The sequence below is a fragment of the Streptomyces sp. NPDC098101 genome (genome assembly GCF_044760185.1).
Taxonomy (GTDB): Bacteria; Actinomycetota; Actinomycetes; order Streptomycetales; family Streptomycetaceae; genus Streptomyces.
Genome location: NZ_JBIWAS010000005.1, coordinates 337573 through 393085 on the forward strand (window position 1 = coordinate 337573; position 55513 = coordinate 393085).

Below are 55513 nucleotides of genomic sequence, written 5' to 3' on the forward strand. Positions count from 1 at the left end.
CGGGGCGGGGTGACGGTCGAGCCCCGGCCGGTTCCGGGGCTTTCGGTGGGAGTCGGGTCCTCGGCAGCCGTACCACCGGAAACCGCCTCCGCTTCGAGCAGGCGCGCCGCGTGCCGTCCGAGCCGGGCGAGGACGTCCGCCGGGAGCCAGGGGTCGGTGACCGGCAGGGCCTCGACGAGTTCGCCGGTCGAGGGGCGGGCCGCCGGGTCCTTGGCGAGGCAGGCCCGGATCAGGCCGGAGAGCGCGGGCGGCAGGTCCGTCAGGTCGGGCTCGTCGTGGGCGATGCGGAACATGGTGGCGTGGACGCCGCTGTCCGCCGAGCCGAACGGGGCGCGGCCGGTCGCCGCGTAGACGAGGACCGAGCCCAGGCAGAAGACGTCCGACGCGGGCGTCAGGCGCTCGCCGCGCACCTGCTCCGGCGACATGAAGCCGGGGGAGCCGACGACGGCCCCGGTGGTGGTGAGGTCGCCGCCCTCGGCGACCGTGTCGACGGCGCGGGCGATGCCGAAGTCGATGAGCTGCGGTCCGTCGACGGTCAGCAGGACGTTCGAGGGCTTGAGGTCCCGGTGGACGAGCCCGGCGGTGTGGATGTGGTCGAGGGCGCGGGCGAGCCCGGCCGCCAGGGTCCGTACGGTCTCGGTCGGCAGCGGCCCGTACTCGTCGCCCACCACCGTCCGCAGCGACGGGCCCGGCACGTACCCGATGGCGACCCAGGGCGCCTCGGCGTCGGTGTCCGAGCCGAGGACGGGCGCCGTGCCCGTGCCGCCGACCCGCTCCAGGGCGGCGACCTCGCGGGCGAACCGGCGCCGGAACTCGTCCCGGGCGGCCAGTTCCGCGTGCACCACCTTCACGGCGACCGTCCGGCCCCCGGCCGAGCGCGCCAGGAACACCCGGCCCATCCCCCCGACCCCGAGGCGGCCGATCAGTCGGAACGGGCCGATGCGCACCGGGTCTTCCGCGTTCAATGGCTCCACGTCGTCAGAGAATGCCAGACCCGTCCGTGCCCGGGGGGCCGGAGGTGTGACCATGGGGTGATGGCCCCTCCCGATCCTTCCGCCCCTCCCGATCCTTCCGAGCCGTTCGACGTCCTCTCCCTCCGCCTCGTCCCCGCGGAGCCGGGGTCGTGGCGGCCGTCGGCGCGGATCCGGGTGGCGGTCGACGGGGTGGACGTCGTGGAGGCGATCCATCCCGGCAGCGACGCGAGCCTCTTGCGGGAGATGCTGACCGGCCCGCCCGGGACGTGGCCGCTGAGGGCCGGCGCCGAACCGAGGCGGTTCGAGCTGTCGAACAACCACTGCGTGACCGACTGCTGCGGGGGCGTCTTCGTGACCGTCGAACGCTGCGGCGGCCTGGTGGTGTGGACGTGGGAGAACACGGACGACATCCGGGTGCGGCTGCCCCCGGACTCCCACTTCGACGCCGACCGGTACGACGCCGAGCTGGACCGCTTCGCCGCCGCCCACGGAGGGGGAGAGCCGCTCGAAGGTACTGGCACCGATCGGCCCGACGGGACCTAGAAGGCCTGCCCGTCCCCGCAGGCCCGCAGCCCCTTGGGGGTGGCGCAGGGCAGGTGGCCGTGGACGCGGACGAGGTCCTGGCCGCCGCCCCGGGTGAGGTAGGCGAGGAAGGCGGCCGTCAGGGAGCCGGTCGGGGGCTCGCCCCAGGTGTAGGCGTACTCGATCTCCCGGTACGGGTAGCCGGACGCGCCCGGCCCGTCGACGCCGGTACCGGCACCGGCGTCGGCGTCGGCTTCGCGGCCGTCGATCGCCACCCGGTGCAGGCCCTTCACGCTGCCGCTCGCGCGCAGTTCGCCGTAGCCGATGGCCCCGGGGAGCCGGGCGACGGTGTCCAGGACCTGTTCGGTGGAGTCGAGTTCGCAGCGGGTCACCCGCGCGCGGGGGTCGTCGCGGTGCTCGCAGTCGAGGGAGGAGTGGGCCGGTTCGTTCTCCCCGAGGACCCGGCGCTGGAAGACCTCCCGGGTGCCGGAGCCGGCGTTCCGGCTCACCAGCCGGATCGGCAGGTTCGGGCCGCCGAGCACGCTCCAGTTGGTGATGTCGCCCCGGTAGATGCCCCGGATCTGCTCCCGGCTCAGGTTGGCGACGGACGTCCCGTCGTGGACGACGAGGGCGAAGAGGGAGACGGCGACCGGGGTCTGCCGCAGCTCCGGATGGCCGTTCGGCCCGTGTCCGTCGGAGAGCGCGACGACGGCGGGCGGGCCCTTCTTCGCGGCGGCCGCCTTCTTCCCGGCGGCGTCGAGGGCCCGGACGCCGGTGGTCGAGCCGTGCGCGTCCACGGTCACCGTCGCGCCCGCGCAGTCCTTCTCGTACTGCTTCGCCACCTCCCTCGCGACGGGCGCGAAGGCCGTCGAGCCGGTGACCGTGAGGGTGCCCCGGGCGCAGCCGATCGGCGGCGGGGCCTCCTCCCGGACGATGATCGCGGCGAGGGCGACGACGCAGGCGGTGAGGCCGACCGTGACGGACAGCGCGGCCCGGCTGAAGACGGGCGGCTTGTCGTCGGGGGTGATGCTGCGGGTGGGGTGGACGCGGCCCTCGGCGATGTTCCCGTCGACCTTGACCTCGGCGCCGATCGGGCCGCCGCCGAGCAGGACGAGCAGCTTGTAGTACGCGCCCCGGTTGAGCGGGACCTTCGGCAGGGCGATGCTGCGGGCGCCCTCGGCGGGGCCCGTCCAGGTGTCGGGGAAGTGGCTGAGGAGCCGGGGGTGGTCGGGGGCGGTGACGACGACCGCCTTCACGTGCCGTTCTGTGAACTCCACCGTGAGCCCGTGGTCGTCCCCGTCCGTGTAGTGCTCGTGGGCGACGGTCAGGGCCCCGTCGTTCTCGATCCTGAGCAGGACGAGGGTGGCGTCCTCCAGGTCGGGGGTGGCGTTGAAGTAGCCGCGCCGCACGGCCGCGCCGGTGCCGGTGGCGGCCCCGGCGGCGCCGTTCGCCCCGGAGCCGATGGCCGTGTCCAGCTGGATGCGGTAGCCGATCCGCCGCTGGCGCAGCACCCACCACTGGTACCAGGCGACACCGATCGAGACGAGGACGCCGATGAGCGCGGTGACCACGGCGATGAGGTTCTCGGAGGTGAGCCAGTCCATGCGCGCGACGGTACGGACACGTGTGCGGTTCCGTGGCGGACGTCGTCACCCGTCACCTGGTGTTCTTCCTTCCGCAAGCCGGATTCCGGCCGCGTTCCCGGCGGCCCGCCCGGCCGCCCGCCCGGCCGCCTTCCCGGAGCGTCGCGCGGGCGGGCCATCAGCGGTTGCCGGGGGTGGGGAGCCTCTGTGTAATGGCCACGAGGGGGCATCCGTACGAGGAGTACACGAGCAGTACACGAAGCGGTACACGAGCAGTGCAGGAGTGCCCCATGCGCGTCGTCGAAGTGATCTCCTACGGCGGACCCGAGGTCCTCAGGATCGCCAACCGTCCCGAGCCGGAGGCCGGTGACGTCCCGGGCCGGGTGCGCGTACGGCTCAAGGCCGCCGCCGTGCACCAGGCGGACCTGAGGATCCGCTCCGGGCAGTGGGCCGCCTTCCTGGGCGAGCTGGCCCCGCCCTTCGTCCTCGGCTTCGACTTCGCGGGCGTGCTCCTGGACGCCGCGCCGGGCCTCCCCGAGGGCACCCGGGTGGCCGGTTTCATCCCCTGGGTGACGGAGGGCACGGGGGAGGGCTCGTACGCGGAGGTGATCCGCGCCGACCCCGAGTGGCTGGCGCCGATCCCCGAGGACATGGAGTTCACCACGGCCGCCTCCGTGCCGCTCTCCGCCCTCGCGGCCTACCAGGCCGTCGACGAGCTGGACCTCCCCGAGGGCTCCCCGGTCCTGGTCAGCGGGGCCGGCGGGGTGGTGGGCCGCTTCGCCGTCCAGCACGCCACCGCCGCGGGGTACCGGGTGATCGCCCTCGCCGAGGAGGACGACCGGCACGAGCTGCTCCGGCTCGGGGCCGAGGAGCTGATCCCGCGCGGCGACCCGGCGGACGTCGTCGCCAAGGTGCGCGCCCACGTCCCCGAGGGGGTCGCGGCCGTCCTGGACGCCGCGCTCATCGGCGCCCCGCTGCTGCCCGCCCTGCGGGACGGCGGGACCTTCGTCTCGGCCTCCGGGGAGCGGCTGCCGGACCGGGTCCGGGACATCGACGTCACCGCGATCCGCCCCCGCCCGGACGCCGCCCGCCTGAAGGCGATCCTGGACGGCGTCGCCGCCCGCGAGCTGACCACCCGCACGGCGGACATCGTCCCCCTGGCCTCGGCCGCCGAGGCCCACCGCCGCGCGGAGGCGGGGCACCGGCCGGGGCGGATCGTGCTGCTGATCTGAGGGCCCGGCCCGCGACGCTCATCGGTGGGCGCACGTGGTGCAAGTGACAGGGATCTCCTGTGCGTTCGGTGAAGCTCGTGTGAGAGGCTTCGGAGCACCGGCGGTTCGCACCACGCGCCGCCGATGAATGACGCAGGGGGGACATCTTTATGATCAAGAACCGACGTCGGCACGTGCTCCGGGGGGCGCTCGTGGCCACCGCCGTCACCGTCGCCGCGGCGACCGCCGCGGGCACGGCCTTCGCCGCCGGTGCTCCGGTCGGACCCGGCCAGGCCCGCGCCGAGGCCAAGGCTCAGTTCCTGGCCGAGCGCACCTCGCGGGTGGGCGCGTTCGACGCCCAGGACGAGCTGATCAAGGCGCCCATCTTCATCATGGACGGCATTCACAAGAAGAGCGGGGAGCACTACTTCTTCGTCCCCAACCTCAACGGCGGCTTCGCCCCCGCCGAGGGCGTCGGGCCCGCCGAGCCCGGTGTCGTCGACATCATCGGTCTGGACCTCGACCAGGACAACCTCGCCGACGGCGAATGGACCCTCTTCAAGAACGGTGACCTGCGGTTCAGCGGGATCGTCGGCGAGGATTACGTCGAGAAGAAGGTCGGCAACGGCTGGAACACCTACACCACGGTCTTCTCGCCGGGCAGCATCGGCGGCGCCAAGGAGTACGACCTCCTCGGCGTCGACAAGGCCGGTGTGCTGTGGAGCTACCTCTCCTACCCGGACGGCCGTCTCACCGCCCGTACCAGGGTCGGTGGCGGCTGGAACACGTACAGCCAGATCGCCGGTCTGGGCGACCTGACGGGTGACGGCAAGGCCGACATCGTGGCCAGGGACAAGACCGGTGTCCTGTGGCTGTACAAGGGCACGGGGAACTACAAGGCCCCCTTCGCCGCCCGTACGCAGATCGGTGGCGGCTGGAACACGTACGACCGTGTCCTGTCCGTGGGCGACCTCGACTTCGACGGCAAGACGGACCTGATCGCCCGCAAGGCGAACGGCGAGCTGTACCGCTACTCGGGTACGGGCAGCGCCGCGGCTCCGTTCGCGAAGCCGGTCAAGATCGGTCACGGCTTCCAGAGCTTCAACCTGCTGTAACCAGCGGGGCGTTGCCCTGAACAACGGGCCCGGAGCGGACGGTTTCGTCCGCCCCGGGCCCTTCGCGTGCCCGCCCCCTGTCACGAATTCTGGTCTAGACCTTGACAGGTCCAGACCAATCACGCTTCGCTGGCCCTTCCCGAACCCGGACCCCCCCACCCGGAAGGACGAGCGATGCTCCGCAAGCTGCTCACCCTGTTCGCCGCGCTCTGTACGGCCGTAGGCCTCGCCGTACTGCTCCCCGCGACCACCGCCGGTGCCGCCCCGGCCTGTGTGACCGCCTGGAACTCCTCCACCGTCTACACCGGCGGCAAGACCGCCTCGTACAACGGCCGCAACTGGTACGCGAAGTGGTGGACCCAGAACGAGCGCCCCGGCTCCTCGGACGTCTGGCGCGACGAGGGCGCCTGCGGCACCGGCGGCGGTGGCGGCGAGAACCCCAACTTCGTCGTCTCCGAAGCCCAGTTCAACCAGATGTTCCCGAACCGGAACCCGTTCTACACGTACGCCGGCCTGGTCAACGCCCTCAAGTCGTACCCCGGCTTCGCCAACACCGGCAGCGACACCGTGAAGAAGCAGGAGGCCGCGGCCTTCCTCGCCAACGTCTCCCACGAGACCGCCGGGCTCTACTACATCGTCGAGCAGAACACGGCCAACTACCCCCACTACTGCGACCGGAACCAGCCCTACGGCTGCCCCGCCGGCCAGGCCGCGTACTACGGCCGCGGCCCGATCCAGCTCTCCTGGAACTTCAACTACAAGGCCGCCGGTGACGCCCTCGGCATCGACCTCCTGGGCAACCCGTGGCGCGTCGAGCAGGACCCGGCCGTCGCCATGGCCACCGGCCTCTGGTACTGGAACACCCAGAACGGCCCCGGCACGATGACCGGCCACAACGCCATGGTCAACGGCGCGGGCTTCGGCGAGACGATCCGCTCGATCAACGGCACCCTGGAGTGCAACGGCGGCAACCCGGCCCAGGTCCAGAGCCGGGTCACCAAGTACCAGCAGTACACCCAGATCCTGGGCGTCCCCACCGGGGCGAACCTGTACTGCTGACGTCCGCACGGGTACGTCGGTGAGGGGCCGGTCCGCGCGCCAGCGGGACCGGCCCCTCTCGGCGTCACGGGAAGAGGGCGACGAGGACGCTTCCCGGCAGGAGCGCGCAGAGCGCGCAGAGCGCGCAGAGCGCGCAGAGCGCGAAGACCGCGACGAACTTGACGACCCCGCCCTCGGAGCGGTGCGTCGTCCCGACCGGCTCCGCCGGCTGGGTCGCGCAGAAGCGCCGGTCCTCGTCCGGGTCGGGCAGGCACACCCGGTAGTGCACCCGGGGCTTCCCCTCCATCCAGTCGTTGAGGACGGAGACCGCCTCGCCCCCTATGCCGTGGCGACGCAGCTTCCCAGCCTTGGATCAGGCGAGGAAGTTGCCGGTCGCCAGGACGGGGGCGAGCACGTACAGGAAGCCGCCCGCGCCGTCAGCTCTGCCAGGCGACGAACTCGCTCCACGCGGCGGGCTCCACGGCGAACGTGGGCCCGCCGTCCTGCTGCTTGGAGTCCCGCAGGTGCACGGCGTGCGTGCAGGTGGCGACCTCGACGCAGTTGCCGCCGCTGGCGTCGCTGTACGAGGACTTGCGCCACGCGAAGGCCACCTCGACGCAGTTGCCGCCGCCACTGTCGCTGTAGCTGGACTTGAACCACTGCAGGGTGTCGTTCATCTCCGTACTCCCGCCAACTCCTCGATGAAGCCCAGCGACCTGCGCGGATCCAGGGCCTGTGCTCGGATCTTCGCATACTGCTGCATGTGCCCACTCACCTTCGCCCGGTCGGTGATCAGCAGGCTCTCTCGCTGAACCTCCAGGTAGGTCACCCGGTCGTGGACCGAGGTCTCCACGATGTTCAGCTCGCCGTGTGCGCCTGCGTACTCTCCGCCCAGCGCCGCGTCCATGGGGAGCACCTGAAGGTTCACGTTCCTCCTCCGCGCGCACTCCGCCAAGTACTCCAGCTGCTCCCGCATGACCTCTTTGTTCCCGAACGGTCGCTTCAGCACCGACTCGTCGAGGATCAGCTCGATCTCGCACACCGGCTTCCGGTCGAACAGCACCTTCCGTGCCATCCGGCCCACCACCAGCTCCTCGGCCCGTTCCGGCGTCGGCTCCGGGTAGCCGCCCGCGATCAGCGCCCGCGCGTACGCCTCCGTCTGGAAGAGGCCGTGGACGACGTGGTTCGCGTACAGCCACAGCGCCACCGCCTTCTGTTCGATCGGCGCGTACCCCCGGAACTGTTCCGGCAGTTTCTCCAGCCGTACGAGTTCCCGCAGCTCCTCGAAGACTCCCGTTCCGCTGCTCAGTGCCTGTTCGAGCTGGACGAGCATTTCGTCGCTCACCGGCTGGATCATCCGCTCCATCGCGCTGATCGCCGCGCCGGTATAACCCATCACCGAGCCGAGCTGTTCCTGCGTCATTCCTTTCCTCGTGCGCATTCTCTTGGTCAGCGACGCCGCCATCCGGGCCGCCGGACCCACCGGTTCCTTGTTCTCCGCTCGCACCATCGCGCTCCCCATTCGAACTCAACCGGTCTCAACCGGTCTCAACTGCTCCCCGCCCAATTCGACTGCATTCAAGCTGCGTTGACGCAGGTCGACAGAGTGTCGACGCACCGTCAGCAGTCGTGGAAAACGCTAGCGTCGGCGCGGGAACATGTCCCCGTGATTGAAGAGAATCGGGAAGTAAACGTCGACTGGATTCCAGTTTCCGGATTCCAACTTCGTAAGGCCGGCGTACAATTCGACGCCGTTCGAGTGGACGGCGAGGACGGGCGTCGGCTGGCCGACTGGATGGAGGCGCTCACCGACGGCGACCCGGGGCCGGTCGTCATCGAGGCGAACGGGCGGCGCGGGGTCTACTTCCTGGTGCCGCCGGGGACGACGTCCCACAAGTCGTGGCCGCGCGGGGTGACCCGGTTCAGTGCCGGGCCCGCGCACGTGAGTTACGTACCCGTGCCCGCGCTGACCGGTCGGACCTGGCCGCTCGCGTGGCGGTGTCTGCCGACGGGGCCCGACCGGTTCGTGCATCCGCTGCTCCTGAGGAGCGCGGTCACGGAGCTGATGGAGCGGCGTCCGCTGCTTCCGGCTCAAACGCCTCCAGAGCCGTGAGGGCCCGGGAGAGCCGATCCAGGACCCGTACGGTCTCGTCGAAGGCCTCCTGGCCGCCCAGTTCGCGCCGGAGCAGCGCCGCGAGCTCCGCGTGGCCCGGGTCGACGCGGCGGACCGCCGCCCGGCCCGCGTCGGTGGGGGCGAGGAGCTTGGCGCGGCGGTGGGCCGGGTTCGGCTCGTAGGACGCCAGGCCCTCCCGTACGAGGAGGTCGGCCACCCGCTGGACGCTCTGGCGGGTGATGCCCATGACGCGGGCGATCCCGGCGACCGGCAGGGGTTCGGGGAGTACGGCTCCGAGGACCTGCCACCAGGCGGCGGTCAGGCCCGCCGGCTCGGCCAGCTTCTCCGAGACGGCGAGGAACTGGCCGTTCAGCCGGAAGACGCCCAGGGCCGTGCGGGAGAGGGCGTCCTGCTCCGCGCGGCTCATCCGTTCAGCTCGGCGAAGGCCGCCGGGTCCGAGTCGTGGAAGAGGCGGAACCAGGCGTCCCGCTTCCCCTCGTACGCCCCGAGGCGGGCGAAGATCTCGCGGGCGAAGGCGACCGGCTCGGTCGGGCCCGCCGTGATGAGGTCGCCGTCCCGGACCGCGTCCGCGTCGACGTAGTGCTCGGCGCCCTTGTAGCCGGTGGCGGCCAGGTAGAAGGAGACCGCGCTGGTGTGGCGGCGGTCGTCGAGCAGGCCCTCGCGGGCCAGGCCCGCCGTGGCGCCGCAGATCGCGGCGACCGGGACCCCGGCGTCGAGGAAGGCGCGGGCCTTGGCGGCGAAGGGGGCCAGCTCGTCGCCCTCGTCGTACTTCTCGGCCCCCGGCAGGATCAGCAGGGCGCTGTCCTCGGGGGCCAGGTCGGAGAGGGCCAGGTCGGGGACGATCCGGATCCCGGCGAGCGTGGTGACGGGCTCTCCGGCGACCGGGCCGACGGTCCTGATCGTGTGTCCCGCGCGGGCGAGCCAGGCCGTGGCGTGGCCGGTCTCCCAGTCCGCGAGGGTGTCGTAGACGGCGAGGTGGACGATGCGGGTGCCGCTCTCGTTTGTCATGACAGTAGACTGTCGTTTCGACAGCATCCTGTCAAGAGTGCGGGTCGGGAGAACAACGTGTCGCGTCCCTCCCGGTCTCGGTGGACAAGATGGCCATGGCCCTTCCCACCTGCGTTTCCTTACCCTCGGCCGCATGACCCCTCACGCCGCACCCGATCCGCGGGCCGGAGCCGCCGTCAAGGCCGCCGACCGCGCCCACGTGTTCCACTCCTGGTCCGCCCAGGGCCTGATCGACCCGCTCGCCGTCGCCGGCGCCGAGGGTTCGTACTTCTGGGACTACGACGGGAACCGCTACCTCGACTTCACCAGCGGCCTCGTCTACACCAACATCGGCTACCAGCACCCCCGGGTCGTCGCCGCGATCCAGGAGCAGGCCGGGAAGCTCGCCACCTTCGCGCCCGCCTTCGCCGTGGACGTCCGCTCCGAGGCCGCACGCCTCATCGCCGAGCGCACCCCGGGCGACCTGGACAAGATCTTCTTCACCAACGGCGGCGCCGAGGCCGTCGAGAACGCCGTCCGCATGGCCCGGCTGCACACCGGCCGCACCAAGGTGCTCTCCGCCTACCGCTCGTACCACGGCGCCACCTCCACCGCGATCAACCTGACCGGCGACCCGCGCCGCTGGGCCTCCGACACCGGCTCGGCGGGCGTCGTGCGCTTCTGGGCGCCCTTCCTCTACCGCTCGCCCTTCTACGCCACCACCGAGGCGGAGGAGTGCGCGCGGGCCCTCCAGCACCTGGAGGACACGATCGCCTTCGAGGGTCCGGCGACGATCGCCGCGATCATCCTGGAGACCGTCCCCGGCACCGCCGGGATCATGACCCCGCCGCCCGGCTACCTCGCCGGGGTCCGCGAGATCTGCGACCGGTACGGCATCGTCTTCGTCCTGGACGAGGTCATGGCCGGCTTCGGCCGCACCGGCAAGTGGTTCGCCGCCGACCACTTCGACATCGTGCCCGACCTGCTGACCTTCGCCAAGGGCGTGAACTCCGGTTACGTGCCGCTCGGCGGCGTCGCCATCAGCGCCGAGATCGCCGCCACCTTCGACAAGCGCCCGTACCCCGGCGGCCTGACCTACTCCGGCCACCCGCTGGCCTGCGCCGCCGCCGTCGCCACCCTTCGGGTCATGGAGGACGAGAAGGTCGTCGAGCACGCCGCGCACATCGGCGAGACCGTCCTCGGCCCCGGCCTGCGCGAGCTGGCCGAGCGCCACCCCTCGGTCGGCGAGGTCCGCGGCCTGGGCGTCTTCTGGGCGCTCGACCTGGTCAAGAACAAGGAGACGCGCGAGCCGCTCGTCCCGTACAACGCGTCCGGCGAGACCAACGCGCCCATGGCCGCCTTCGCCGCCGCCGCGAAGAAGCACGGCCTGTGGCCCTTCGTGAACATGAACCGCACCCACGCCGTCCCCGCCTGCAACGTCTCCGAGGCGGAGGCCAAGGAGGGGCTCGCGGCCCTGGACGCGGCCCTCTCGGTGGCCGACGAGCACACGGTCTAGACCACCGCCCGAACGCGTACCGGAGAGGTTCCCTCCGTCTGGACTAGGGTGTCCGCAGCCGGACGGAGGGGACCCACCACACATGCCCGAGAGCGGAGGCGTCACCCGCAACACCCTGCGACAACAGATCGCGGACGCGCTGCGTGACGAGGTGCTCGCGGGCCGTCTCAAGGCCGGGCGGGAGTTCACCGTCAAGCAGATCGCGGAGCAGTACGGCGTCTCGGCCACGCCCGTGCGGGAAGCCCTCGTGGACCTCTGCGCGCAGGGCCTCCTCGACTCCGACCAGCACCGCGGCTTCCGCGTCCACCAGTACTCCGTCGACGACTACCGGCGGATGGTGGAGGCCCGGATGCTCGTCGTCGAGGGCATCTTCCGCCGCCGCGCCGCCGCGACCCGGCCCCCGGCCCCCGAACTCGGCATCGGGGTCGCGCTCGTCTCCGTGCGCCGCCGGGGCGAGGCCGCCGCCCGCGCCGCCCGCGCCGGTGACCTGGACGTCCTCATCGGCTACGACATCCGCTACTGGCGCGAGCTGGGCCGCCTGATCGCCGCCAACGACCACCTCGCGGACTTCCTGCACCGGCTCCGCGTCCAGGCCTGGGCCTTCTCCGTGCCCCACCTGCGCTCCGAACGGAACCTCCTGGGGTGGCTGTGGAGCGGCCACGTGGACCTGGTCGACGCGGTCACCCGCGGCGACGCGACGGCGGCCGTGACGGTCGTACGGGAGTACAACGCGCACGCGCTGGAGTGGGCGGACCGGCTGGAGCTCCTGGAACGCCGGGGCGGGGCCTGAGCGGCGGGCGGTTCCCGGGCGGGGCCCGGCGGGTTGAGGGCCCGTCTCCGGGGGCAGGTCCTCAGCGGGTGGGCGTCGTCGGACGATCCGACTACCCTGGCCGTCCCTGCAACTGACGGAGAGCGAGCCTCCCTTGGCCTGTGACCTGTGGCTGGTCCCCCTCGTCGACGTGCTGTGCCACAGCCCCGACAACCCCTTCGCCCAAGAGATCGCCGCCTACGACGCCGTCCTCAGCGCCTCCGGCCTGCCGACCGTGCCCGTCTACGCGTACATGCCGGGGCTCTCCGGCGACGTCGCCCCGGTCGCCGGCTTCGACTACGAGGCCCTGCACTTCCTGCGCCGCGCCTACCTGCTCCAGGTGCACGGGCTCCCGGTCGAGCCGGTCGGCGAGCTGGGCGGGGACTACGAACAGCTCCTGGAGATGTTCGAGTCGACCGCGCAGCAGTCGCACCTGGTCTGGCACTACGACCACGCGGGCGCGTACGTGCCGGTCGACTTCCCGGCACCGCTCGCCAGCGACGAGCTCCTGGAGGGCGGCGGCCCGCTCGGCTCCTCGCACGGGCTGCTGCGGGAGCTGGAGTTCGTGGCGCCCTCGATCGGCATCGACCCGGCCAACCCGCCGGCCGCCCCGCTGCCGCCGGAGCGGCCGACCGCCCTGGAGGAGCCGGCCGTCGGCCCCTCCCCGTACGACCAGGGGCCCTTCGCCCGGGAGCGGCACGTGTGGCTGGGGCTGCACGCGGCGGCGACCCGGAGCCTGGCCCAGGGCTCGATGATCATCCTGAGCTGAGCCCGGACGCCGTGCCCCGCGCCCCCGGAGAGGCCTCAGCGGGTCTCCGGGGGCCGCTGGCGCGGCATGTTCGGCCGGGTCCCCGGCGGCAGCGGGAAGCGGCCGCCCGCCGGCGGGGCGCTCTCGGGCCGGGACGGCATCACGCCGACCGACTGGAGCGCCAGCGGCGCCGGGCCCGAGCGGAACTCGACCATCCAGTCGGCGGTCTCCGCCCGTACCAGCTCCGTCACGTCCTCCGAGAAGCGGCGCAGCACGCCCAGACAGCGCTCGGCCGCCTCGCTGGCGGTGCCCTCCGTGGGCCCCAGGACCTCCCGGACGCTCTCCGAGGCCCAGTCGAACTGGAGCGCCTGGAGGCGCCGCTGCACCGCCTGGGCCGTCGCCACGTCCCTTATCCAGCCCGACGTCACCCCGAAGTACCGGTCGCAGGCCAGGCAGGCGGCGCCGAGCAGCAGCGAGAGGTAGCCCCAGCCGGCCGTGCCCGCCGCGACCCCGGTCAGGTCGAGCAGCGGCAGCGCGGCGCCCGCGATCACCCCGACGGCGGTACCGATCCGCAGGAACCGGGCGGTGCGGCGCTTCCAGACCCGGTCGGCGAGGTACCACTCGGCGGTGCGCAGGGCGTTGCCCTCCACCCAGCGGTACAGCTCGTCGAGCCGTTCGGCCGGCTCGCCCCAGTCCCCCAGGGGGAAGGGCCTGCCGGTCAGGTCGCGGCCGCCCGGAACAGGGCCGGTCGGATCGGGGTGGACGTCTCCCCCGGGGTGCCCCGGCGGCTGCATCTCCGGCTGCTGGCTCACCGGGGGACTCCTCTGTTCAGCTCAGCGCCTCCGCTCGGTGCGGCGCTCGTGTCGCTCGTGTCCTTCTGTGGCGTGCGGTGCACGTGGTGCCTGCCCTTCCTACCGCCGAATGGAGGGCGGTGGGCCCGGAATCCCAGGATTTCCGCCCGCAAGTGGGGGTTGATCAGGTAGAGGAGCCTGCAGTTTCTCACCCGAAAGAGTGATGGAGGCAGGGTGGGCGGGGACCACGTAGGCTCGGCGTACCGAGCCGGACATATGGACCGGACGTACCGACCAGACGTACCAACCAGACGTACCGACCCTCAGGAGTGACCGTGATTCCCGGTGGTGGCCAGCCCAACATGCAGCAGCTTCTCCAGCAGGCCCAGAAGATGCAGCAGGACCTCGCCCGGGCGCAGGAGGAGCTCGCCGCGACCGAGGTCGACGGTCAGGCGGGCGGCGGCCTGGTCAGGGCGACCGTGACCGGCTCCGGCGAGCTGCGCGGCCTGGTGATCGCCCCCGAGGCGGTCGACCCGGAGGACACCGAGACGCTGGCCGACCTGATCGTCGCCGCCGTGCAGGCCGCCAACGACAACGCGCAGCAGCTCCAGCAGGCCAAGCTGGGCCCGCTGGCGCAGGGCATGGGCGGCCTGCCGGGCCTCGGTTTCTGAGACCCCCGCCCGGGGTCCGTCCACAGCACCGCCTCCGCCGGGGTTCTAAGGTCCGGCCCCAGCCACTACCGTAAGAATCAAGCACCCCCGAGAAGGGCGTTCCGTTGTACGAAGGCGTGGTTCAGGACCTCATCGACGAACTGGGCAGGCTGCCCGGCGTCGGTCCCAAGAGCGCGCAGCGGATCGCCTTCCACGTCCTCCAGGCGGAGCCGACGGACGTCCGGCGGCTCGCGCACGCGCTCCTGGAGGTCAAGGAGAAGGTCAGGTTCTGCGCGGTCTGCGGCAACGTGGCACAGCAGGAGCAGTGCAACATCTGCCGGGACCCGCGCCGGGACACGACCGTCATCTGCGTGGTCGAGGAGCCCAAGGACGTCGTGGCGATCGAGCGGACGCGGGAGTTCCGCGGCCGCTACCACGTTCTCGGCGGCGCGATCAGCCCCATCGAGGGCGTCGGCCCGGACGACCTGCGCATCCGCGAGCTGCTCGCGCGGCTCGCGGACGGCACGATCACCGAGCTGATCCTCGCGACCGATCCGAACCTGGAGGGCGAGGCCACCGCGACGTACCTGGCGCGGATGATCAAGCCCATGGGCCTGCGGGTCACCCGGCTCGCGAGCGGCCTCCCGGTCGGCGGCGACCTGGAGTACGCGGACGAGGTGACCCTGGGCCGCGCCTTCGAGGGCCGGAGGCTGCTGGATGTATGACGACCCAGCCCACGTGTGGGTGCTCCGAGGAAGGCAGTCCCATGTCTGACCCCACCTTGCACTCCGTCACGCAGGACCCCGACGACTTCGCGGTCCAGATCGCCGACTCCATCGAGAGCTTCATCGTCGCGACCACCGAGGTGGCCAAGGGCGACGAGCCGGACAGCACGGTGCCCTTCCTGCTCCTGGAGGTCTCCCAGCTGCTCCTGGCGGGCGGCCGGCTCGGCGCGCACGAGGACATCGTCCCGGACGAGCGCTACGAGACGGACACCGGTCCGGAGCCCGACGCGGACGACCTGCGCGAGCGGTTCGCCGCGCTCCTGGACCCGGTCGACGTCTTCTCCGAGGTCTTCGACCCGTACGAGCCGCGCAAGGCGCCGGTCCCGGCCCGGATCTCGGACAACCTGGCGGACATCGTCGCCGACCTGAGCCACGGCCTGGCCCACTACCGGGCGGGCCGGACCAGCGAGGCCCTGTGGTGGTGGCAGTTCTCGTACTTCTCCAACTGGGGCCCGACCGCCTCGGCCACCCTCCGCGCCCTCCAGTCCCTCGTCGCCCACGTCCGCCTCGACCAGCCGCTCGCGGCCCTGGACGGCCTGGACACGGACGAGGACCTGACCGAGGACGACCTCGCCGAGGAGGCGGGCCGGGTGATGATCCAGGAGATCGCGGGGCCGCTGGGGCTGCGCTCGCTGAAGCACTGAGCGCCGCGCCCGCCGGGGCCATCCGGGACATTTCGTCTTCGTGATCACGTGGTGAGCCGGTCGTCTCACCATGCGATACCTCGTAGGCGTTTTCGAGTCCCTCGTTAGACTGAGCCGATCGCAGCGCCGGCTGCGGCACAGACTGAGCGAGGAGCGCACGTGGGCCTTGTCGTGCAGAAGTACGGAGGCTCCTCCGTTGCCGATGCCGAAGGCATCAAGCGCGTCGCCAAGCGGATCGTGGACGCCAAGAAGAACGGCCACCAGGTGGTCGTCGTGGTTTCCGCGATGGGCGACACGACGGACGAGCTGATCGATCTCGCCGGACAGGTATCCCCGATTCCTTCCGGGCGAGAGTTCGACATGCTGCTGACCGCCGGGGAGCGGATCTCCATGGCCCTGCTGGCCATGGCGATCAAAAACCTGGGCCACGAGGCCCAGTCGTTCACCGGCAGCCAGGCCGGTGTCATCACCGACTCGGTCCACAACAAGGCGCGCATCATCGATGTCACGCCGGGCCGGATCCGCACCGCCCTCGACGAGGGCAACATCGCCATCGTCGCCGGCTTCCAGGGCGTGTCCCAGGACAAGAAGGACATCACCACCCTGGGCCGCGGCGGCTCCGACACCACCGCCGTCGCGCTGGCCGCCGCCCTCGACGCCGAGGTCTGCGAGATCTACACCGACGTCGACGGCGTCTTCACCGCCGACCCGCGCGTGGTGAAGAAGGCGAAGAAGATCGACTGGATCTCCTTCGAGGACATGCTGGAGCTCGCCGCCTCCGGCTCCAAGGTGCTGCTGCACCGCTGCGTCGAGTACGCGCGCCGCTACAACATCCCGATCCACGTCCGCTCGTCCTTCTCCGGACTCCAGGGCACGTGGGTCAGCAACGAACCGCAAGGAGCCCAGAAGGTGGAGCAGGCCATCATCTCGGGTGTCGCCCACGACACCTCCGAGGCGAAGATCACCGTCGTCGGCGTGCCGGACAAGCCGGGCGAGGCCGCGGCCATCTTCCGGGCCGTCGCGGACGCCGAGATCAACATCGACATGATCGTCCAGAACGTGTCCGCCGCCTCCACCGGCCTCACGGACATCTCCTTCACCCTCCCCAAGGCCGAGGGCCGCAAGGCCATCGACGCCCTGGAGAAGGCGAAGGGCGCGATCGGCTTCGACTCGCTGCGCTACGACGACCAGATCGGCAAGATCTCCCTGGTCGGCGCCGGTATGAAGACCAACCCGGGCGTCACCGCGGACTTCTTCCGCGCGCTCTCCGACGCGGGCGTGAACATCGAGCTGATCTCGACCTCCGAGATCCGCATCTCGGTCGTCACCCGCGCCGACGACGTCAACGAGGCCGTGCGCGCCGTCCACACCGCCTTCGGCCTGGACAGCGACTCGGACGAGGCCGTGGTCTACGGCGGCACCGGGCGCTGACCCCCGCCCGGTTCCCCGGGTCTCCCACGACTCCCCCCGGACGGCGGCCCCCCGCGGCCGTCCGTCCGGGGGGAGTCGTGTGTCATGGATTTGTGTGATCTGTGAACGACCTGTGAGCAATTCGGCGTCGGATATCCCTTGAACTGCGATGATCTCCTGGACGACGATGCATTTCCCCCCGTGCCGCAACCGGTAGTTGGGTGGGGCGCGTCTCTGCGGACACCCATGGGCGGGTGGCGCCGGGCGCGCTGTGAAAGCGGGGCATCGGGGGAGAACAGGTACGCATGAGGACGAACAACCCGCCGTCGAAAAGGACGGCGAGCGCGTACAACCCTGCCGGGGGCAGGCGTGTCCAACAGGCGTGGCAGAGGTACTCGACATCGCGACCATCGCCCCGCTGCGCGGCGCGGGCACGGCGTTGCTCCCCGTACGGAGCGGCGTCGCCGACTCCGTGCGCGGCTCCGTCGTCGCCCCCTTCCGGCGCCCGCGGGCCCTCGGCGGAATGCCGGTGATCGCCCCCGTGACCACCGGTTCCCGGTCCACCCGGGTGAACGGCATTCCCGCACCCCGCACGAGCGACGAGGGGGCTCCGGCCGTCGGCACCACCGTCGACCACCTCACCGAGACCTATCGCGCCCACTACCGGTCGCTGCTCGGGCTCGCCGCGCTGCTCCTCGACGACACGGCCTCCTGCGAGGACGTGGTCCAGGAGGCGTTCATCCGCGTCCACTCGGCCCGCAAGCGGGTCCGTGAGCCGGAGAAGACGCTCGCCTACCTGCGCCAGACCGTCGTGAACCTCTCCCGGTCCGCGCTGCGCCGCCGCATCCTCGGCCTCAAGCTCCTCTCGAAGCCGATGCCGGACATGGCCAGCGCGGAGGAGGGGGCGTACGACCGGCTGGAGCGCGAGGACCTGATCAAGGCCATGCGCGGGCTCCAGCGGCGCCAGCGCGAGGTCCTCGTCCTGCGGTACTTCGCGGACATGACCGAGGTCCAGGTCGCCGAGACGCTGGGGATATCCCTGGGCTCGGTGAAGGCGTACGGCTCGCGGGGCATGGCCGCCCTGCGCGTCGCGATGGGAGCGACGTCGTGAGCGGGACGTACGGCGAGCGGGGCGGGACTCCCGAGGACGGGACCGCCCCGGAGGAGGGCGTGCGCCCGGAGGGCCGCGACCACGGCGCACCCGACGACCACGGGACGGGCGCCGAGGACCGCGCGGAGGACCACGGGGAACCCGAGGAACGCGGGGCCGGTGCCGGGGATCCCGGGACCGCGGAGGGCTCCGGGGACTCCGGGGGGCGCGGAACGGGCGCCGACGACCACGAGGGAACCGGGGGATCCGGGGGAGAAGGGCCGGGCGCCGGGGACCGTAAGGTCACCGGGGGCCCCGAGGCCCGTGCCCGAGACGAACGCGACGATCTGAGTGGACAGCGCATGGTGAACATCGAGCCCGGGCCCGGCGACGGAGACGGGGACGAGGAGCTGGCGCTGCGGCGGATGCTGCAGGGCGCCGTGGGAGGACTGGAACCCTCCCTCGGGTCGCTGGAGCACCTGCGCCGGGCCGTGCCCGCCCGGCGCGCCCGCAAGCGGCAGGCTGTCGTGGGCGCCGCGGCCGCCGCGGTCCTCATCGGCACGGCCGTCCCGGCCTTCGTGCACGTCGCCTCCTCGGAGGGGACCACCACCGCCAGCCCCGTGAACGCCGGCCACGGCGAGGACGCCCAGGGCGGCACCGGCGCCGAGACCGGCGTCGAGGGCGGCCAGAGCTCCAAGGCCCCCGCGAGCAGCGTCTCCCCGAGCCAGGACGGCGGAGAGGGCGGCGCCGACGGCTCCTCCGGCAAGCCGGAGGGGCCGGGTGCCGAGGCCTCCGGCGAGACCCCGGGAGGCGTGGAGGGGGACGGCTCCGGCGTCGGCCGCTGCACGTCCGGCCAGCTCGGCTCCGGCGGCGCGCAGGCCGGCGGTCCCGACGCCGAGGGCAAGGTGTACGGCAGCTTCCGCGTCGTCAACGTCTCCGGCACCCCCTGCGTCGTGGACGGCGCGGGCGTCGTCGGCTTCGAGGCCCGGGGAGCGGCCGACCCCGGGCGCATCTCGGTGGTCCGGCACACCTCCGGCGACCCGCTCGGCTCCTCGCGGGAGTCCGCCCGGCTCGTCCTGAAGCCGAACGGCTCCTACGAGGTGAAGTTCGTCTGGGTGCCGAGCGAGACCTGTCCGACGACCGGGACCACGCCCACCCCGACGCCGACCACGCCCGTCGAGCCGCCGACCACACCGCCCCCGACGCCCACCCCGACCGAGCCCACGACCAACCCCGAGCCCAGCGGCGGTCCGGGCTCCGGCGGCGCCGGCGGCAGCCCGGAGCCGGTCCCGGGGGCCGAGGGCGGCCCGGCGGCCCAGCTGCTCCTGGCGGACGGCGGCCCGGCGGACGGAAGCGTCGTGGTCAGCCACACCGCGGAGCCCGGCGGCCCCTCGCTGTCGGCGGTCGTCCCCGGCGCCTGCGCCGGCACCGTCTACCGCACCGGCCTGCTCGGCTCCTCCTGAGCCCCGGGGCGCGCCCCGGCCCCGGATTCCGGAGCCGGGGGCCACGGCCCCTCGTAGGCCGGTCCGCAGTCGTCCGGCAGGTGGGCCACCACCAGCGCGGCCGCCTCGGCCGGTGTGAGCGCCTCGCCCAGGACGCGCGGCGACTCCCTCAGCGGCGCGTACACGGTGCACGACCGCGCGTCGCCGACGATGAACGGCAGGTCGTTGCTCCACGGGAAGTGCGTGTTGCGGTGGAAGGTCAGCGCCCCGTGGCTCGGAAACGGGAACAGGGCCCGCAGCCGGGGTTCCGCGTGGGCGGCCGCGACGACCTCGGGCTCTCCCTGCCGCACCGTGGGATGCCCCTCCAGCATGAGCCGCCAGGTCTTCTCGGCAACCGTCTCGTCAGTCATCCAGTGATCATGACGGCTGCACCCGGTGCTCGGCCAGGGCGAGGCCCCGGGCTTCACGGGCCGTGCGGCCCCTACGCGCCCGACAGGCCCAGCGCCTCGTCCCGGGAGGCCTCCGCCTCGCGCCGCACCAGGCGGAACCACATGAAGAGCACGAAGCCGGCGAAGACGAACCACTCCGCCGTGTAGCCCAGGTTCTGGAAGGCCTTCGCGTCCAGGCCCGTGCCCGCGGCGGCCGCCGCCGGGACCGGCGTGAGACCGGCGGGGGAGTCCGCGAGGGTGATCCAGGCGTCGTAGACGTCGTCCGTCACCACGTTCACCAGGGACGCCGCGCTGATCATGCCGAGCTGCCCCTCGGGCAGGCCGCCCGCCGCGCGGACGCCCTTCGACCCCTGGTTCTCCGAGGCCTGGAGCGCGCCCACCACCGTGACCTCGCCGGACGGCGGGGCGGGCGCCGCGGCGCCCTCGGGGAGCCAGCCCCGGACCACCGGCAGCGACCGGCCGCCGTCCGTCCGCAGCAGCGTCAGGACGTACGCGCCGCTCCGGCCGTCCAGCTCGCGGCCCGGCACGAGGAACTGGTCCCCGAACCGGCCGCGCGCCTCGGCCGTGCGGCCCGACGTCTCCTTGTCCACCGGAAGCAGAGAGTCCAGCGGCTCGGCCTTCGCCGCGCTCGGCGCGGGCCGCCGCTCCGCCTCCTGGTGGGTGTCGACGCGGTCCTCGAACTTCCCCAGCTGCCAGGTCCCCATGAAGACGCAGAACGGGATCGCGAGGAGGACGAAGAGGTTGATCCCCCACCAGCGGGGAGTTCTCAGGAACCGGTACACGCCCCCCACGGTACGCAAGGCCGCCCGGTCCCCCGTCGCCCGGGTGCCCGGACCGGGGCTCTGCGCGGCCCCGATCCGCGGGACGGGTCCTAGACCGGCCGGGTCCCCAGGTGCTTCGCGGCGAACGCCAGGTCCAGGGCGACCTGCTTGATCCGCTCCTCCACCACCAGGGAGCCGTGGCCCGCGTCGTACCGGTACACCTCGTGGACCGCGCCCCGGGCCGCCAGCCGGTCGACGTAGTTGTCGATCTGCCGGATCGGGCAGCGCGGGTCGTTGACCCCGGCCGAGATGTGCACCGGCGCCTTCACCGCGTCCACGTACGTCAGCGGCGACGAGGCCGCGTACCGCTCGGGCACCTCCTCGGGCGAGCCGCCCAGGAGCGTGCGGTCCAGCGCCTTCAGGGCCTCCATCTCGTCCTCGTACGCCGTCACGTAGTCCGCGACCGGGACCGCCGCCAGACCGACCGCCCAGGCGTCCGGCCGGGTGCCCAGGCCCAGGAGCGTCAGATAGCCGCCCCACGAGCCGCCGGAGAGGACCAGCCGCTCCGGGTCCGCGAGCCCGCTCGTCACCGCCCACTCCCGGACCGCCTCGATGTCCTCCAGCTCGATCAGGCCGACCCGGTGCTTCAGCGCGTCCGTCCACTCCCGGCCGTATCCCGTCGAGCCCCGGTAGTTGACCCGCACCACCGCGTATCCGTGGTCCAGCCAGGCCGCCGGGCCCGACGCGAAGGCGTCGCTGTCGTGCCAGGCCGGACCGCCGTGCACCTCGAAGACCGTCGGGAACGGGCCCCCGCCCTCCGCCGGGCGCTGCACCAGCGCGTGGACCCGGCCGCCGGGCCCCTCCACCCACACGTCCTCCACCGGCAGCGACGGCGGCGCCTTCGGGCCGGGCGGGTCCAGGACGATCCCGCCGTCCGTGGAGCGCACCACCGGCGGCTCGGCGGCCGAGGACCACAGGTACTCCACGGAGCCGTCCGGCCGGGCCGTCGCGTCCGACACCGAACCGGCCGGGGTCTCCACCCGCACCAGGGCGCCGGTGGCGATCTCGTACCGCCACAGCTCGCTGCGGGCCTCGAAGCCGTGCACGATCAGCAGGCCCGAGCCGTCCGGGTACCACTCCGCCGACACGTCGCCCGGCAGGTCGAGCCGCAGATCGGTCTCGGCGCCCGTCGCCACGTCCCAGAGCATCGGCTCCCAGCGCCCCCGCCGCTGGTGGCCGACGAGCAGCCGGGTGTCCCCGGCGGCCGGGGCGAAGCCCAGGACCGTGAGGCCCAGCTCCTCCGTGCCGTCCTTGGTGTCGTCGAGCTCCGCGACCACGCTCCCGTCCGAGGCGCGCAGCACCCGCAGCGCCGAGTGCATCGCGTCCCCGTGCTCGGTGTGCTCGATCGCGACCAGCGAGCCGTCGTACGACAGGTCGCCGACCCCGGCCGACTCCCGGTGCCGGTAGATCTCGACCGGGGCGCCGGCCCCGGGCCGTACGAGGTGGACCGTCGAGCCGTCCTCGTCCGTGGAGCGGCCCACCACGAGCGTGCCCTCCCGGCCGATGGCGAGCCCGGCCGGATAGGAGGGGGCCAGGTCCGGCACGGCCGGCTCGTCCGCGCCGCCCGCGAACGGCTGCCGCATCCACACCCCGAACTCGTCCCCGTCGGTGTCCGCGAACCACCAGATCCACTCGCCGTCCGGGGACAGCGTCCCGTCCGTCGTCCCGTTCGGCCGGTCCGTGACCTGCCGCTGCTCCCCGGTCGCCCGGTCCCACGCGTACAGCTCGTACGTCCCCGTCGCGTTCGACACGAACAGGGAGCGGTCCGGCGCCTCCTCGGCCCAGTCGGGCAGGGAGACGCGGGGCGCGCGGAAGCGCTGCTCCCAGACGGGCGCGGCGGTGTTCTGGACCTGCTTGCTCTCAGTCATGGCACCCATCATGCTCCGGGCGGCGGACGATCGGGTCGCGTGCTCCGCAGCCTGTGGATAACCTCGCCGACATGTACTCTCCGACCCCCGAGGACTGGCGCGAGGCCAACCGGGCGCGCTGGGACGAGCGCGTCCCGATCCACGCGGCGGGTTCCTTCTACGACCTCGACGCCTTCCGCGCGGGCAGGAACGTCCTGCGGGACTTCGAGCTGGCGGAGGTCGGGGACGTCACCGGGCGCACCCTGCTCCACCTCCAGTGCCACATCGGCCTGGACACCCTCTCCTGGGCCCGGCAGGGCGCCGCCCACGTCGTCGGCCTGGACTTCTCCGAGCCGGCCGTCGAGACCGCCCGCTCGCTCGCCGCCGACCTCGGCCTCGCGCAGGAGCGGGCCGCGTTCGTCGCCGCCGACGTGTACGACGCGGCCGGGGCCGTCCCCGACGACTCGTACGACGTCGTCTACACCGGCGGCGGGGCGCTGTGCTGGCTGCCCGACGTCGAGCGCTGGGCGGAGACCGCCGCCTCGCTCGTCGCCCCCGGCGGCTTCCTCTACCTGGCCGAGTTCCATCCGCTGACCGACTCGCTCGACGACGAGACCGGCAGCCGGATCGTGCACGACTACTTCGTCCGCGACCCGTGGGTGGACACCACCCCGGGCACGTACGCCGACCTCGACGCCACCACCGTCCACAACCGCAGCGTGGAGTGGGTGCACCCGGTCGGCGAGGTCGTCACGGCGCTCGCGCGGGCGGGCCTGCGGATCGACTTCCTGCACGAGCACGACGTCTCGCTCTTCCCCCGCTACGGCACGCTCCAGCGGCACGAGGACGGCTACTACCGCTTCCCGGCGGACCGCCCCCGCGTCCCCCTGATGTACTCGGTCAAGGCGTCCCGCCCGGCCTGAGCCGCCCGGTCCCGCCCGGCCTCAGGCCGTGTCCCCCGGGCGCACGTGGTGCGTCCGCCGGCCGTCCGGGCCGAGGACCTGCGCCCCGATCTTGTGCGTGCGCAGCGAGAGCGAGGTGCCCGTGATCCGCAGCGCCGACGCGGCCCGGACGAGCGCCGCCGTCACCTCGTGCAGCTCGTCGACGGTACGGAGCCACATCGCGAGCGCCAGGTTGTGCGGCCCGGTGACCGAGGTGACCAGCCGGGCCTGGCGCAGCCGGCCGAGCGCGGCGACCGTCTCCGGCACCTCCAGGGGAGGGACGTCCGCCGTGACCAGCGCCCACACCGGACGCCCGGAGAACCGGGGGGCGGGCAGGCAGTGGTGGTGGAAGGCGCCGGTCGTCGCCAGGACGTCCAGCCTGCGCCGTACCGTCGACTCGCTCGTGCCGCACCGCCGGGCGAGCTCGGCGGCGCTGCGGCGGGCGTCCCCCGCCAGCTCCGCGACGATCCGCCGGTCCAGCTCGGTCACGTGCGGGTACGCGCGCGCGTGGACCCGGCCCCGCCGCTCCCCGCCCGTCAGCTCCGTGAGGAGCTGGATCTGCCCGGGGGTGAGCTGGTCGATCCGCGACCGGTACGGGCGGTTGTGCAGCCGCGTGACGACCTGCGCGCGGCACCGGAGCACCCCCGGCAGCCGCCGCACCCGGCCGGCCAAGTAGGCGTCGAGGGCGTAGAGGTCGGGGGAGGCGACGAGCAGCACCAGGTCGGCGTCGCCGGTCACCTGGTGGACGCCGAGGGTGCAGGGGTCCTCCGCGAGCTCGCCCGCGGTGGCCTCGATGGCCCCGGCGACGCACTCCAGCTCCACCCACGCGTACAGGGTGGCCTCCTTGCCGTGCCGGGCGGCCAGCAGCGAACTCCAGGCGTAGCCCTTGCCGCTGAGGTGCTCCCAGCGCCGGGCGAGGGTGTCGGGGCTCGCCTCCAGGACGGCCGAGAGCTGCGTCCAGCTGGCGCGCGGAGCCATCTGCAGCGCGTGGATCAGCGCCAGATCCGCCTCTCCCAGGACGGATTCCCCGGTATCCATGTGCCTCCTTGGCCGATCCCCGGAAAACCCCGCCTCCGGGTTCCGAGGGGCCCCAGGATGTGCACCGGGGCACGTGCATTCAAGCCCGCGACGGTGGCCTCCGCCATGACGTCGGGCACAACGCGCGGACACGCGCGCGGGCACGGCCCGTGGAACGGCCCGCGGACACGACGGTCCGGGGCACCACATCCCACGCGCGCGTACACCAGGAAGGGTGGGGATGACGAGGCACTCGCGGGGGAACGGACGCCCGTCCGGTCGCCCGGCCGGGGATCCGGCCGTCGACACGACCGGACGCGTCCGGCGCATCGGACACCTCAGGGACATCCGGAGCGCCGGAAGCGCCGGGAGTGCCGGGGACACGGGAAGCGGTGGGGGTACGGGAAGCGGCGGGGGTACGGGGAGCAGTTGGGGCGCGGGGAGTGCCGGGAGCGCCGGGGACGCGGGGGGCGTCGGCGGCGTCGAGTGTGCCGGGCCCGGCGGGACCCCTGAGACCCCCGGGACCGAGCTGCTGTGGGGCGAGCCGGTGACCGCCGGTCAGCTCGCCGCCGCCGAGGGCGGATACGCCCGCTGCGACCCCGACGAGCGGCTCCTGTGGGAGCGGCTCTCCGTCTTCGAGGGCGCCTTCGGCCGGGACGCCGTCCGCGAGGTGTGCGCCTCCGGCACCCTCCCCTCGTCCCGGATCGGGGCGGTCCTCGACCGGCTCGCCCCCCTCGCGCTCCTGCCCGTCGACGACCTGTTCGACGGCGAGGAGGACGCGCCCCGTTACTGGATGCCGCTCCCCATGCGCGCGGTGGGCGCCCGCAGGCTCACCGAACGCGGCGACCGCTGGGCCGTCGTCCTGCACCACCGCAGGTGGTGCGCCGGGCTCGCCCGCCGGGCCGCCGACCGGTGGCAGAGCGGCCGGCAGCTCGACGCCCGCGACCTCGCCCTGCGGGAACTCCCGGACCTGGCCGCCGCCATGGACCCCACGACCGCGCCGCTCTCCCCGAGCGCCGAGGCCGGCACGGCCGTCGAGATCGCGGTCTCCCTGTGGTTCCTGTGGGTGGCCTGCGGCCGGGTCGCCGAGGGCCGGACCCGGCTGCGGCACGCGCTCGCCCTGCACCCCGGGCCGCCGCCGGCCCGCGCCCTGTGGCTCGCCGCCCACCTGGAGCTGGAGGCGGGCCGCCCCGAGGACGCCGACCCGCTGCTCGTCCGGGCCTGGGCGGCGGCCGTACGGGACGGCGACGACCGCTGCCTGGGCCTGCTGGCCCAGCTGCGCGGCTCCACCGCCCTCCACCAGGGGCGCACGCGCGCGGCGGCGGCCGAGTTCCGCGAGGCGCTGGCCCTGACGGCGGAGCACCCGGACTTCGGCCCCGGCCGCGAACCGGCCTGGGCCGGGCTCGCGCTCGCCCTCGCCCGCACCGACCCGGAGGCGGCGCAGGAGGCCCTGGACCGGCTGCCGCTCGAACGGGCGGGGCGGCGGGCCTGGGCCGGACGGGACCTGTGGGCCGACGCCTGGGCGCACCACGCGCGTGCCGAGCTCCTCGCCTGGGACGGGGAGCGGGGGAGGGCCGCCGAGCACGCCCGGAGGGCGCTCCGGGGCCATCTGACGCTCGGCTCGGCGGCCGGGGCGTCCTGCGCGGCCGAACTCCTCGCGGAGCTGCGGATCGCGACCGGACGGCCCGTCTCCGCCGCCCGCCTCCTGGGCGCCGTGGACGTGCTGCGGACCTCCGTCTTCGGCGAGGCGTACCGCCCGACGGCCGCCGTCCTGACGGCACGGAAGCGCGGCGAGCGGGCCCTGCGGGAGGCGCTCGGCGAGGAGGAGCTGCGCCGGGCGCGCGAAGAGGGCGCGGACCTGGGCCTGTTCGCCCTCTCCGAGGAGCCCTAGTTCCACAGGCCCTACGGGCTCACGGCGTCACGGGCTCACGGGCTCACGGGCTCACGGCGTCACGGCCTCACCGGCTCACGGCCTCACGGCGTCACGATCGGGAAGAGCGGGTCGGGCTTCGTCACGTACGAGAGGAGACGGGCGAGCAGGGCGGGGTCGCCCTCCACCCCGACCCCGAGCTCCCCGGGCCCCTGTCCGTCGAGCAGGCCGAGCAGTTGCTGCTTGGACAGGGTCAGGGTGAGCCCGGCGGGCGTCCGGGGGTCGGTGACCGCCCGGTGGGTGAGGGCCCCGTTGTGCAGGGTGAGCCGCCGCCGTCCGCCCTCCGGGCCGTCCGTCGGGACCAGGTCGATCGTCAGGTCGTCGTCCCAGGCGCGCGGCCCGTCGATCGCGACGGCGATCGAGTCGATCAGCATCGGGACGGTGAGGGCCGCCGCCATCTCGGGGTTGGTGGTGTCGAGCACCTCGCCCCCGGCCCCCTGCCGCAGCTCCTGCGCCGAGGTGAGGTAGAAGTTGCGCCAGGGGCCGTTCTCGGAGCCGTACCCCAGCCGGTCGTAGACCCCGGCGAGCGTCTCCCTGGCCTCCTCGTGCACCGCGCTCGCCGGGCGCTCCTCGCCCACGGGGACCTCCGGCGCGGTGGCGAAGACCAGGTGGTTCAGGAGGGTCGCGGCGAACCGCAGGTCGCCCTCCGCCACGTACGCGCGTGCCTTGGCGAGGGCCTCGGCGGGTCCGCCCGCCACCGCCACGTACCGCTTGGCGAGCTCGACCGGCGGGTGCTCCCAGAGGTGGGCCACGTTGCCGTCGAACCAGCCCAGGTAGCGCTGGTAGACCGCCTTCGCGTTGTGGTTCAGGGAGCCGTAGTACCCGCGCGCGTGCCAGGCGCGGGCGAGCGCCGGCGGCGGTTCGAGCAGCTCGGCGATCTCCGACGCGGTCAGGCCCTCGTTGAGCATCCGCAGCGTCTGGTCGTGCAGGTACGCGTAGAGGTCGCGCTGCTCGGTCAGGAACCGCACCACCTCGTCGTGGCCCCAGGTGGGCCAGTGGTGGGAGGCGAAGGCGACGTCGTACCGCCCGTGGAAGTACTCGATCGCCTCGTCGAGGTACACGGACCAGATCCGGGCGTCGCGGACGACCGCGCCGCGCAGGGTCAGGACGTTGTGCAGGTTGTGCGTGGCGTTCTCGGCCAGGCACAGGGCGCGGAGGTCGGGGAAGAGGAAGTTCATCTCGGCCGGGGCCTCGGTGCCCGGCGTGAGCTGGAAGACGATCCGCACGCCGTCGACCGTCTCCTCCTGGCCGGTCTCCGTGATGTCGACGGTCGGCGGGATCAGGCTGATGGTGCCGACGGACGTGGTCTGGCCGAGCCCGGCGCCGATCTGGGCGTCCGGCGCCTTCGGCAGGTTCGCCCCGTACATGTAGCCGGCCCGGCGGGTCATGGCGTTGCCCGCGTACACGTTCTCGCTGACGGCGTGCTCCAGGAAGCCGGCCGGGGCGAGGACCGGCACGCCCTCCTCGGTGCCGCGGGGCAGGACGCCCCGGGCCCCGCCGAAGTGGTCGCCGTGCGAGTGGGTGTAGATCAGGCCGGTGACCGGGCGGTCGCCCCGGTGCTCCCGGTAGAGCGCGAGGGCCGCGGCGGCGGTCTCCACGGAGATCAGCGGGTCGATGACGACGACCCCGCGCTCGCCCTCGACGAGCGTCATGTTCGACAGGTCGAGGCCCCGCACCTGGTAGACGCCCTCGGTGACCTCGTAGAGCCCCTGCCGGGCGCAGAGCCGGGCCTGCCGCCAGAGGCTGGGGTGGGCGGTGTCGGGACAGTCCGCCTCCAGGAACGCGTAGGCGTCGCCGTCCCAGACCGTCCGCCCGCCGGCGTCCGTGACCGTGCCGGGGACGAGGGCGGCGAGGAAGCCCCGGTCGGCGTTCTCGAAGTCCGTCGTGTCCTCGAACGAGGGGAGGGTGTCGCTCATGGGCGGGGTGCTCCGTTCCGCGCGGGCGGTGCTCGCCGTACCGGTACGTAATGTTCTGTGCCGTTCTATGTCGTTTCGTACCGGTCCATCTGACCACCGGGCCCCCGCGCCCGCACGCCGGAGCGGGGAGCGGGGAGGGGCGGGAGGGCCGGGCCGTACCTACCCTGGGAGGTACGGAGGTGACCCATGAGACGACGGCACCACTTCCACATCGACCACCTGGGGCACTCGGTCTCCGTGACCGTGGAGACGGGCCACTCGGCGGCCGTCGACGTCCTCGTCGACGGCAAGGAGACCGCCCGGGTCGTGATCGGGCGCGAACGGCAGGTCGCGCTCCCGGTCGAGCTGCCGACCGACCCTCCGACGACGGTGACCGTACGGGCGACCGCGGGCCCCGGCACACCGCGCTGCCTGCTGGTCCCGGCGGACGAGGGGGACCCGCTGGTGATGGCGCCGAGGCCGTACTGAACCGTCCGTGACCGCGCCGCGGGCCTCAGGAGAGCCAGGCCATCCCGATGATCAGGAAGACCACGAAGGCGATGGCCCCGGCCACGGCGGCCGTCTTGCGCGGGCGGCGCCGGGAGAGCTCCGCGAGCCCGCCGCCGGGGGCCGGGCGCTCGCGCCGCCGGGACGCGGGCGCGGCGGGCGCGGTCATCGGCGGCGGGGTGGGGGCGGGCACGTGCCGGGGCATGGGCGCGGGGCGGTGCGGCGCGGGAGCGGGCGGGGCCTGGTGGTAGGAACGCCAGGCGCCGGAGGAGAACCAGTCGGCGATGGCCTGCGCGGAGGGCCGCTGCTCGGGCTGCTTCGCCAGCAGGCTCAGCAGGTACGACTCGAACTCGGGCGGCAGCGCGACCCCGAGGTGCGCGGGCGGCGCGGGCGGGGTGTCGATGTGCTGGTAGAGCAGGGCGGTGGCGGTGTCCGCGCGGAACGGGGGTCTTCCGGTGAGCAGTTGGTAGAGCACGCAGCCCAGCGAGTACACGTCGGAGGCGGGCGAGGCGGGCTGCCCGAGGGCCCGCTCGGGCGCCAGGTACAGGCCGGTGCCCACGATCTGACCGGTCGTCGTGAGCGCGGCCGAGGGGTCGTCGACGAAGCGGGCGATGCCGAAGTCGGCGAGCTTCACGGTCCCTTCGGCGTCGATGAGCAGGTTCCCCGGCTTGATGTCCCGGTGCACCACGCCCTGCCGGTGCGCGGCCGCGAGCCCGGCGGCGGCGTGCGCGGCGACCACGGCGACCCGCTCGGGCGGCAGGACCAGGGGGTCGGAGGGGCTTCCGGCGAGGCTGTCGCCCTCGACCAACTCCATGACGAGGAACAGCTTCCCGTCCCAGGTGCCGAAGTCGAAGACGCCCACCACGTGCGGGTGGCTGAGCCGGGCGGCGGTCTGCGCCTCCAGGCGGAACCGGTCGCCCGCGGCGGGGTCGGCCGCGTTGGCCAGCATCAGCTTCACGGCCACGGACCGGCCGAGGACCTCGTCGGTGGCCTGCCACACCTCGCCCATGCCGCCCCGGCCGATACACACGTGAAGCCGATATCGGTCCGCGACCAGCACCTGGAGACCACCCTTTCGAAGATCGATCAACTTGACGGAAGGGAACCAGCGTAGAGCCGTGCGGTCGCGCTCCTCGCCGCGCTCCCCCTCCGAACGCCCCCGCGGTGCACGACATCCGTGGTCCGGGTGAACGGAAGGCGACGCGGGACGGCTAGCATCGCGGCCCGAAAGGCCTTCGCGGCCTGCGAGGACCTTTGGCCTGCGAGGAACGGAGCGGACCGTGGCGCGACCGCGTATCGGTGTGGCGGTACTGACGATGGGCACGCGCCCGGCCGAGCTGCGGGCGCTGCTCGACGCCGTGGCGGCCCAGGACGAGCCGGCCGCCCGGATCGTGGTCGTCGGCAACGGCACGGGCTCGCTCCCGGAGCTGCCCGAGGGCGTCACCGGGGTCGAACTCCCGGAGAACCGGGGGGTGACGGGCGGCCGGAACGTCGCGCTCGACACGCTCCGGGCCTTCGGCGACGTGGACGTGGTGGTGGACCTCGACGACGACGGCCTGCTCGTCGACCGGGACGTCTTCCGCCGTCTCGCGGACCTGTACGACGGGGACCCGGCGCTCGGCGTGGTCTCGTTCCGCATCGCGGACGAGACCGGCGAGACCCAGCGGCGGCACGTCCCCCGCCTGGGGGCGAAGGACCCGATGCGCGGCGGCGAGGTGACCACCTTCCTCGGCGGCGGCCACGGCCTGTCGATGCGGATGCTCGACGAGATCGGCGGCTGGCCGGAGGACTTCTTCTTCACCCACGAGGAGACGGACCTCGCCTGGCGGGCCCTCGACGCGGGCTGGAAGGTCGTCTACGAGCCGAAGCTCCTCCTCCAGCACCCGAAGACCAGCCCGGCCCGGCACGCCGTCTACCACCGCATGACCGCCCGCAACCGCGTCTGGCTGGCCAAGCGCAACCTCCCGGCCCTCCTGGTCCCCGTCTACCTCGGCGTCTGGACCCTCCTCACCCTGGCCCGCACCCGCTCCCTCCCCGGCCTCGGCGCCTGGCTCACCGGCTTCGCCGAGGGCATCCGCCACCCGGCGGGCCCCCGCGTCCCGATCCGCTGGTCGACGGTCCTGCGCATGACGCGGCTGGGGCGCCCGCCGGTGATCTAGCGGCCTCCCCGGGCCGTCACCTCCGCTTCATCCCCGAACCGCCGAGATCAGGGCGGCCAACGCCGCGATCAGACCGGCGACGGCCGTCACACCGGCCAACCACAGGCTGACCCTGCGGTGGCCGTCGTCATGGGGTTCCCTGCCGGAAGGGCGGTCGGGCGACGTCATGCTGGTCCTTCGCTCGCTGGAGGCCCGCCGACGGCTGCCGCCGGGCCGGACGCTTCATGTCGCAGGGAACCTAGCAGTCCGCTGACCAGCGCGTTTGTCCACTGATGCGGTTTCGGCTGCGGGGGAGACGTCGATGGTGGACACTGTTTTCATCTCGCCGTCGACCAAGGGACACCTCTGTCCTGCGGCATATGACAGTGGTCTATATCCGGAGCCTTGCAGACAAAGGGGGCCATGTGCCCAAACCCCTCAGACGGGACGCTTATCGGTTTGGCCGGAACCCGCCCCGAGGGTTTGGCGGAGTGGTCGCGCAGACAGACGCGCAGACGAAAACAGGTGAGCCACCTAGCGATGTCGCTAGGTGGCTCACCTGTTTACTTCAGCTGTCGGGGTGGCGGGATTTGAACCCACGACCTCTTCGTCCCGAATGAGGTCCGGGCAAGATTGAGACCTGTCAGTTTGACTTTTCCGCAGGTCAGGGCGTTGGGCTCGGTAGGTTTCGCGTGGTTTCGGGAGGGCGCGGGGAACGGGTTGGCTCCCCGATGGCTCCCACGTAATGCGCCGAAGGCGTCCCCTCTTTCCTGCCGTAAACCTCAGCCGATCGGACGGAGGAGTGGCAGGAGTGCCAGGCTGGTCGCTCAGTGGCTTCGTGCTGTTTGCAGACTGACACTTAGCTTGCGCCACAAGGGCGCAACGTCAGCATCAGCCCCGGACTCGCCCCCGCTGAGCTGATCGGTGACCTTTGCCTCGTTCCGCTCTAGCAGGAAGATTCAGTCGGCCCGTCTCACCGGATCTCCCAACCTTGCGGCGGCTCTCGGTCACCTGCCAACGTAGACGCCGGTGCTCGAGGACGGCTTTCCACAGCTCCAGGCGATGGCGAGAATCCTTCGGAAACATGAAGCGGAGTACACCCAGGACAACGGCAGCCGCCAGCACGGGTACGGACCCTAGGTGGTCGATGAGGAACGGCATGGATCAGCCCTTCCCATCGCACAGGTCGAGCGAGGCGGTGCCCAGCACCACCCGGTAGGTGTCACCGTGGCGAGTAAATCTTGCGCCCTTGATCCCGGCCTCCTGGTGCGTCAGGGCCAGAGCCAGGTCGCGGGGTTCGGGATAGCCGGTCCAGCGGAGCTTCCATGAGCCGCCGGCGCCCCAGAGTCGACGTACGGGACCGTGCCGAATCACTTCCGGTTCCTTCCGGCGTTCGACTCCGGGGCGCTCCAGAGGGTCCCAGGACAGACTGGTCGCCCAGTGGCCACGTCGGTCAACCAGGTTGTAGCGGGAAACGAGACCTGCCAGCAGAGTGGTCGCTTCTCCCGAAATCGGGGGGACCGCTGCCAGTGTGCGGCGCTCGTGCACGGTGAGGTCGTCGTCCAGTGTGAGATAGGAGTGCCGGGGTACGTGGCTGCGCCTGTTGCCGCGCTGGCATCCGGCCGGGTCACCGGTGATGGTCAGCAGTGCACCAGTGGGCAGATGACGCAGACAGACGGAGCGTTGTCCGTGACATGTGTAGGTGACCTCATGCCGTAGCCCAGGGATGCCGCGTGTGTCGGCCCCCACAGTGGCCATCAGCCGGGTGGCCACGTTCTCCGGGGCGCGCTCTGCCACCATTACCAACTGGTCCATGCGGGGTGACATCACTGGGTCATACGAGGCGACAACCGAGTAGTTCCACCTAGCCGTCGGGCCGGTGTACACATTGCCGTTGAAAAGTGCGAGCGCTAGTAGGGCCCGGAAGGCGCGCTGGTCGTCCGAGCAGTGGTCTAGGCCCAAACCGCGCGTGTCGCTGCTGATCGCGGACCGGGCGGCGGCTTTGCTCTCCCCGGTGTACTGGGCGCGGAGGGGAATCCGTTCCTCGGGTGCCATGGTGTGGACGGGCAATCCACCCAACTCGCGCGCGGCGATCAACCGTGCCTCTTGGAAAAGGATGGCGTTCCCGGACTCGCGTCGGATGCGGCGTCCGAGTGTGGTGATATCCCTGTCGAGCGACATGTCTGGCTCCCAGCGGGCGCGCCTCAGTGCTCCCGCCCACTGCGCCCCATAGGAGGAACGACAGTTTTCAATCACGCGCGCCCGACGGCACTTTGCGCCCTCAACCCTGGGTAGCTGCGGGAGTGACCCAAGTCCGACGTAACGGCGAGCGTGGTCGCCTGACCGAAGCATAGCGCCTTATCGATCGCGGTCCTGGTGTCGTGTGTGATGTCGCTCTGCGGATCAGACCGCGTGGAGAGTCAAGGTGCTTCCGTACTCGGACCGGAACTCACGGAGCTGCAGTCCGACCACGGTGGCCAGCTCCCTGTCCGAGTACCCGTGATCCAATCGGTGCGTCTCCAGGATGTTGGTCAGGATGCTCGGTTCTTCGCGGTCAGGCTCCGCGGGCTCGTTCCGGCGGTAACCGTGCTGCGTCAACTGGACTTGCAGACTCTTGTACTTGTTCTCATCGATGCGTTCCAGGCGCTTCGCAGTCTGGATCACTGCGGCCATGGACGCCTTCCAGTGTTGCTTGAGCTGGATCGCTCGCTGGAGCGTGAGGCCGGACAGGTGAGGTCCGATGAGGGAACCGGGCATCAGGAATTCGGAGGCGAAGGTGTCTGCTTCCCGTTCGCCATTGTCGCTCGGCAGCTGGTGCATGACGAGGTGTCCCAGCTCGTGAAGGACGGTGAACCGTTCCCGTGCCGGTGGCATGCCTTCGTTGAGGATGATCACGGGCAGGCTATTGGGTGTCCTGACGCTGAGACCGAAGATCTTTGGGGATTCCAGGTCCCGTCGTACGACGACGATGCCGGCTCTCTCGACGGTTCGGATGACGTCGTGTACCGGCCCATCGGGCAGCAGCCAGCTTGCTCGGACCTTTGCTGCGGCCTGTTCCGGAGTGTGCTCGTCTGCGTCGAGGACGGGCAGCCGGTATATCGGCTCGATGTCCACACTGGCTTCGAGCCGGCGGAGCTGCATGAGCAGCAGATTGACCTCGGCTTCGATCCGCTGGAGCGCGGTCTTGCCAAGGCCGGACTGCTTGCGGTGGTAGAAGCCTGATGGGCCTAGGCCCACGGGTTCATCCGGCCAGTCCAGGAGGTCTCTGGGGTAGCCGAGGGCTTCCGCCACCGCTTGCACGCGCTCGGGAGTCAGGGTTCCGATGCCGTTCTCCGCCTTGGACAGGGCGGCCTGTGAGATGCCTGCGAGTCCAGCCAACTTGGACTGGGACAAGCCACGAGACTCCCGCGCGAGTTGCAGAAGGCGCGGGTTCATGGGTGGTTACCTCTCTTCGGTACCGGTCTGATCTGGGATTTCACGCCGCTTGGGCCGGACGATCGTATCCCGCTGCGGAGCCGACGGCATGGGCGCGACGGGGGCCGTGACACCAGTCTCATCGAGACCAAGATCCAATTCCAGGACCCACAGTTGGTCATCGTCGAGACTGCATGTGATGGCCATCCGCTCCAGGCCCAGCCCCTCCTTGTCGGGCAGATAGCCAGCGACCAGATGGGTCAGGGCCTCCAAGCCAGGCAGGACCTGGTTGGCGTACTCGCGTCGCTGCTGAGTCGGTACACCGCTCGTGCGCAGCTTGCGGTCCCTGAACTTCTTGAACCGCAGGACGATCTTCCCATCGAACGTAAGGAGGAGGAAGCCGCGACTGTCCCCGACCTTGACGTCGTCATAACCGTCGAATGCGTTGACCGCCTCGTAGCGAATGAAGTCGTACACGAGGTTGGCCCGCGCGCGGGCGCTGATCACGATGCCGAGTTCGCTGTCCTGCTTCAGCAGGGTGAGCCACCTGCGCCATCCGAGTTCGATGCAGCCAGCGATCTTGGGGAGATGCGGCGACAGGGTCGACTCGGCCTCTACTGCGTTGAGAGGTTCCGTCACAAGGAGATCTTGGCGGACTTAAGTATCCCGTGTCAATTATTCATCGAACTATTCCCCGAGTGGATCTCGACGCTACTCGGGAGCGTGTCTGGTCCATCAGGACGAAGGGGGCAGAGCGCGGAGGCGTTCCCGGAACTCCCGCACGGCAGGCTCTGCGGCGTGAGGTTCGAGGTAGTGACTGAACTTCGTCAGGCGGACCTGCGCTCGGTCGGACCGGACGCTGCTCTCCAGCAGTTCCAGGCCAACGGCAGCAGCGGCCAAGGCACCCTCCAGATCCCTGGCGGCCAGTCGTGCCGTGGCGAGGCGTCCGGAACGTACCGCCTGATCACGCGGGACTGCTCGGTCCACTGCGGCTGAGAGGGCGTGGGTCGCCCGTTCCGGGAATCCGGCCCGAAGCATGATCTTGCCCTCGGTCGACTTGAGCTGGGCCTCGCCGTACCAACCGAGCCAGCCGGGGCGGTCGCCCTCTCGGTGGGCGCCCCACAGGTCATAGGCGCGGTTGAGGGACTTGGCGGCCGCTTCGTGGCGGGTGTCGCGGGAGAGGGCCTCGGCCTGGTGGAGGTGGAGGTACGAGGCCGCTGCCGGTGGGAGGGCCGCAGGGGCGTTGCTGATGGCGGTCTCGATCAGCCTCACGCGGGCGGCGGTGTCGCCGGCGTCGGAGACGTGGATGCCCATCTCGGCGAGGATGAAGGCGCCGAAGCCGTTGTCCTGAGCGCTGTGGGCGCTGCGGAGGGCGCCGACGTAGTAGCGCTGACCGAGGGAGCGGAGGCCCTTGTCGTAGGCCATCCACCCGGCCAGGTAGGACACACCGGCCGCCGTGGCGTAGAGGCGGTGTTCGACGGCATCGGTGTAGCGACCGTGGTCGAGCAGACCGGTGATCAGGGCGAGATCGCTGGTCGCCTGGTCCAAGAGGCGGGCGCCGCCCATCTGGTCGTCGAGCACGCGCAGGGTCTCCACGCGCTGTTCGATGGTGGTCACCATGGCGTCGGTGACCCGGTCGCCGTCGAGTGCGGAGGCGAAAGCCTCCGGCGCGGCTGCCCAGTTGGCGGCTACGCCCGTCAGGGCCGCACCGGTGATGGAGAGAAAGGCCCGACGGTCCATGTGGCCGCTCCTGACCAGGTCGGTGAAGACCTTCACGGTGCCGGCCGGGGTCCAGGGTGCTACCAGGGCCGTCGACTCCCACGCCGGCAGCCATCGCGGCCAGGGCGCCGAGCGCACGTGGTCCTCGGGAACGCCCAGCAGGTCGGCGAGCACTCGCTGCGCATCCGCGTCGGGGGCCTGGCCCTGCTCCCACTTCCAGATCGTCGTCCGGTTGGTGGCGAGGGGCACGCCCATCTCGGCGCCACGCTCGCACATCAGCCGGGCTAACTCGGCCTTGCCCCAGTACCGGTTCTCGCGCACATAGGTCAGCGGGTGCAGCGTCGTCGGATCGGACATCCCAGCCTCCCCTCAGGTCGGTGGTCAGAGGCTACTCCCCACGTGGGAAACGGGGGTTTCTCTCCTCGGAGGAACCCCCGGGAAACGTTCCGCGCCCTCGGCCCGCCGCCGTTCACTGTCGGGACACGTTCGGAGCCGGACGACCGGCTCTCCTCGCCCTTCCGACCAGGAGGCCCCGTGGAAAAGCTGAGAACGCCGGCCCGCCCCGCGACGGGGCACCTGTTCCGTACGGCCGAGGACGTGGTGCCGCCGTCGCAGGACGAGGTGTTCGCGTACGCGGCCGGTCAGGTCGAGCGGGCAGCTTGCGGGCTGTGGCCCGGTGCTGAAGTGAGGCTCGGGCCGGTGGTGCCGAGCGTCACCAGCTACGTACGGCGGGTGGAGGTGGACGGCCGACCGCTGTACGCGAAGCTGTCAGTCCTCGGCGTCTCGCTGGTGTCGCTGCTGCGGGGGTCCTGCGGCGACTGGGGCACCGCCTTGGATGCGCAGGCCGCGTACGTCGCCTCCCCTGGCTCCCTCCTGGAACGGGAAGCACGTCAGCTCGCGGTTCTCGCCGGACCTGCTGCCCTTCACGTGCCGACCGTCGCCGGTTACGAGGGCGGGGTGCTGTTCACCGAGCCGGTCCACGGCCCCACGCTCGCCGAGTTGTTGGCGCGGGCGCCGCATCGCACCGCTGGGCTGCTGGAGACGGTAACCAGCGAGATGACGGTCGGCCTGCGGCGGCGTGGGGTCGCCGCGCGGGTCGGGCGGAGCGAGATCCGGGAGCGGTCCGTCACCGGCACCTTCCTGAGGAAGTTCAACGGTCTGTCGGGCAGTACCTGCCTGCGGCAGACCGGCCACGCGGAGACACTGGCGGCCGTCGTCGGGCGCCTGCACCAGGCCCGGCGCATCACGGCCTCGCCCGCGCGGGCGGTGGTGTTCGGTGATCTCAAGCCCGAGCACGTCGTCTTCCCCGACGGCGCGGAGCGACCCGTCTTCCTGGATCCCGGGCTGATGCGCGGCCGGCCCGCCGACGACGCGGCCAAGCTCGTCTCCCGGACGGTGCTGAACCTCGTCGCACGTCCTCCCGGGACGGAAGGCGTACGGGCGCTGCTCGGAGGAGTGGCGGCGTACGCGGCCTCGGCGACGGCGGGCAGCGACCGGACCGGGCGGGACGCCTGGCTGCGTCAGCTCATGCTCCTGTGGCTGATGGACACCGCGAACATCCTCACGACCTACCTGACCGCGCCCGCCGGTCTGCCACTCACCACGCACGCCGCCGATGTGGTCGGACGGGCGAGGGCGGTGTGCGACATGCTCGACCGGTCCACCGCCGTCGTGATGTCGTACCGGGACGCGCGCGGCGCCTGGCGCCTGTGTCTCGACAGCGCCGCGAAGGCGGCTGCCTCATGACCACGATCGGGCTCATCGGCGCGGGAGCCGTCGGGCAGACCGTCGGCACGCTCCTCGTGACCGCCGGCTGGTGCGACGCGGTCATGGTCGCCTCCGGCAGCGGTCGTACGGCGGCCTCCCTCGTCACCGATCTGGAGGACATGGCCCAGGTCACCGGCTCCCACGTCCGGGCGGTTCACGCCGCACCGGACGCGATGAGCGGCTGTGACGCGATCGTCGTCTGTCCCCGGGCCGCGTTCACCAACACGGCCACCAGCGACGTCCGCATGGCCGGGCTCGCGGCGAACGCCCCTCTGATCGCCGCGCTCGGACGTCGGCTCTCCGGCTATCAGGGCGCGGTGGTCGTGGTGACGAATCCGGTTGACGTCATGACCCGGCTGTTCGCGGCCACGTCCGGCTGCGCCAGGGTGTTCGGGGTCGGCTCCAACACCGACAGCGCTCGCTACCGGCTCGCTCTCGCCCGGCTCTTGGACGCCCCGGTGGAGGCGGTCGCCGGGCACGTCATCGGCGAGCACGGCGACCACGCCGTGATCTGCGCGTCCTCCACCACTATCCGGGGCCGGTCCGTCGCCGTCCCCCTACGGGAGGTCCGCGCCGAGCTCGTCCACCGGCCCCGTCGCATCAACGGAGCTCTCGGCCGCACCCGTTCCGGCCCCGCTGGAGCCGTCCTCGCCGCGCTCGCGCACGCGCTCGGCCTAGTGGACGGGGTGATCGAACTGGCCGCTCCCTGGCGGGGCGACTGGTACGGAATCCCGCTGCGCTTCACCTCCGGCACGCCGACCGTGTGCATGCCCCCGCTCGCCCCGGCGGAGTCCGTCCGGCTCCGGACCGCCGCCGCCAAGCTCCGCACCGCCTACGAACAGACCGCCGTACGCGCCGCCCTTCGAGGAGACACGTTCCGATGACCCCCCGTACCGCTGTCCGCACCGCCACCCGCATCGCCACGGCCGACGGCCAGGCCGTCACCGTCACCAGCCACTCGGCCGCCGTGACCGACTGGGCCACCCGCTACTTCGGCTCGTGGTGGAACGCGGCCCCCGCCGAGCCGCCGATCAGCGGCGCCCTGGTCTCCGCCGACGTCGACCCGGACGCGTACGAGGACATGGCCGCGGACGGCGATCTCGGACAGGGCGCCGCCGAGGCCGACTACGCGGGCTCCCCCATGCTGCACACCCGTCACACCGACGGCAGCGTGACCGCCGTACAGAGCGGAGAGCGCCTCGCCTACCGGTGGAGCCCCTCCCTGCGCCGCCTGCGGATCGTCGGGAACGACGAGACGGCGGTGGCGACGGCCGCCGCCCGACTGGCCCGCGAGATCGTCCGCGGCATGCTCCTCGTCGAAGGATGGCGAATCCTGCACGCCTCCGCCGTCACCCGTGACGACGGCGCCACCCTGCTCACCCTCGGCGACAAGGGCGCGGGCAAGACCACCACCGCGTTCCTCCTGGCGCGCGCCGGCTGGCGGCTCCTCGCCAACGACCGCGTCTTCGTCCGTCCGGAGCAGGGGTACGTACGGGTGCTGCCGTGGCCGTCGGCGGCTGCCTGCGGCTTCGGGCTCCTCGACGCGCTCGGCCTCTTCGAGTCCGTCGCCGACCGGCTCCGCGCCGGGGAACTTATGCATCCCACCCAGGACCAGCGGGTCACCGACGCACTCCTGGCCGGACGGCGCGAGCCGCTGTGGCGGGCGAACGGCAAGGAGATGAAGCCCCAGTTCTTCCCCGACCAGCTCGACACCTGGCTCGGAATGACCCTGGCCACCGAGGGCCGGGCCGCCGGTCTGCTGTTCCCGCAGATCACCCCGGGCGGCGAACCCCGACTCCTCGACGAGCCGCGCCGCCTGGGCGAGGCAGACTTCTTCACCGCCGGCACGGAGGACCGCTACCCCGACGTGTTCGGCCTTCTGCCCATGACCGGCGGCTCCGTCGGCCTCGCGGACCGGCTCACCGCCCTCCCGCACCAGGCCCTCACTCTCGGCCACGACACGAGCGCCAACGCGGCCCTGCTGGAGAAGACGGCCGACGCCCTTCTCGACTGAGGCTCTCCCCAAGAACCCGTTCCGGGCGGGGTGACATCGGTCCGTCCCCTTGCTCACGGCTCCCGCCCGGGACGACTCAGCCTCACCGGCCCCGACAGGGGGCCGGTGAAGCGGGGCGGTCGCGACGACCACCCCGCATCGCACCACTCGACCCTTTCGAGAGGAGCACCACCGTGACCGTTCTCGCCGAGAACCCCGCCACGACCCCCGCGGAGGCCGCGACCGCCGCGGCCCGCTCGCGGGACCCGAAGGAGCTGCTCAACGCCGTCACCCCGCACCTCCGGCACCTGACCGTGAACGTCCTCGACAGCGGCCTGACCGTCTGGGAACGCGAGGTCGCCCTCCTCCTGCGCGACGAGGTGATGGTCCGCGACCTCGCCGAACGCATCCTCGGCAACGCCGTGATGTACGTGGTCGCGTCGATGGAACACCCCGACGTCCACCTCGGCGTCGGCAAGGTCGTGGACATCGGCGTCCACCAGGTCATCCTGGACACCCCGGTCTACTTCGCCCTCTGCGACCTGTACAACGAGGGCCGCTACAAGCACCACGCGCCCTTCATCCAGCGTCGCAACGACGGCACCGTGACCGACACGGCCGCCTTCCTCCGCTCGATCGGCTTCGAGCCCGACGAGGAGCTGTGGGCGCGCGACGGAGCGGACTGCTCGCCGTGCGACTCCAAGGTCCCCGACTCCCACTGACCGGGTGACCGGCGGCCGGAAACCGCCGACGTCCTAGACGAACCGCCCTAGGGTGGGGCCCCGCCGCCGCGCACACGGGTGGCGGGGCCGCCTCCCGTATCCCCCGCGAGGACACGACCATGACCACCGCCCCGCACAACTACGAGCACGAGCGCGCCCTGTGGGACACCTTCGCCGAGAGCGCGTGGAAGGATCCGTCCAACGGCGCCCCGGTGTTCCGCTGGACCCAGTACAAGGACCACCCCGCCGACCCCGGCCCCGGCCTCCTCGGTGAACCCGGCACGGTCCTGGAGATCGGCAGCGGTACGGGACGAGCCCTGGCCCACCTCGCCGGCCGGGGCGTCAAGGCCACCGGCATCGACCTCTCTCCGGTCGCCGTCGCCCGCTCCACCGAGAAGTACGGCCACCTCGGCATCGAGTTCGTGTGTGCCGAGGTCCTGGACCACCTGGTCCAGGACCCGCGCACGTACGACGCGATCTACTCGGCCTTCGGCGCCGCCTGGTTCACCGACCCCGCCCTTCTCTTCCCGCTCGTCACCCAACGCCTGAACTCTGGTGGCGTGTTCGCCTTCTCGCAGCCGCCGGCCATCCCCGGCGCCTACGGCCCGCAGGGCATGTACAAGGGCGGCTTCGCCGGCCCCGCCATGTACACCTACCGCTACAGCCACACCCCCGAGACCTGGGCTTGCCTCCTCTCCGAAGCCGGTCTCACCGACGTGTCCGTCACCGTCCTCGACGCCCCGACCGAGGGTCACATCGGCACCCTCATCGGCCGCGCCGAGAAGCCCCGTTGACGCAGCCGAATCTCCTTCCCCGCGTACGCGCATCCCCCTCCGGAGAAGACGGTCGCGCTGCGAGGATGAGGGACATGACGATCATCGACGGTGAAGTCGCGCCCGGATTCGAGCCGGTCCGCGAGGCGTTCGCGGCGAACTTCGCCCGGCACGGGGACATCGGCGCGGCTGTATGCGTCTACCGGCACGGCCGGCCGGTCGTCGACCTGTGGGGCGGAATCGCCGACCCCGAGACCGGGCGCCCGTGGACGCGGGACACCTTGCAGCTGGTCTACTCGGCGACCAAGGGCGCCACCGCGACCGCCGCGCACATGCTGGTCGAACGCGGCCTGCTCGACCTCGACGCCCCGGTCGCTTCGTACTGGCCGGAGTTCGCCGCGAACGGCAAGGCCGACATCCCCGTGCGCTGGCTGCTGTCCCACCAAGCGGGCCTGGTGGCCCTGGACGAGCCGCTCCCCGTGGCGGACGCCCTGGCCTGGGACCCGATGACGGCGGCGCTGGCGGCCCAGCGCCCGCAGTGGACCCCGGGCACGGCCCACGGCTACCACGGCCGGACCTGGGGCTGGCTGGTCGGCGAGGTCATCCGCCGGGTCTCCGGCCGGACGCCGGGCCGCTTCTTCGCCGACGAGATCGCCACCCCCCTCGGACTGGACTTCCACATCGGTCTGCCGGCGAGCGCACGCGCCCGGGTCAGCCGCATGGCCTACCGGAGTCCGTCCGTCGACCTCACCACCGTCCCCGCCACATCCGTCCCGGAGGAACTCCGCGAGCAGGTCGCCGCCTGGCGCGACCCCGACTCGCTCAGCAACCGCGCCTTCGCCGTCACCGATCCGGCCGCGATCGACTTCGACGCACCGGAGGTGCAGGCGGCGGAGCTCCCCTCCTCCAACGGCATCGGCACCGCACGCTCCCTCGCCCGCATGTACGCCGCGACCATCGGCGAGGTCGACGGCGTACGCCTCCTCACCCCGGCCACCCTGGCCACGGCGACCGAAGAACAGACCAACGGGAAGGACCGGGTGATGCTGCTCCCGAGCCGTTTCGCGAGCGGCTACATGCTGCCCACCGAAGCCAACCCCATGACCGGCCCGAACGCCTTCGGCCACACCGGCCGCGGCGGCTCCCTCGCCTTCGCCGACCCCGACCCCGACCACGGCCTCGCCTTCGGCTACGTCATGAACCACATCGTCAGCGGGTCCGACGACGAACGCGCGACAGCACTTGTCGACGCGGTTCGGAAGGCAGCGTCGTAAGCACCGCATCGCTGGAGAAGGTCAGCGCTCGGGGGTCGTCGCCGGTGTAGGTGGTGAAACAGGGTTCGACGCCAGCGACCTCGCAGATGGCGAGCCGGCTGCGGCCATCAAGGAGGACACCGTCCACGTCGAGGACGATGTCCTTGCGCAGGCCCTCGGTCTTGATGGATTCGGTGAGATCGAGTAACTCGCCAGGATCGAGCATCGGAAAGATGTCGGCGGCGGAGTGAATCTTCAGGGGGTGCTCCTTGAAGGTGGAGTTCAGCGCGTGCGGCGCTGCTGGCTGGTGGCGGTGTTGGTCGGGCGGTAGGCGGCCGACGGGGGTATCGGGGTACCGCTGGTGGTGACGGCGGTCAGGTTGGCGAGGCGGTGGAGCCGCCAGGTGAGGACTTCGCTGACGCTGGTGGCGGTGTCGGTTTCTCGTCGGGCGGTGGCTTCGGTGAGGAGAGCGGCGGGCTTGTGGCCCGCTGCTTCGGCTCGGTCGAGGGTGGCAGCAAGAGCGGGCCAGCCGGGCTCCGCGAGGATCCGTTCGGCTAGTTCGGGAAGAACTCGGCGCAGGGTGAACTCCTGTCGTCGGCGTAGTGACTCGGCCAGCCGTGTTCCTTGCTGTCGGAGCACGGCCAGTGGCTCGGCGGCCTGGGCCTGATAGGCGGCGCGGAGGTGGCCGGCGGCCTGGCGGGCGGCTTCGGCCTGCTGGGTATGGCCGTGGGTGCGGTGCCAGTGCTGGGCGGCGATGATCGCGAGCAGGAGGGCGTCGAGGACGATCGTGAGGAGGGCTCCATCCTTCGGGGCGGGTTCGCGCAGGATCGCCTTAACCGCCCGGCGGGTGGTTTGGGCCTGCTGATGTCGGGCGCGGATCTGGGACCGGCTGGCCCGTTCGAAGGCGGTGGCGGCCTGGACGAGCTGCGGCCGGATTCCGGCGGGGGCGATCAGGGGAAGCACGTCGAGGGCTTCGGCGAGGACGGTGATGTGGGCCTGTCCGGTCTCGTCCTCGCCGTGGGCGAGGCGGTCGGGCGTCCGGTCGACGGCGCGTGCGAGTCGCCGCCAAGCCGGAGCCTCGCTTAGCTCCGTCGGCGTTGCCTCGGTGGTCGTGAGGCGTTCGGCGATCTTGGGGTAGGAGAGGTCGGGGGCGAGGGTGGAGCCGGAGAACCAGACGGGTTCGCCTTGGGCGTTGGTGTCGTCGTCGAGGGCGACCTTGTAGCCGCGGACGTCTCCGGAAGGAAAATGCTGGACGTCGATGAGGGCTCCGGCCCCTTCGACGAGTCGGAAGAACTCCTCGGTGGTCGTGGCGGCCGAGACGGCGGTGCGGACGATGGTGCGCAGGTGCTCGCGGGAGGTCCGGGCGGTTCCTGTGCGGTGGGCCTTCTCCTGCTCGGCGCGGGTGGGGCGTTTCGCGGCGGTGCGGTCGCCGCGCGGGACCTGCCGTAGGCCGTACTCCTTCTCGACGGCGACGAGTTCCTTGTCGGCGCGCAGGAAGTCGTTCCAGTTGCGGGGCGGGCGGAGGTCGCCCCGGACTTTGGTGGCGACGATGTGGATGTGGTCGTCGGCGTGGCGGACGGCGACCCAGCGGCAGGCGTCGGGGTCGCCGTCCGGGGCGATGCCGGTGGCGTTCAGGACGCGGCGGGCGATGGTGGCCCACTCGTCGTCGGTCAGGTGGCGGTCTTCGGGGGCGGCGCGGATCGAGCAGTGCCAGACGTGGTTCTTCGGCGCTTTGTGGCCGGCCTGTTTGACCCGCAGGTCGAGGACGTTGGCGAGCTGAGCGAGGGTGGCGTCGGGATCGCGGCCGGGGTCGGGGACGAAGCCGTCGAAGGAGGCGACGAGGTGGGGGTCGGTGTGCTCGTTGGCGCGGCCGGGACCGTAGAGGTAGTTCAGGACGCCTCGGGTCTTGTGGCCGGGCTTGACGATGTTCGCGATCAATCAGGCCGCCCGGCGGTTCGTGGCGGCCACATCCGCGGCGGCGTCGACCGCCGTGATCGTCTGCTTCACCGCTGTCACGAGTCGATGGGTCTCGGCGAGCACGGCGGCGTCCACCGGGTGTGCGTCGCCGCCGGAGTTGTAGCGGTGGGCGATCTGGTTCACGTTCGTGCCGATCCTGGTGAGCTCGGTACGCAGGGCTGCGTACTCGTCGACCAGGTCGTCGTTGACGGTACGCCCGGCGGGCAGGGCGAGGTCGCCGTTCAGATGGGCCATGACGACGGCACCGACGAAGTGCGCTCCGGCCAGGTTGTGGCGGCGGGCCTCGGCGAGGATCGCCTGCTTCTCGTCGACGCTGTAGCGGACGTCGACACGCTCTGTGCGCTGCACGTCCTGGCGGACGCGGCGGCGGGCGACACGACGCAGCGCGGCTTCGTCGGCGGCACGCACGGCCCCTGTCCCCGGTGCGCCCTCGCGCCGGGGACCTGCCTCCGCCACCCCCGGGGCGAAGGCTCCCGTGTAGGACCGGCCCTTGGACGGTCCAACGCCATACCTTGCTCCGCCCGGGGCAGAGGTGGTGGTCGGCTGCTGGGTGACGGACGGGGAACTGGGGAGGGGTTGTTCGTGCATGCGCGGGCTCTCTGATCGTGGGGGCGGTGACTGCGGAAGTGGTCTCGCCCCGGAGGAATTCCGAGGCGAGTGTCCGGTGGGTGGAGAGGCTCTGGCCTATCCGGCGACCTCGGTGGAGGACTGGTCGCGCTCGGCCTGGAGCAGGGCCTTGACCTTCTCCAGGCGTTCGCGGCGGCCGGGCCTGAGGCCCTTGTCGCGGATGGTCGTCTCGATGTGGCGCCGGGAGACGCGGCCGTCACGTCCCAAGGGAGCGGTACGGCCGATCTCGACCACCTCCTCCCACGTGGCCATCGGCCGCTGATCGCCACGCTTGACGGGCGCCTTCTCGGGCTGGGCCACTTGTTCGGTGGCCTTCTCGGACTCCCCGGCGACGTGGGCGTCTGACGGCGGCTCCTTGGCGGCCACCGCCACGCCACCTTCCGGAATGGTGGCCGCCGTGATGTGGCGGCCCTCGTCGCGATGCTCCGCGTGGGCGGGGCGGCGCTGGACGAGGAGGTAGAGGTGGACGGCGCCGGCGAGGGCGAGCGGGGCGATGGCGGAGATGGCGCCGACGGTGATGTCGTCGAGGGCGAGCCCGCCGTGGGGGTTCTGCTGGTTGAGGCGGACGGCGTGCAGGACGTTGGCCCAGATGCTGGTGATGGTCGCGATGCCGACCAGGGCCGAGACGTATAGGCGGGGCTTCAGCGGCGCGCTGCGCAGGACGAGGAGGGCACCGATGCCGATGGCGATGAAGCCGTCGATGACGAGGGGGAAGGCGTAGGTGAGCAGCCGGTGGATGTGGCTGGCGGCGGCCATTTGACGCAGGGCGTCGTAGGAGAGCGCGAAGGCTGACAGGGCCAGGAGGGCTACGCCGGTACGGATGGCGAGAGCCAGTGGCGTCGACACGGAGACGGTCGGGGTGGGGGTGGTCAAGCGGTGTGCTCCAGGGATGGGTGCAGCCACCGGGTGAGTGGGTGGCCGTGAGCAGTGGGAACTCGTCCCACTCGTCCTGCCGCTGGTCAGGGCAGGTACGGGTGGGGCGGTGATGTCGGGTCGACTCGTTGCGGGTCGGTGACTCGTCCCCGCGCTGACCTGCGCGGGGACGAGTGGGACGAGTCGGGGAGGGTCAGGCGCCGGGCTCGGCCGGGAGGGTGGTGACTGCCTCGGGCGGGCAGTAGCGGGTCCAGGCGTCGGTGAACTGGGCGCGGGTGAAGCCCTTGGCCTGGTGGCCGCCGGGGAAGCGGCGGTTGGCTGACTTGATGCCGTAGTCCTGGAGCAGGATCTGCAGCCCGCGCGGGGTGAGGCCGTTGGGGCCGTGTTCGGCCCAGGGCGCCTCGGGGTCGGCGTTGAGGATGTCCAGGAGGCGGCCGGTGCGGAGTACCGGCTGGTCGCCTTCGGAGGTGAAGGCGCGGCGGATGTCGGCGAGGATGCGGATCTTCAGTCCGCCGTCCTCGTCGCGCCCGGACTCGTAGTCGGTCATGGCCGTGCACGCGGTGCGGGCCAGGACGGGCCAGCGCCCGCCCGCGAGGTCGGCGACGCTGACCAGCGGCGCCCACGTGTCGGCGGCACGGTCCTCGACCGGCAGCTTCGGCTCCAGAGCGAGGGCCTTCTCGCGTACGGAGGCCAGCCAGGCCGCCAGCCGTGTGCGGAGCTCGCGTACCGCCAGGTCGTCGCGGCCGTAGCGCCAGAAGCTGACCTTCTCGGTCTCGGCCCGCCGCCGCATCCGGATGACGACCGACCGGTCCATGATCGTTTCGGGCAGATCGCCGATGCCGGCGAGGGCGGCCATGGCGAAGGTGGGGAACTTGACCACCTCGTGGCTGGGGCCGGTGACGCGCAGGGTGGGACGGTTGCGCTGGTGGCCGGCGTTGAGCAGGCCGCGCATCTCCTCGTTCTTCTCCGCGACCTTCGCGCTGCCGAAGATCGTGTCGACCTCGTCGACCAGGAGCGTGGGCGGGTCGCCCTCGCCGATCGACCGGAAGATCGCTGCGGCGGAGGCGTTGACCGTGATCAGCGGCTCGTGGACCGCCTCGATCAGGACTTCGAGGAGCCGCGACTTCCCGCACCGTTTGGCCGGTCCGACCACCGCCAGGCGCGGCGCGTGCTGCCACACGGTCTGCAGGTGGGTCGCCGCGGCCCACAGCGTGGTGGCGGTCAGGGCTTCGTCGCTCGGCATGACGACATAGCGCCGGATCGCGTCCCGGACCAAGTCCAGGACTTCCACGCCCTCGGGGTCCGCAGTGGGCGACGGGCTGTTCGGCCGGCCGGGGATCGCCGTCGGCGGCCACTTGACGGGAAGCGATGGCGTGTTCGGGGTGGCTTCGTCCATACTGGACATCGAGCTCCTCAATCTGCAGGCCATATGGGACGGCAATCCCGGCCTTGCGATCGGTCGTTCAGGGATGGGCGGCGTGAGGTTTGCGCTTTGAGCCCCTCGGTGTCTTCAGCACCGGGGGGCTTTCTGTTTGTCGGGCTAGGTGATGGCGGTCTCCAGTGGATCGCAGCGGTGCGGCACATCTATCACTATGCACTAGGCATAGCTGCTTTGCAAGCGGCATAACATGGTGTACCGTCTAGGGTGATGCGAATTGCAGGAACATGCTGCAAGAGGAAGGAGGAGTAATGTCTGACGACGACCACGAGGACGAGCCCGAGGGCGTCCTGCTCAAGGGCGAGGACAACGCCGCCAAGCGGATCAAGGCCGAGCGCGAGAACCGTGGCTGGAGCACCACCACGCTCTCCGACCGCCTCAACGACGCCGGCTACGAGATGAACCCGTCGGCGGTGTGGCGGATCGAGAACGGCAAACGCCGCATCAACCTCGACGAGGCCATCGGCTTCGCCGAGGTCTTCGGAGTCTCGCTGTCCAACCTCGTCGGCCCGCCTGCCCTGGCCGCCGCCGGCCGCGCCATGGAGCTGATCGACACCGTCGTGGCCGCCAACCTGGCCGCCCAGAGAGCCCAGCACGCGTGGCGCCGGGCGACCAACGACCTGGCCGCCTACCTCGACGACCACCCGGACATCCGCGAGGAAGCCGACGTGATGGTCAGCAACGCCATCGCCGAGAACACCATGAAGATCAACCAGGAGGAGTTCGGGCTCCCGCCCCAGCCGTAACCCGCTCCTCCGGCCGCCCTGGACCGCAAACCCCAGGACCCGGCCGCACCACACGCCCATCCCATCCCTGAACGACACCGGTCCGGCCGGGGTTGCCGCCCCACCAGCCGAGGCCAGGAGAGGACCCCGCTTGCGCCACACCGCGATACCCCACGCCTCCGCACAGCCCCGACACGCCGATACCGTGCCGTCGCGCCTCTACCTTCCCGAGGACGTCGCTGCAGTGCTCGGCTGCTCCGCCTGGTGGGTCAAGGACCGCGCCCGCCGACGGCTGATCCCGTACACCAGGGTCGGCCGCGCCTACCGCTTCACCGGCGAACACCTCGCGGAGATCATCCGTATGCACGAAGCCCAGCCCGCCGTGCCTCAGCAGCCGACTCCGGCCGCCGTTTCCAAGGCGCCCCGTCCGGCCTCCCCGTCCACCCCACCTGTTCCCGTGGTCCGGCTCCGAGCCAGGCCCCCGCGCCGAGCCGACCAGGGCCAGTTCGGAACCGCGGCGTAGCGCGAGGACGCAAGGAGGGGAGGAACACATGGGATTCGCGGAGAAGCGCGGAAACTACTGGCGCGGCCGGTACAAGGTCGCGCCCGGCAAGCACCTCACGGTCGCCGACGACCAGGGCAGGACCATCAGGTTCGCCACCAAGGGTGAGGCCCAGCGCGCCGCGAGCGAGGCCGAGAACAAGTACCGGCGTGGCGACTGGCGCGACCCGGCCCTCGGCCAGGAGACCTTCGGCGAGTACGCGAGCCGCTGGTACGAAGCCCAGGACCTGGCCGCGTCGACGATGCAGAACTACAAGCGCCACATCGAGGAGCACCTACTCCCCGACTTCGAGGACAAGGCCCTCGCCGGCATCCTCCGTACGGACGTCGAGCTGTGGGAGAAGAAGGAGCGGGCCCTGTACGCGGCCTCCAGCGTCAAGACCTGGCGCTCGACACTCCACCTGATCCTCGAAGACGCGATCGACGAGGGCCTGCTCTCCTCCAACCCGGCCGCCAGGCGGCGCGGGCGCGGCAAGCGCGCCGGCCGCTCACGCGACCGTGGACCGGAGAAGGTCATCACCGACGCACTCGGCATCCTGCTCATCGCCGAACGCGCCTCCCTGCTCTCCGGCCGCGACGACGAGTTCGTCGCCGTGGTGCATAAGGGCTACACCGGCGTGCGCTGGGCAGAATTGGTCGGCCTGGAGACAGAGTTCACCCGCCCCGGATCCTTCCGTGTCGAGTGGCAGCTGTACGAGCTGGACACGGGCGAGCTGGTGCGCGTCCCACCTAAGGACGACAGCTACCGCACCATCGACTCGCCGAGCTGGCTCTCTGCCATGGTCGCCAACCACGTAGCCCGTACGAAGCCGATGCCCTGCCCCTGCCACGGCAAGACCTACGTCTACCGAGGTCTCGGCGCAGCCCGTACCAGTAGCCACCAGGGAGCCAAGCTCGCCGACGTCGCCCGCCGCGCTGGCGTCTCCACGGGCACGGTGTCCAACGTCCTCAACCACCCCGCCCGCGTCGCCGAGGCCACCCGGGCGAAGGTGGAGCAGGCCATCACGCACCTCGGCTTCGTACGCGGCGGCACGGTGTCCGAGTACGCGCCCCACTGGCGCCGAAACGGCTTCGCCACCTGGCTCTTCACCCCGGCCGTCTCCGGCTGGTACCCGAAGAAGGCGCCCCAGGAGGCTCGCCCCGTCCCGCTCCTCGGCGAACCGTGGCCCGGCGTTCCGTCCCGAGGTCGCAACGCCACCGACCGGGCCGACGCCTGCTGGGTCCCCATCGCCAAGGGCCTCACGCCTCATGGCCTGCGCCACACCCACCGGACGATGATGGAAGACCTCGGTACCGAGAAGGTCCTCATGGACGAGCGCATGGGCCACATCGACGGCTCCGTCTCCGCCCGCTACGCCCACGTCACCCCCGGCATGCGCCGCCGCCTCATGGCCGGCCTGACCGAGCAGTGGGAGGCGGCGCTCGACGTGCGTCTGGCCATGTGCCCGACGTCGCCAGTACGCGTGCTCAATGACCTTCTGCGCGCCTGCCAATAGAACGAGGGCTGCTCGGCTGACACCGAGCAGCCCTCGGCGCGCTACGTGCCTACAGCCAGGAGATCGTCTGTTCTTCCGTGCACGGCGTGCCTGCCTCGGTCCATCGGTGCACGATCGTCCCCTGGCGAGCGGTCCCCATGTCGAGAGCGAGGAGGAACTCGACGAAGGACTTGGACGGGATGCGGTCGGCGGCCAGTTCGTCGAGTACGTGCGGGTTGTCGCCCTCGCCGACGGGCCTCATCTCCAAGGTGACATTCTCGGCAGCGGCGTCTCCCAGGTTCTCCACGCGCAGTCGCTGCCTCACGCGCCGCATCTTGATTCGACCTTTGCTGTCCTGCTTGGGTTCGGTGTCCCACTGGAAGCTTGAGCGGAGGAGCGCGCCCGTCTGTGGGCTTTCGGACGTGCCGCTCTCTGGGGTGCCGGCCGCGTACGCATCGTGCTCCAGGCACGTCCGCACCTTTGCCTTGAGATCATCCGCAGATGCGTAGCTGCCAGTGAGGCCGTGCTCCTGAAGTTCCTTACGGAACGAGTTCAGAGCGGCGAGCTGCTCCGGATCGTGGTCACGCGGGATCGGCGTGTCGGAGAAGAAGACGTGGACGGCCGCACCGCGATCACGGGCTCGGAGGATCTCTTCGGCCGTGCCAGAGACCGCGCGCTTCGTCGCCTGGCCGAGTCGGCTGTTGAACACCGCGATGACGATGTCCGCCTCGTCGGCGAACTGTGCGTTGATCACCTCCTGCGCATCGCCCTGTCCGACCAGCGGCACTGCTCCCAGTTCCCATCGAAGAGGGAGGAGGTGGATCTTGCGCCGCATTGTGTGGTCGCTGTTCCAACTGCGGATGGAGTCCTCCACCACATCGCGATCAGGAGCGGTGTCGCCCGGGGATGCGATGAGGACGCTCAGCGTCAGGGTCTGGATGGCCATGGCAGCAGGCTAGCCGCGGGCACCGACAGTCCACCCCGGACAGCGGGTCTCTACGACTCGGGAGCCGGATCCCGAGTCGGCTCCCAAACGGCTCCCAAGCCGACCCCGGAAACCACTCAGGGGCCCGACCCGCTCTCGCGGATCAGGCCCCTGACCTGGTGTTTCGGCTGTCGGGGTGGCGGGATTTGAACCCACGACCTCTTCGTCCCGAACGAAGCGCGCTGCCAAGCTGCGCTACACCCCGATGTCGCTGCTCTGCGTGTTCACGTCGCGGCGACATCGATTACTTTAGCCCACGCGCGCGCTGAGGCGAAATCCGGTATTCGGGGGCGTCGCCCCGGCGTCAGGGGCGGGCCGTCAGGGTGAGGAGGGTGGCCTCCGGGGGGCAGGCGAAGCGGACCGGGGTGAAGCGGTTGGTGCCGCAGCCCGCCGAGACGTGCAGGTAGGACGTGTGGCCCCCGGCCGTGTGGGTGGAGAGGCCCCGCGCCCGGTCCGTGTCCAGGTCGCAGTTGGTGACGAGCGCCCCGTAGAGGGGGACGCGGAGCTGGCCGCCGTGGGTGTGCCCGGCGAGGACCAGCTCGTACCCGTCCGCCGTGAAGGCGTCCAGGGAGCGCAGGTACGGGGCGTGGACCACGCCCACCGTGAAGTCGGCGTCCGGGTCCGGGCCGCCCGCCACCCGCTCGTACCGGTCCCGCTTGATGTGCGGGTCGTCCAGGCCGGTGAACGCCAGCTCGGCCCCCGACAGCTTCAGCCGGCCCCGGGTGTTGGTGAGGTCCACCCAGCCCGCCGCGTCGAAGGCGTCCCGCATCCCCTCCCAGGGGTTGTGGACGGCGCCGACCGCCGGCTTGTTGCCGTTGAGGCCGTGGCGGCCCTGCGCCTTCTCCAGCAGGTAGCGCGCGGGGTTGCGCAGCTTGGGGCCGTAGTAGTCGTTGGACCCGAAGACGTACACGCCCGGGAACTCCATCAGCGGCCCGAGCGCGTCCAGGACCTCCGGCACCGCCTCGGTGTCCGAGAGGTTGTCCCCGGTGTTCACGACGAAGTCCGGGCGGAGCCCGGCGAGCGACTGGAGCCAGGCCCGCTTCTTGCGCTGGCCGCTCACCATGTGGATGTCGGAGACCTGGAGGACCCGCAGGTCGCCCATGCCGCGGGGGAGGACCGGGACGGTCACCCGGCGGAGCCGGAAGGAGCGGGCCTCGAAGCCCGCCGCGTAGACGAGTCCGGCCGCGGCCGTCGCCGTGAGGCCTGCCGTGATCTTCAGGGGGATCCCGTACCGTGCGCGCATCCCCCCATCGTCGCAGACCCGTGCGGGGGAAATGCGCGGGCGGTGGGGGTGCGGCACCTGCCACACTTGGGTCATGACCACGCTCAAGGCGAAGCTCCAGGACGACCTCAACGCCGCGATCAGGGAGCGCGACGAACTGCGCTCCTCGACCCTCCGGCTGACCATCACCGCGATCACCAAGGAGGAGGTCGCGGGCAAGACCAAGCGCGAACTCTCCGACGACGAGGTGCGGAAGGTGATCGCCAAGGAGGCGAAGAAGCGCCGCGAGGCCGCGGACGCCTTCGCCCAGGGCGGTCGCCCCGAGTCCGCCGAGCGCGAGCGGGCCGAGGGCCTCCTCCTCGACGCGTACCTGCCGAAGCAGCTCAGCGACGAGGAGCTCGACGGGATCGTCGCGGAGGCCGTCGAGGAGGCGAGGACGGCGGGCGCCGAGGGGCCCCGCGCCATGGGCGCCGTCATGAAGATCGTGAACCCGAAGGTGGCCGGCCTGGCCGACGGCGGCCGGGTCGCCGCCGCCGTGAAGAAGCTGCTCGCGGGCTGATCCGCGGGGAGACACGAGAAGGGCGCCCCCACTCGGTGGGGGCGCCCTTCTTCGTGTTCCGGGACGGCGGGCCGACGGAGCCGGGGTCAGTCGAAGATGCCCGGCGGGAGCGTGATCCCGGGGAGGTTCGGCCTGCGGTCGGCGGGCTTGCCGTCGCGCGGCTTCTTCGGCTTGTTGGGCTTGTTCGGGCCCTCGTCGCCCTCCTTCTCCTTGTCCTTGGGCGCCTCGGCCCGCGGCACGGAGATGGGGGTGAAGGACGGGGTGTCGCCGGCGTCCAGCGCACCGGTCATCGCGATCTTCCAGATCGGACCGGGGAGGCAGCCGCCGCAGACCTTGTCGTAGTACTCGCCGCCGATCCGGATGTCGTACATCGACTTCTTCTCGCCGACGTCGTCGCCGACCCAGACCGCCGTGGCCAGGTTCGGGGTGTAGCCGACGAACCAGGCGTCCTTGCGGTCGTTGGTCGTACCGGTCTTGCCCGCGTTGTCGCGGTCGCTCAGGCCGGCCTTCTGGCCGGTGCCGTCCTCGACGACGCCCTTCAGCATCTGGCTGATCGTGTCGGCGGTCCGGTCGCTCATCGCCCGGGTGCACTTCGTCTGCGGCACGTTGAGCTTGTCGCCGTTGGCGGCCTTGACCGACTCGATGACGACCGGGGTGCAGTACAGGCCCCGGTTGGCGAAGGTCGCGTAGACGGACGCCATGTCGAGCGGGGTGCTCTCCAGGCTGCCGAGGGTCGCGGACGGGCTCTCCTTCATGGGCTTGCCCAGCTCGCGCTCGTAACCGACCTTCTTCGCCATCGTCAGCGTCTCGCACAGGCCAGCCATCTGCTCCAGCTTGGCGAAGTACGTGTTGATGGACTTGCCGAGCGCGCTGGTCATGTCGTACGAGCCCTTCTCGGACTTGAGCTCGTTGTTGACCTCCCAGTTCCTGTACCCGGCGGGCTTGCCGCTGCAGAGCCGGAAGTCGCTCTCCGGCAGGTTGATCTGCTCCGGGGTGTCGAAGCTCTGCGCCGGGCTCAGGCCCTTCTCCAGCGCCGCCGCGGCCGTGATCGGCTTGAAGGTCGAGCCGACCTGGAAGCCGAAGGTCGTGCCGCCCATCCGGCTGCCGACGGCGAGGTTGAGCGTCGTCTCGTGCTTCTTCGGATCCAGGCCGTACGGGCGGGACTGGCCCATCGAGAGGACCTTGCCCGTGCCGGGCTGGACCTGCACCACCGAGGCGGCGACCGGGTCGTCCTTGTTGACCTTCGCGATGGCGGCCTCGTTGGCGGCGGCCTGCGCGCGCGGGCTGAGCGTGGTCTTGACGGTGAGGCCGCCCAGGTTCCACAGCTTCTGGCGCTCCTCGGCCGTCTTGCCGAAGACCGGGTCGTTGAGGATCGTCTTGCGGACGTAGTCGCAGAAGAAGCCGGCGCCGTCGACGGCGGTGATGCAGCCGTTCTTCGGGGTCTTGACCTTCAGCTTCAGCGGAGCGGCCTTCGCCGCGTCCGCCTCGGCCTGGCTGATGTCCTTCACGTCGGCCATCCGCTGGAGGACCACGTTGCGGCGCTTGGTCGCTTCCTCGACGTCGTTGATCGGGTCGTAGCGGCTGGGCGACTGGACGAGACCGGCCATCATCGCCGCCTCGCCGAGGGTCAGGTCGGCGGCGTGCTTGGAGAAGTACCGCTGCGAGGCGGCCTCGATGCCGTACGCCTGCTGCCCGAAGAACGTGATGTTGAGGTAGTTCTCCAGGATCTTCTTCTTGCCCAGCTCCTCCTCGACCTGGATCGCGAACTTCAGCTCGCGGACCTTGCGGCCGATGGTCTGCTGGGTGGCCTGCGCGACCTTCTCGGGGTCGTCGCCGGCCTCCTCGACGAAGACGTTCTTCACGTACTGCTGGGTGAGGGTCGACGCGCCCTCGGAGACCCCGCCGGACTGCGCGTTGCGGTTGATCGCGCGCAGCACGCCCTTGAGGTCGATCGCCCCGTGCTCGTAGAAGCGCCCGTCCTCGATCGCGACGATCGCCTTCTGCATGTACGGGGAGATCTTCTCGATCGGGACGACCGTCCGGTCCCGCGAGTACACCGTGGCGATCAGGCCGCCCTCGGAGTCGAGGATCTTGGTGCGCTGACTCAGCGGCGGGGTCTTCAGGTTCGAGGGGATCTCGTCGAACCCCTCGACCGTGCCCTTCGCGGCCAGCCCGAGTGCCCCGGCCGCGGGCAGGGCGATGCCTGCCAGCACGGCTCCGGCGAGCACACTGACACCGAGGAACTTGGCGGCCTGCTGGGTCCCGGTCAGACCACCGCCCGAGCGCTTCTTTGCCATGGGGGGCAGCCTAATCCGTAGACATGAGCGAACAGCGGGAGCGGGGGCCTCTCGGAGCGTTCGGGTACCGGACCGTGACATCCGGCGGCGGTACGGGGACTTCCCGGGGGCCGGACCGGGCGCGCGCGTGCCCGGGTTTC

General features: G+C 71.6%; 54 protein-coding genes and 1 tRNA gene (1 of these 55 cut by a window edge). 28 read left to right on the forward strand and 27 right to left on the reverse strand.

Annotation, left to right across the window (positions count from 1 at the left end; genetic code table 11):
* Positions 1-974 carry the 5' portion of a serine/threonine-protein kinase gene (locus ACIQVI_RS24435; protein WP_403599378.1) on the reverse strand. The gene continues 895 nt to the left of window position 1, outside the view, so the window shows 974 of its 1869 coding nt (coding positions 1-974); its start codon is at positions 972-974; its stop codon lies off the left edge, out of view.
* A 60-nt stretch (positions 975-1034) separates the two neighbouring features.
* On the opposite strand from ACIQVI_RS24435, the gene ACIQVI_RS24440 reads away from it, so the two are divergent.
* Positions 1035-1517 carry a hypothetical protein gene (locus tag ACIQVI_RS24440; protein ID WP_403599380.1) on the forward strand — a complete coding sequence of 161 codons (483 nt, stop codon included), beginning with the start codon at positions 1035-1037 and terminating at the stop codon, positions 1515-1517.
* On the opposite strand, the gene ACIQVI_RS24445 is transcribed toward ACIQVI_RS24440, so the two are convergent.
* Positions 1514-3100 (reverse strand): PstS family phosphate ABC transporter substrate-binding protein, encoded by a 1587-nt coding sequence (locus tag ACIQVI_RS24445; protein WP_403599383.1) that lies wholly within the window; start codon positions 3098-3100, stop codon positions 1514-1516. The two genes, ACIQVI_RS24440 and ACIQVI_RS24445, sit on opposite strands and share 4 nt — an antisense overlap.
* 269 nt (positions 3101-3369) lie before the next feature.
* Between ACIQVI_RS24445 and ACIQVI_RS24450 the strand changes: the two genes are divergently transcribed.
* The 3 genes from ACIQVI_RS24450 to ACIQVI_RS24460 all read left to right on the forward strand — a co-directional run bounded on the left by ACIQVI_RS24450 (position 3370) and on the right by ACIQVI_RS24460 (position 6464).
* Positions 3370-4311 carry an NADP-dependent oxidoreductase gene (locus tag ACIQVI_RS24450; protein ID WP_403599386.1) on the forward strand — a complete coding sequence of 314 codons (942 nt, stop codon included), beginning with the start codon at positions 3370-3372 and terminating at the stop codon, positions 4309-4311.
* 149 nt (positions 4312-4460) lie between these two features.
* Positions 4461-5405 carry an FG-GAP repeat domain-containing protein gene (locus ACIQVI_RS24455; protein ID WP_403599389.1) on the forward strand — a complete coding sequence of 315 codons (945 nt, stop codon included), beginning with the start codon at positions 4461-4463 and terminating at the stop codon, positions 5403-5405.
* A gap of 174 nt (positions 5406-5579) precedes the next feature.
* Positions 5580-6464: a glycoside hydrolase family 19 protein gene (locus tag ACIQVI_RS24460; RefSeq protein WP_351973062.1), complete on the forward strand. Its 885-nt coding sequence runs from the start codon at positions 5580-5582 to the stop codon at positions 6462-6464.
* Between the two features lie 64 nt (positions 6465-6528).
* Here ACIQVI_RS24460 and ACIQVI_RS24465 read toward each other — a convergent pair whose 3' ends face one another.
* The 3 genes from ACIQVI_RS24465 to ACIQVI_RS24475 form a co-directional block, all read right to left on the reverse strand.
* A complete protein-coding gene (locus tag ACIQVI_RS24465) occupies positions 6529-6750 on the reverse strand; it encodes a hypothetical protein (protein ID WP_403599393.1) in 222 nt (73 codons plus the stop codon).
* A 130-nt stretch (positions 6751-6880) separates the two neighbouring features.
* Positions 6881-7120, reverse strand: coding sequence for a DUF397 domain-containing protein (locus ACIQVI_RS24470; RefSeq protein WP_351973060.1), 240 nt, complete (start codon positions 7118-7120; stop codon positions 6881-6883).
* Positions 7117-7953 (reverse strand): helix-turn-helix transcriptional regulator, encoded by an 837-nt coding sequence (locus ACIQVI_RS24475; RefSeq protein ID WP_351973059.1) that lies wholly within the window; start codon positions 7951-7953, stop codon positions 7117-7119. Before ACIQVI_RS24475 ends, ACIQVI_RS24470 begins: the two co-directional genes overlap by 4 nt.
* Before the next feature lie 156 nt (positions 7954-8109).
* Here ACIQVI_RS24475 and ACIQVI_RS24480 point away from each other — a divergent pair, with 156 nt between their 5' ends.
* Complete coding sequence (locus ACIQVI_RS24480; protein WP_351973058.1) at positions 8110-8556, forward strand: hypothetical protein; 447 nt, start codon at positions 8110-8112, stop codon at positions 8554-8556.
* Here ACIQVI_RS24480 and ACIQVI_RS24485 read toward each other — a convergent pair.
* Positions 8498-8983 (reverse strand): MarR family winged helix-turn-helix transcriptional regulator, encoded by a 486-nt coding sequence (locus ACIQVI_RS24485; RefSeq protein ID WP_403599398.1) that lies wholly within the window; start codon positions 8981-8983, stop codon positions 8498-8500. The two genes, ACIQVI_RS24480 and ACIQVI_RS24485, sit on opposite strands and share 59 nt — an antisense overlap.
* Positions 8980-9585, reverse strand: a complete 606-nt coding sequence (locus ACIQVI_RS24490) for a DJ-1/PfpI family protein (RefSeq protein ID WP_403599401.1) — start codon at positions 9583-9585, stop codon at positions 8980-8982. Before ACIQVI_RS24490 ends, ACIQVI_RS24485 begins: the two co-directional genes overlap by 4 nt.
* A gap of 133 nt (positions 9586-9718) precedes the next feature.
* On the opposite strand from ACIQVI_RS24490, the gene ACIQVI_RS24495 reads away from it, so the two are divergent.
* The 3 genes from ACIQVI_RS24495 to ACIQVI_RS24505 all read left to right on the forward strand — a co-directional run bounded on the left by ACIQVI_RS24495 (position 9719) and on the right by ACIQVI_RS24505 (position 12657).
* Positions 9719-11080: an aspartate aminotransferase family protein gene (locus ACIQVI_RS24495; RefSeq protein WP_403599404.1), complete on the forward strand. Its 1362-nt coding sequence runs from the start codon at positions 9719-9721 to the stop codon at positions 11078-11080.
* 82 nt (positions 11081-11162) lie between these two features.
* Complete coding sequence (locus ACIQVI_RS24500) at positions 11163-11870, forward strand: GntR family transcriptional regulator (RefSeq protein ID WP_351973054.1); 708 nt, start codon at positions 11163-11165, stop codon at positions 11868-11870.
* 133 nt (positions 11871-12003) lie between these two features.
* Positions 12004-12657, forward strand: coding sequence for a hypothetical protein (locus ACIQVI_RS24505; RefSeq protein ID WP_403599407.1), 654 nt, complete (start codon positions 12004-12006; stop codon positions 12655-12657).
* 35 nt (positions 12658-12692) lie between these two features.
* Here ACIQVI_RS24505 and ACIQVI_RS24510 read toward each other — a convergent pair whose 3' ends face one another.
* Positions 12693-13430, reverse strand: coding sequence for an SLATT domain-containing protein (locus tag ACIQVI_RS24510; RefSeq protein WP_403599808.1), 738 nt, complete (start codon positions 13428-13430; stop codon positions 12693-12695).
* A gap of 332 nt (positions 13431-13762) precedes the next feature.
* Between ACIQVI_RS24510 and ACIQVI_RS24515 the strand changes: the two genes are divergently transcribed.
* The 6 genes from ACIQVI_RS24515 (at position 13763) to ACIQVI_RS24540 (ending at position 19469) form a co-directional block, all read left to right on the forward strand.
* On the forward strand, positions 13763-14098 hold the full coding sequence (locus ACIQVI_RS24515; protein ID WP_351973051.1) for a YbaB/EbfC family nucleoid-associated protein: 336 nt from the start codon (positions 13763-13765) through the stop codon (positions 14096-14098).
* 104 nt (positions 14099-14202) lie between these two features.
* Positions 14203-14802, forward strand: a complete 600-nt coding sequence (recR, locus tag ACIQVI_RS24520) for a recombination mediator RecR (protein WP_121829781.1) — start codon at positions 14203-14205, stop codon at positions 14800-14802.
* 41 nt (positions 14803-14843) lie between these two features.
* Positions 14844-15506: a DUF5063 domain-containing protein gene (locus ACIQVI_RS24525; protein ID WP_351973050.1), complete on the forward strand. Its 663-nt coding sequence runs from the start codon at positions 14844-14846 to the stop codon at positions 15504-15506.
* A 159-nt stretch (positions 15507-15665) separates the two neighbouring features.
* Positions 15666-16937 (forward strand): aspartate kinase, encoded by a 1272-nt coding sequence (locus tag ACIQVI_RS24530; RefSeq protein ID WP_121829779.1) that lies wholly within the window; start codon positions 15666-15668, stop codon positions 16935-16937.
* 361 nt (positions 16938-17298) lie between these two features.
* Positions 17299-18027 (forward strand): SigE family RNA polymerase sigma factor, encoded by a 729-nt coding sequence (locus ACIQVI_RS24535; protein ID WP_403599413.1) that lies wholly within the window; start codon positions 17299-17301, stop codon positions 18025-18027.
* The gene (locus ACIQVI_RS24540) at positions 18024-19469 is read left to right on the forward strand and encodes a hypothetical protein (RefSeq protein ID WP_403599416.1); all 1446 of its coding nucleotides are present in this window, start codon (positions 18024-18026) and stop codon (positions 19467-19469) included. Before ACIQVI_RS24535 ends, ACIQVI_RS24540 begins: the two co-directional genes overlap by 4 nt.
* On the opposite strand, the gene ACIQVI_RS24545 is transcribed toward ACIQVI_RS24540, so the two are convergent.
* The 3 genes from ACIQVI_RS24545 to ACIQVI_RS24555 form a co-directional block, all read right to left on the reverse strand.
* The gene (locus ACIQVI_RS24545) at positions 19439-19858 is read right to left on the reverse strand and encodes a DUF6193 family natural product biosynthesis protein (RefSeq protein WP_403599419.1); all 420 of its coding nucleotides are present in this window, start codon (positions 19856-19858) and stop codon (positions 19439-19441) included. The genes ACIQVI_RS24540 and ACIQVI_RS24545 overlap by 31 nt on opposite strands.
* A 71-nt stretch (positions 19859-19929) precedes the next feature.
* Positions 19930-20679 carry an SURF1 family protein gene (locus ACIQVI_RS24550; protein ID WP_403599422.1) on the reverse strand — a complete coding sequence of 250 codons (750 nt, stop codon included), beginning with the start codon at positions 20677-20679 and terminating at the stop codon, positions 19930-19932.
* An 89-nt stretch (positions 20680-20768) separates the two neighbouring features.
* Entirely contained in the window at positions 20769-22595 is a 1827-nt protein-coding gene (locus ACIQVI_RS24555; protein ID WP_403599425.1) for a prolyl oligopeptidase family serine peptidase, read from the reverse strand.
* Positions 22596-22657: 62 nt separating this feature from the next.
* On the opposite strand from ACIQVI_RS24555, the gene ACIQVI_RS24560 reads away from it, so the two are divergent.
* The gene (locus ACIQVI_RS24560) at positions 22658-23488 is read left to right on the forward strand and encodes a class I SAM-dependent methyltransferase (protein ID WP_351971882.1); all 831 of its coding nucleotides are present in this window, start codon (positions 22658-22660) and stop codon (positions 23486-23488) included.
* A gap of 21 nt (positions 23489-23509) precedes the next feature.
* Here ACIQVI_RS24560 and ACIQVI_RS24565 read toward each other — a convergent pair whose 3' ends face one another.
* Positions 23510-24544, reverse strand: a complete 1035-nt coding sequence (locus ACIQVI_RS24565) for an Lrp/AsnC family transcriptional regulator (protein WP_403599429.1) — start codon at positions 24542-24544, stop codon at positions 23510-23512.
* A gap of 526 nt (positions 24545-25070) precedes the next feature.
* Between ACIQVI_RS24565 and ACIQVI_RS24570 the strand changes: the two genes are divergently transcribed.
* Positions 25071-26414 (forward strand): tetratricopeptide repeat protein, encoded by a 1344-nt coding sequence (locus ACIQVI_RS24570; RefSeq protein WP_403599432.1) that lies wholly within the window; start codon positions 25071-25073, stop codon positions 26412-26414.
* 83 nt (positions 26415-26497) lie between these two features.
* Here ACIQVI_RS24570 and ACIQVI_RS24575 read toward each other — a convergent pair whose 3' ends face one another.
* Positions 26498-28369 carry an alkyl/aryl-sulfatase gene (locus ACIQVI_RS24575; protein ID WP_403599435.1) on the reverse strand — a complete coding sequence of 624 codons (1872 nt, stop codon included), beginning with the start codon at positions 28367-28369 and terminating at the stop codon, positions 26498-26500.
* 186 nt (positions 28370-28555) lie between these two features.
* Between ACIQVI_RS24575 and ACIQVI_RS24580 the strand changes: the two genes are divergently transcribed.
* On the forward strand, positions 28556-28837 hold the full coding sequence (locus tag ACIQVI_RS24580; protein ID WP_351971886.1) for a hypothetical protein: 282 nt from the start codon (positions 28556-28558) through the stop codon (positions 28835-28837).
* 25 nt (positions 28838-28862) lie between these two features.
* Here the strand turns inward: ACIQVI_RS24580 and ACIQVI_RS24585 are convergent, their stop codons facing one another.
* The gene (locus tag ACIQVI_RS24585) at positions 28863-29915 is read right to left on the reverse strand and encodes a serine/threonine-protein kinase (RefSeq protein ID WP_351971887.1); all 1053 of its coding nucleotides are present in this window, start codon (positions 29913-29915) and stop codon (positions 28863-28865) included.
* Positions 29916-30135: 220 nt separating this feature from the next.
* On the opposite strand from ACIQVI_RS24585, the gene ACIQVI_RS24590 reads away from it, so the two are divergent.
* A complete protein-coding gene (locus ACIQVI_RS24590; protein ID WP_403599439.1) occupies positions 30136-31014 on the forward strand; it encodes a glycosyltransferase family 2 protein in 879 nt (292 codons plus the stop codon).
* 1143 nt (positions 31015-32157) lie between these two features.
* Here the strand turns inward: ACIQVI_RS24590 and ACIQVI_RS24595 are convergent.
* The 4 genes from ACIQVI_RS24595 to ACIQVI_RS24610 form a co-directional block, all read right to left on the reverse strand.
* Positions 32158-33174 (reverse strand): hypothetical protein, encoded by a 1017-nt coding sequence (locus tag ACIQVI_RS24595; protein WP_403599442.1) that lies wholly within the window; start codon positions 33172-33174, stop codon positions 32158-32160.
* Positions 33175-33396: 222 nt separating this feature from the next.
* Positions 33397-34428 carry a helix-turn-helix domain-containing protein gene (locus ACIQVI_RS24600; protein ID WP_388663163.1) on the reverse strand — a complete coding sequence of 344 codons (1032 nt, stop codon included), beginning with the start codon at positions 34426-34428 and terminating at the stop codon, positions 33397-33399.
* A 6-nt stretch (positions 34429-34434) separates the two neighbouring features.
* On the reverse strand, positions 34435-35046 hold the full coding sequence (locus ACIQVI_RS24605; RefSeq protein ID WP_403599445.1) for a hypothetical protein: 612 nt from the start codon (positions 35044-35046) through the stop codon (positions 34435-34437).
* A 96-nt stretch (positions 35047-35142) separates the two neighbouring features.
* Positions 35143-36483 (reverse strand): transcriptional regulator, encoded by a 1341-nt coding sequence (locus tag ACIQVI_RS24610; protein WP_403599448.1) that lies wholly within the window; start codon positions 36481-36483, stop codon positions 35143-35145.
* A gap of 177 nt (positions 36484-36660) precedes the next feature.
* Here ACIQVI_RS24610 and ACIQVI_RS24615 point away from each other — a divergent pair, with 177 nt between their 5' ends.
* The 6 genes from ACIQVI_RS24615 to ACIQVI_RS24640 all read left to right on the forward strand — a co-directional run bounded on the left by ACIQVI_RS24615 (position 36661) and on the right by ACIQVI_RS24640 (position 42655).
* The gene (locus ACIQVI_RS24615) at positions 36661-37872 is read left to right on the forward strand and encodes a hypothetical protein (protein WP_403599451.1); all 1212 of its coding nucleotides are present in this window, start codon (positions 36661-36663) and stop codon (positions 37870-37872) included.
* On the forward strand, positions 37869-38777 hold the full coding sequence (locus tag ACIQVI_RS24620; protein ID WP_403599455.1) for an NAD(P)-binding domain-containing protein: 909 nt from the start codon (positions 37869-37871) through the stop codon (positions 38775-38777). Before ACIQVI_RS24615 ends, ACIQVI_RS24620 begins: the two co-directional genes overlap by 4 nt.
* Positions 38774-39907, forward strand: coding sequence for a hypothetical protein (locus tag ACIQVI_RS24625; protein WP_403599458.1), 1134 nt, complete (start codon positions 38774-38776; stop codon positions 39905-39907). Before ACIQVI_RS24620 ends, ACIQVI_RS24625 begins: the two co-directional genes overlap by 4 nt.
* Before the next feature lie 173 nt (positions 39908-40080).
* A complete protein-coding gene (locus ACIQVI_RS24630; RefSeq protein WP_403599461.1) occupies positions 40081-40608 on the forward strand; it encodes a hypothetical protein in 528 nt (175 codons plus the stop codon).
* A gap of 119 nt (positions 40609-40727) precedes the next feature.
* Complete coding sequence (locus ACIQVI_RS24635) at positions 40728-41402, forward strand: class I SAM-dependent methyltransferase (protein WP_403599464.1); 675 nt, start codon at positions 40728-40730, stop codon at positions 41400-41402.
* Positions 41403-41476: 74 nt separating this feature from the next.
* Positions 41477-42655 (forward strand): serine hydrolase domain-containing protein, encoded by a 1179-nt coding sequence (locus ACIQVI_RS24640; protein WP_403599467.1) that lies wholly within the window; start codon positions 41477-41479, stop codon positions 42653-42655.
* On the opposite strand, the gene ACIQVI_RS24645 is transcribed toward ACIQVI_RS24640, so the two are convergent.
* The 5 genes from ACIQVI_RS24645 to ACIQVI_RS24665 form a co-directional block, all read right to left on the reverse strand.
* Positions 42591-42860, reverse strand: a complete 270-nt coding sequence (locus ACIQVI_RS24645) for a hypothetical protein (protein ID WP_403599470.1) — start codon at positions 42858-42860, stop codon at positions 42591-42593. The genes ACIQVI_RS24640 and ACIQVI_RS24645 overlap by 65 nt on opposite strands.
* 56 nt (positions 42861-42916) lie before the next feature.
* Positions 42917-44572 carry a relaxase/mobilization nuclease domain-containing protein gene (locus ACIQVI_RS24650; protein WP_403599473.1) on the reverse strand — a complete coding sequence of 552 codons (1656 nt, stop codon included), beginning with the start codon at positions 44570-44572 and terminating at the stop codon, positions 42917-42919.
* The gene (gene mobC / locus ACIQVI_RS24655) at positions 44573-45019 is read right to left on the reverse strand and encodes a plasmid mobilization relaxosome protein MobC (protein ID WP_403599476.1); all 447 of its coding nucleotides are present in this window, start codon (positions 45017-45019) and stop codon (positions 44573-44575) included.
* A gap of 276 nt (positions 45020-45295) precedes the next feature.
* A complete protein-coding gene (locus tag ACIQVI_RS24660; protein ID WP_403599479.1) occupies positions 45296-46111 on the reverse strand; it encodes a DUF2637 domain-containing protein in 816 nt (271 codons plus the stop codon).
* A 193-nt stretch (positions 46112-46304) separates the two neighbouring features.
* The gene (locus ACIQVI_RS24665) at positions 46305-47507 is read right to left on the reverse strand and encodes a DUF3631 domain-containing protein (RefSeq protein WP_403599811.1); all 1203 of its coding nucleotides are present in this window, start codon (positions 47505-47507) and stop codon (positions 46305-46307) included.
* A 293-nt stretch (positions 47508-47800) separates the two neighbouring features.
* On the opposite strand from ACIQVI_RS24665, the gene ACIQVI_RS24670 reads away from it, so the two are divergent.
* The 3 genes from ACIQVI_RS24670 (at position 47801) to ACIQVI_RS24680 (ending at position 50331) form a co-directional block, all read left to right on the forward strand.
* The gene (locus tag ACIQVI_RS24670; RefSeq protein WP_403599482.1) at positions 47801-48295 is read left to right on the forward strand and encodes a helix-turn-helix domain-containing protein; all 495 of its coding nucleotides are present in this window, start codon (positions 47801-47803) and stop codon (positions 48293-48295) included.
* Positions 48296-48440: 145 nt separating this feature from the next.
* Complete coding sequence (locus ACIQVI_RS24675) at positions 48441-48797, forward strand: helix-turn-helix domain-containing protein (protein ID WP_403599814.1); 357 nt, start codon at positions 48441-48443, stop codon at positions 48795-48797.
* A 28-nt stretch (positions 48798-48825) separates the two neighbouring features.
* The gene (locus tag ACIQVI_RS24680) at positions 48826-50331 is read left to right on the forward strand and encodes a LacI family DNA-binding transcriptional regulator (RefSeq protein ID WP_403599485.1); all 1506 of its coding nucleotides are present in this window, start codon (positions 48826-48828) and stop codon (positions 50329-50331) included.
* Positions 50332-50380: 49 nt separating this feature from the next.
* Here the strand turns inward: ACIQVI_RS24680 and ACIQVI_RS24685 are convergent, their stop codons facing one another.
* The 3 genes from ACIQVI_RS24685 to ACIQVI_RS24695 form a co-directional block, all read right to left on the reverse strand.
* Entirely contained in the window at positions 50381-51256 is an 876-nt protein-coding gene (locus ACIQVI_RS24685; protein WP_403599488.1) for a hypothetical protein, read from the reverse strand.
* A gap of 170 nt (positions 51257-51426) precedes the next feature.
* Positions 51427-51500, reverse strand: a tRNA-Pro gene (locus ACIQVI_RS24690).
* Between the two features lie 99 nt (positions 51501-51599).
* Positions 51600-52538, reverse strand: a complete 939-nt coding sequence (locus ACIQVI_RS24695; RefSeq protein WP_403599491.1) for a metallophosphoesterase — start codon at positions 52536-52538, stop codon at positions 51600-51602.
* 73 nt (positions 52539-52611) lie between these two features.
* On the opposite strand from ACIQVI_RS24695, the gene ACIQVI_RS24700 reads away from it, so the two are divergent.
* Positions 52612-53076: a GatB/YqeY domain-containing protein gene (locus ACIQVI_RS24700; protein ID WP_351971892.1), complete on the forward strand. Its 465-nt coding sequence runs from the start codon at positions 52612-52614 to the stop codon at positions 53074-53076.
* A gap of 86 nt (positions 53077-53162) precedes the next feature.
* Here the strand turns inward: ACIQVI_RS24700 and ACIQVI_RS24705 are convergent, their stop codons facing one another.
* The gene (locus ACIQVI_RS24705; RefSeq protein ID WP_403599494.1) at positions 53163-55373 is read right to left on the reverse strand and encodes a transglycosylase domain-containing protein; all 2211 of its coding nucleotides are present in this window, start codon (positions 55371-55373) and stop codon (positions 53163-53165) included.
* Positions 55374-55513: the final 140 nt, after the last annotated feature.

Bases quoted from the DNA above. Each gene is read 5' to 3' on its own strand.
- ACIQVI_RS24440 (WP_403599380.1), top strand. From the start codon at position 1,035: ATGGCCCCTCCCGATCCTTCCGCCCCTCCCGATCCTTCCGAGCCGTTC.
- ACIQVI_RS24445 (WP_403599383.1), bottom strand. From the start codon at position 3,100: ATGGACTGGCTCACCTCCGAGAACCTCATCGCCGTGGTCACCGCGCTC.
- ACIQVI_RS24450 (WP_403599386.1), top strand. From the start codon at position 3,370: ATGCGCGTCGTCGAAGTGATCTCCTACGGCGGACCCGAGGTCCTCAGG.
- ACIQVI_RS24455 (WP_403599389.1), top strand. From the start codon at position 4,461: ATGATCAAGAACCGACGTCGGCACGTGCTCCGGGGGGCGCTCGTGGCC.
- ACIQVI_RS24460 (WP_351973062.1), top strand. From the start codon at position 5,580: ATGCTCCGCAAGCTGCTCACCCTGTTCGCCGCGCTCTGTACGGCCGTA.
- ACIQVI_RS24465 (WP_403599393.1), bottom strand. From the start codon at position 6,750: ATGGAGGGGAAGCCCCGGGTGCACTACCGGGTGTGCCTGCCCGACCCG.
- ACIQVI_RS24470 (WP_351973060.1), bottom strand. From the start codon at position 7,120: ATGAACGACACCCTGCAGTGGTTCAAGTCCAGCTACAGCGACAGTGGC.
- ACIQVI_RS24475 (WP_351973059.1), bottom strand. From the start codon at position 7,953: ATGGTGCGAGCGGAGAACAAGGAACCGGTGGGTCCGGCGGCCCGGATG.
- ACIQVI_RS24485 (WP_403599398.1), bottom strand. From the start codon at position 8,983: ATGAGCCGCGCGGAGCAGGACGCCCTCTCCCGCACGGCCCTGGGCGTC.
- ACIQVI_RS24490 (WP_403599401.1), bottom strand. From the start codon at position 9,585: ATGACAAACGAGAGCGGCACCCGCATCGTCCACCTCGCCGTCTACGAC.
- ACIQVI_RS24495 (WP_403599404.1), top strand. From the start codon at position 9,719: ATGACCCCTCACGCCGCACCCGATCCGCGGGCCGGAGCCGCCGTCAAG.
- ACIQVI_RS24500 (WP_351973054.1), top strand. From the start codon at position 11,163: ATGCCCGAGAGCGGAGGCGTCACCCGCAACACCCTGCGACAACAGATC.
- ACIQVI_RS24510 (WP_403599808.1), bottom strand. From the start codon at position 13,430: ATGCAGCCGCCGGGGCACCCCGGGGGAGACGTCCACCCCGATCCGACC.
- ACIQVI_RS24525 (WP_351973050.1), top strand. From the start codon at position 14,844: ATGTCTGACCCCACCTTGCACTCCGTCACGCAGGACCCCGACGACTTC.
- ACIQVI_RS24545 (WP_403599419.1), bottom strand. From the start codon at position 19,858: ATGACTGACGAGACGGTTGCCGAGAAGACCTGGCGGCTCATGCTGGAG.
- ACIQVI_RS24555 (WP_403599425.1), bottom strand. From the start codon at position 22,595: ATGGGTGCCATGACTGAGAGCAAGCAGGTCCAGAACACCGCCGCGCCC.
- ACIQVI_RS24560 (WP_351971882.1), top strand. From the start codon at position 22,658: ATGTACTCTCCGACCCCCGAGGACTGGCGCGAGGCCAACCGGGCGCGC.
- ACIQVI_RS24565 (WP_403599429.1), bottom strand. From the start codon at position 24,544: ATGGATACCGGGGAATCCGTCCTGGGAGAGGCGGATCTGGCGCTGATC.
- ACIQVI_RS24575 (WP_403599435.1), bottom strand. From the start codon at position 28,369: ATGAGCGACACCCTCCCCTCGTTCGAGGACACGACGGACTTCGAGAAC.
- ACIQVI_RS24580 (WP_351971886.1), top strand. From the start codon at position 28,556: ATGAGACGACGGCACCACTTCCACATCGACCACCTGGGGCACTCGGTC.
- ACIQVI_RS24595 (WP_403599442.1), bottom strand. From the start codon at position 33,174: ATGTCGCTCGACAGGGATATCACCACACTCGGACGCCGCATCCGACGC.
- ACIQVI_RS24600 (WP_388663163.1), bottom strand. From the start codon at position 34,428: ATGAACCCGCGCCTTCTGCAACTCGCGCGGGAGTCTCGTGGCTTGTCC.
- ACIQVI_RS24610 (WP_403599448.1), bottom strand. From the start codon at position 36,483: ATGTCCGATCCGACGACGCTGCACCCGCTGACCTATGTGCGCGAGAAC.
- ACIQVI_RS24620 (WP_403599455.1), top strand. From the start codon at position 37,869: ATGACCACGATCGGGCTCATCGGCGCGGGAGCCGTCGGGCAGACCGTC.
- ACIQVI_RS24625 (WP_403599458.1), top strand. From the start codon at position 38,774: ATGACCCCCCGTACCGCTGTCCGCACCGCCACCCGCATCGCCACGGCC.
- ACIQVI_RS24635 (WP_403599464.1), top strand. From the start codon at position 40,728: ATGACCACCGCCCCGCACAACTACGAGCACGAGCGCGCCCTGTGGGAC.
- ACIQVI_RS24640 (WP_403599467.1), top strand. From the start codon at position 41,477: ATGACGATCATCGACGGTGAAGTCGCGCCCGGATTCGAGCCGGTCCGC.
- ACIQVI_RS24645 (WP_403599470.1), bottom strand. From the start codon at position 42,860: ATGCTCGATCCTGGCGAGTTACTCGATCTCACCGAATCCATCAAGACC.
- ACIQVI_RS24665 (WP_403599811.1), bottom strand. From the start codon at position 47,507: ATGGACGAAGCCACCCCGAACACGCCATCGCTTCCCGTCAAGTGGCCG.
- ACIQVI_RS24670 (WP_403599482.1), top strand. From the start codon at position 47,801: ATGTCTGACGACGACCACGAGGACGAGCCCGAGGGCGTCCTGCTCAAG.
- ACIQVI_RS24680 (WP_403599485.1), top strand. From the start codon at position 48,826: ATGGGATTCGCGGAGAAGCGCGGAAACTACTGGCGCGGCCGGTACAAG.
- ACIQVI_RS24685 (WP_403599488.1), bottom strand. From the start codon at position 51,256: ATGGCCATCCAGACCCTGACGCTGAGCGTCCTCATCGCATCCCCGGGC.
- ACIQVI_RS24695 (WP_403599491.1), bottom strand. From the start codon at position 52,538: ATGCGCGCACGGTACGGGATCCCCCTGAAGATCACGGCAGGCCTCACG.
- ACIQVI_RS24700 (WP_351971892.1), top strand. From the start codon at position 52,612: ATGACCACGCTCAAGGCGAAGCTCCAGGACGACCTCAACGCCGCGATC.
- ACIQVI_RS24705 (WP_403599494.1), bottom strand. From the start codon at position 55,373: ATGGCAAAGAAGCGCTCGGGCGGTGGTCTGACCGGGACCCAGCAGGCC.